The 57671-nt window shown below is 62.6% G+C and carries 48 protein-coding genes, 2 tRNA genes and 1 riboswitch (1 of these 51 cut by a window edge); of the genes, 30 read left to right on the plus strand and 20 right to left on the minus strand.

The features are described 5' to 3' along the window. Nucleotides 1-63 precede the first annotated feature (63 nt). Nucleotides 64-1329: a glutamate-5-semialdehyde dehydrogenase gene (locus ACI3KQ_RS11720; protein WP_404957784.1), complete on the plus strand. Its 1266-nt coding sequence runs from the start codon at nt 64-66 to the stop codon at nt 1327-1329. Between the two features lie 73 nt (nt 1330-1402). On the opposite strand, the gene kdsA is transcribed toward ACI3KQ_RS11720, so the two are convergent. Then, nucleotides 1403-2230: a 3-deoxy-8-phosphooctulonate synthase gene (kdsA, locus tag ACI3KQ_RS11725; RefSeq protein ID WP_404957887.1), complete on the minus strand. Its 828-nt coding sequence runs from the start codon at nt 2228-2230 to the stop codon at nt 1403-1405. Between the two features lie 5 nt (nt 2231-2235). Continuing rightward, on the minus strand, nt 2236-2529 hold the full coding sequence (locus ACI3KQ_RS11730) for a hypothetical protein (protein ID WP_404957786.1): 294 nt from the start codon (nt 2527-2529) through the stop codon (nt 2236-2238). A gap of 22 nt (nt 2530-2551) precedes the next feature. On the opposite strand from ACI3KQ_RS11730, the gene ACI3KQ_RS11735 reads away from it, so the two are divergent. Next, on the plus strand, nt 2552-3679 hold the full coding sequence (locus ACI3KQ_RS11735) for a hypothetical protein (RefSeq protein ID WP_404957788.1): 1128 nt from the start codon (nt 2552-2554) through the stop codon (nt 3677-3679). Further along, the gene (locus tag ACI3KQ_RS11740) at nt 3676-5046 is read left to right on the plus strand and encodes a cytochrome P450 (RefSeq protein ID WP_404957790.1); all 1371 of its coding nucleotides are present in this window, start codon (nt 3676-3678) and stop codon (nt 5044-5046) included. Before ACI3KQ_RS11735 ends, ACI3KQ_RS11740 begins: the two co-directional genes overlap by 4 nt. Nucleotides 5047-5215: 169 nt before the next feature. Here the strand turns inward: ACI3KQ_RS11740 and ACI3KQ_RS11745 are convergent, their stop codons facing one another. Beyond that, a complete protein-coding gene (locus tag ACI3KQ_RS11745; RefSeq protein WP_404957889.1) occupies nt 5216-5512 on the minus strand; it encodes a hypothetical protein in 297 nt (98 codons plus the stop codon). A gap of 79 nt (nt 5513-5591) precedes the next feature. After that, nucleotides 5592-5702, plus strand: a riboswitch (TPP riboswitch). 55 nt (nt 5703-5757) lie between these two features. Here ACI3KQ_RS11745 and ACI3KQ_RS11750 point away from each other — a divergent pair. From ACI3KQ_RS11750 to ACI3KQ_RS11785, 8 genes are all read left to right on the plus strand, one after another. Beyond that, the gene (locus tag ACI3KQ_RS11750) at nt 5758-6165 is read left to right on the plus strand and encodes a DUF2065 family protein (RefSeq protein ID WP_404957792.1); all 408 of its coding nucleotides are present in this window, start codon (nt 5758-5760) and stop codon (nt 6163-6165) included. Nucleotides 6166-6179: 14 nt separating this feature from the next. Further along, the gene (gene thiC / locus ACI3KQ_RS11755) at nt 6180-8027 is read left to right on the plus strand and encodes a phosphomethylpyrimidine synthase ThiC (protein ID WP_404957794.1); all 1848 of its coding nucleotides are present in this window, start codon (nt 6180-6182) and stop codon (nt 8025-8027) included. A gap of 340 nt (nt 8028-8367) precedes the next feature. Then, complete coding sequence (locus ACI3KQ_RS11760; protein ID WP_404957796.1) at nt 8368-11220, plus strand: monovalent cation/H+ antiporter subunit A; 2853 nt, start codon at nt 8368-8370, stop codon at nt 11218-11220. Between the two features lie 2 nt (nt 11221-11222). Continuing rightward, complete coding sequence (locus ACI3KQ_RS11765; protein WP_404957891.1) at nt 11223-11585, plus strand: Na+/H+ antiporter subunit C; 363 nt, start codon at nt 11223-11225, stop codon at nt 11583-11585. Continuing rightward, nucleotides 11582-13096 carry a monovalent cation/H+ antiporter subunit D gene (locus ACI3KQ_RS11770; RefSeq protein WP_404957798.1) on the plus strand — a complete coding sequence of 505 codons (1515 nt, stop codon included), beginning with the start codon at nt 11582-11584 and terminating at the stop codon, nt 13094-13096. The genes ACI3KQ_RS11765 and ACI3KQ_RS11770 overlap by 4 nt, the downstream gene beginning before the upstream one ends. Next, nucleotides 13093-13581 (plus strand): Na+/H+ antiporter subunit E, encoded by a 489-nt coding sequence (locus ACI3KQ_RS11775; protein ID WP_404957800.1) that lies wholly within the window; start codon nt 13093-13095, stop codon nt 13579-13581. Before ACI3KQ_RS11770 ends, ACI3KQ_RS11775 begins: the two co-directional genes overlap by 4 nt. Then, on the plus strand, nt 13578-13847 hold the full coding sequence (locus ACI3KQ_RS11780) for a K+/H+ antiporter subunit F (protein ID WP_404957802.1): 270 nt from the start codon (nt 13578-13580) through the stop codon (nt 13845-13847). Before ACI3KQ_RS11775 ends, ACI3KQ_RS11780 begins: the two co-directional genes overlap by 4 nt. Before the next feature lie 9 nt (nt 13848-13856). After that, complete coding sequence (locus ACI3KQ_RS11785; RefSeq protein WP_404957804.1) at nt 13857-14261, plus strand: Na+/H+ antiporter subunit G; 405 nt, start codon at nt 13857-13859, stop codon at nt 14259-14261. Nucleotides 14262-14271: 10 nt separating this feature from the next. Here the strand turns inward: ACI3KQ_RS11785 and ACI3KQ_RS11790 are convergent, their stop codons facing one another. Further along, nucleotides 14272-14718: a universal stress protein gene (locus ACI3KQ_RS11790; protein WP_404957806.1), complete on the minus strand. Its 447-nt coding sequence runs from the start codon at nt 14716-14718 to the stop codon at nt 14272-14274. Between the two features lie 317 nt (nt 14719-15035). Next, nucleotides 15036-16715 (minus strand): AMP-binding protein, encoded by a 1680-nt coding sequence (locus ACI3KQ_RS11795; RefSeq protein ID WP_404957808.1) that lies wholly within the window; start codon nt 16713-16715, stop codon nt 15036-15038. A gap of 191 nt (nt 16716-16906) precedes the next feature. Here ACI3KQ_RS11795 and ACI3KQ_RS11800 point away from each other — a divergent pair, with 191 nt between their 5' ends. Next, the gene (locus tag ACI3KQ_RS11800; RefSeq protein ID WP_404957810.1) at nt 16907-20392 is read left to right on the plus strand and encodes an ATP-binding protein; all 3486 of its coding nucleotides are present in this window, start codon (nt 16907-16909) and stop codon (nt 20390-20392) included. 9 nt (nt 20393-20401) lie between these two features. Here the strand turns inward: ACI3KQ_RS11800 and ACI3KQ_RS11805 are convergent, their stop codons facing one another. Next, nucleotides 20402-22303: a CocE/NonD family hydrolase gene (locus tag ACI3KQ_RS11805; RefSeq protein ID WP_404957812.1), complete on the minus strand. Its 1902-nt coding sequence runs from the start codon at nt 22301-22303 to the stop codon at nt 20402-20404. Between the two features lie 201 nt (nt 22304-22504). On the opposite strand from ACI3KQ_RS11805, the gene ACI3KQ_RS11810 reads away from it, so the two are divergent. Further along, complete coding sequence (locus ACI3KQ_RS11810; protein ID WP_404957814.1) at nt 22505-24829, plus strand: TonB-dependent receptor; 2325 nt, start codon at nt 22505-22507, stop codon at nt 24827-24829. A gap of 525 nt (nt 24830-25354) precedes the next feature. Here ACI3KQ_RS11810 and ACI3KQ_RS11815 read toward each other — a convergent pair. Further along, nucleotides 25355-25429, minus strand: a tRNA-Gly gene (locus ACI3KQ_RS11815). A 315-nt stretch (nt 25430-25744) separates the two neighbouring features. On the opposite strand from ACI3KQ_RS11815, the gene paoA reads away from it, so the two are divergent. Genes paoA through ACI3KQ_RS11835 form a run of 4 tightly spaced genes read left to right on the plus strand, consistent with a single transcriptional unit; the run spans nt 25745 to nt 31636 of the window. Beyond that, nucleotides 25745-26383 (plus strand): aldehyde dehydrogenase iron-sulfur subunit PaoA, encoded by a 639-nt coding sequence (paoA, locus tag ACI3KQ_RS11820; RefSeq protein ID WP_404957816.1) that lies wholly within the window; start codon nt 25745-25747, stop codon nt 26381-26383. Continuing rightward, nucleotides 26380-27336, plus strand: coding sequence for an FAD binding domain-containing protein (locus tag ACI3KQ_RS11825; RefSeq protein ID WP_404957818.1), 957 nt, complete (start codon nt 26380-26382; stop codon nt 27334-27336). The genes paoA and ACI3KQ_RS11825 overlap by 4 nt, the downstream gene beginning before the upstream one ends. After that, nucleotides 27333-29549, plus strand: coding sequence for an aldehyde oxidoreductase molybdenum-binding subunit PaoC (gene paoC / locus ACI3KQ_RS11830; protein WP_404957820.1), 2217 nt, complete (start codon nt 27333-27335; stop codon nt 29547-29549). The genes ACI3KQ_RS11825 and paoC overlap by 4 nt, the downstream gene beginning before the upstream one ends. Before the next feature lie 56 nt (nt 29550-29605). Next, nucleotides 29606-31636, plus strand: coding sequence for a TonB-dependent receptor plug domain-containing protein (locus ACI3KQ_RS11835; protein ID WP_404957822.1), 2031 nt, complete (start codon nt 29606-29608; stop codon nt 31634-31636). A gap of 106 nt (nt 31637-31742) precedes the next feature. On the opposite strand, the gene ACI3KQ_RS11840 is transcribed toward ACI3KQ_RS11835, so the two are convergent. Both ACI3KQ_RS11840 and ACI3KQ_RS11845 read right to left on the minus strand, forming a co-directional pair. Next, a complete protein-coding gene (locus ACI3KQ_RS11840) occupies nt 31743-32144 on the minus strand; it encodes an acyl-CoA thioesterase (RefSeq protein ID WP_404957824.1) in 402 nt (133 codons plus the stop codon). Between the two features lie 25 nt (nt 32145-32169). Beyond that, nucleotides 32170-34245: a S9 family peptidase gene (locus ACI3KQ_RS11845; protein WP_404957826.1), complete on the minus strand. Its 2076-nt coding sequence runs from the start codon at nt 34243-34245 to the stop codon at nt 32170-32172. A gap of 110 nt (nt 34246-34355) precedes the next feature. Between ACI3KQ_RS11845 and ACI3KQ_RS11850 the strand changes: the two genes are divergently transcribed. Beyond that, on the plus strand, nt 34356-36137 hold the full coding sequence (locus tag ACI3KQ_RS11850) for an aminopeptidase P family protein (protein ID WP_404957827.1): 1782 nt from the start codon (nt 34356-34358) through the stop codon (nt 36135-36137). A gap of 14 nt (nt 36138-36151) precedes the next feature. On the opposite strand, the gene ACI3KQ_RS11855 is transcribed toward ACI3KQ_RS11850, so the two are convergent. Further along, the gene (locus tag ACI3KQ_RS11855) at nt 36152-36292 is read right to left on the minus strand and encodes a hypothetical protein (RefSeq protein ID WP_404957829.1); all 141 of its coding nucleotides are present in this window, start codon (nt 36290-36292) and stop codon (nt 36152-36154) included. A 110-nt stretch (nt 36293-36402) separates the two neighbouring features. Here ACI3KQ_RS11855 and ACI3KQ_RS11860 point away from each other — a divergent pair. Further along, a tRNA-Thr gene (locus ACI3KQ_RS11860) sits at nt 36403-36477 on the plus strand. 176 nt (nt 36478-36653) lie between these two features. Here ACI3KQ_RS11860 and ACI3KQ_RS11865 read toward each other — a convergent pair. The 4 genes from ACI3KQ_RS11865 to ACI3KQ_RS11880 form a co-directional block, all read right to left on the minus strand. Continuing rightward, nucleotides 36654-37397, minus strand: a complete 744-nt coding sequence (locus ACI3KQ_RS11865) for a hypothetical protein (RefSeq protein ID WP_404957831.1) — start codon at nt 37395-37397, stop codon at nt 36654-36656. A 147-nt stretch (nt 37398-37544) separates the two neighbouring features. Next, nucleotides 37545-38858: a chloride channel protein gene (locus ACI3KQ_RS11870; protein ID WP_404957832.1), complete on the minus strand. Its 1314-nt coding sequence runs from the start codon at nt 38856-38858 to the stop codon at nt 37545-37547. 77 nt (nt 38859-38935) lie between these two features. Continuing rightward, nucleotides 38936-39424 carry a MarR family winged helix-turn-helix transcriptional regulator gene (locus tag ACI3KQ_RS11875; protein WP_404957834.1) on the minus strand — a complete coding sequence of 163 codons (489 nt, stop codon included), beginning with the start codon at nt 39422-39424 and terminating at the stop codon, nt 38936-38938. Between the two features lie 76 nt (nt 39425-39500). Continuing rightward, entirely contained in the window at nt 39501-39728 is a 228-nt protein-coding gene (locus ACI3KQ_RS11880) for a hypothetical protein (RefSeq protein ID WP_404957836.1), read from the minus strand. On the opposite strand from ACI3KQ_RS11880, the gene ectA reads away from it, so the two are divergent. The 8 genes from ectA to ACI3KQ_RS11920 are packed head-to-tail and all read left to right on the plus strand — an operon-like array spanning nt 39706 to nt 48215. Beyond that, nucleotides 39706-40182, plus strand: coding sequence for a diaminobutyrate acetyltransferase (gene ectA, locus ACI3KQ_RS11885; protein WP_404957893.1), 477 nt, complete (start codon nt 39706-39708; stop codon nt 40180-40182). The two genes, ACI3KQ_RS11880 and ectA, sit on opposite strands and share 23 nt — an antisense overlap. Before the next feature lie 32 nt (nt 40183-40214). Continuing rightward, nucleotides 40215-41522 carry a diaminobutyrate--2-oxoglutarate transaminase gene (ectB, locus tag ACI3KQ_RS11890; protein WP_404957838.1) on the plus strand — a complete coding sequence of 436 codons (1308 nt, stop codon included), beginning with the start codon at nt 40215-40217 and terminating at the stop codon, nt 41520-41522. A gap of 14 nt (nt 41523-41536) precedes the next feature. Then, complete coding sequence (locus ACI3KQ_RS11895) at nt 41537-41950, plus strand: ectoine synthase (protein WP_404957840.1); 414 nt, start codon at nt 41537-41539, stop codon at nt 41948-41950. A 26-nt stretch (nt 41951-41976) separates the two neighbouring features. Continuing rightward, nucleotides 41977-42897: an ectoine hydroxylase gene (thpD, locus tag ACI3KQ_RS11900; protein ID WP_404957842.1), complete on the plus strand. Its 921-nt coding sequence runs from the start codon at nt 41977-41979 to the stop codon at nt 42895-42897. Next, on the plus strand, nt 42894-44336 hold the full coding sequence (locus tag ACI3KQ_RS11905) for an aspartate kinase (protein WP_404957844.1): 1443 nt from the start codon (nt 42894-42896) through the stop codon (nt 44334-44336). The genes thpD and ACI3KQ_RS11905 overlap by 4 nt, the downstream gene beginning before the upstream one ends. Before the next feature lie 20 nt (nt 44337-44356). Next, nucleotides 44357-45607: an MFS transporter gene (locus ACI3KQ_RS11910; protein ID WP_404957846.1), complete on the plus strand. Its 1251-nt coding sequence runs from the start codon at nt 44357-44359 to the stop codon at nt 45605-45607. Continuing rightward, a complete protein-coding gene (locus ACI3KQ_RS11915; RefSeq protein WP_404957847.1) occupies nt 45604-46947 on the plus strand; it encodes an MFS transporter in 1344 nt (447 codons plus the stop codon). The genes ACI3KQ_RS11910 and ACI3KQ_RS11915 overlap by 4 nt, the downstream gene beginning before the upstream one ends. After that, complete coding sequence (locus ACI3KQ_RS11920) at nt 46944-48215, plus strand: mechanosensitive ion channel family protein (protein ID WP_404957849.1); 1272 nt, start codon at nt 46944-46946, stop codon at nt 48213-48215. Before ACI3KQ_RS11915 ends, ACI3KQ_RS11920 begins: the two co-directional genes overlap by 4 nt. Before the next feature lie 2 nt (nt 48216-48217). Here the strand turns inward: ACI3KQ_RS11920 and ACI3KQ_RS11925 are convergent, their stop codons facing one another. Further along, nucleotides 48218-49537: an SLC13 family permease gene (locus ACI3KQ_RS11925; protein ID WP_404957851.1), complete on the minus strand. Its 1320-nt coding sequence runs from the start codon at nt 49535-49537 to the stop codon at nt 48218-48220. Nucleotides 49538-49647: 110 nt separating this feature from the next. On the opposite strand from ACI3KQ_RS11925, the gene ACI3KQ_RS11930 reads away from it, so the two are divergent. Next, entirely contained in the window at nt 49648-50496 is an 849-nt protein-coding gene (locus ACI3KQ_RS11930) for a hypothetical protein (protein ID WP_404957853.1), read from the plus strand. 43 nt (nt 50497-50539) lie between these two features. Here ACI3KQ_RS11930 and ACI3KQ_RS11935 read toward each other — a convergent pair whose 3' ends face one another. The 5 genes from ACI3KQ_RS11935 to ACI3KQ_RS11955 all read right to left on the minus strand — a co-directional run bounded on the left by ACI3KQ_RS11935 (nt 50540) and on the right by ACI3KQ_RS11955 (nt 55788). After that, nucleotides 50540-52354: an ABCB family ABC transporter ATP-binding protein/permease gene (locus tag ACI3KQ_RS11935; protein WP_404957894.1), complete on the minus strand. Its 1815-nt coding sequence runs from the start codon at nt 52352-52354 to the stop codon at nt 50540-50542. A 177-nt stretch (nt 52355-52531) separates the two neighbouring features. Next, nucleotides 52532-53371, minus strand: coding sequence for a 2,3,4,5-tetrahydropyridine-2,6-dicarboxylate N-succinyltransferase (dapD, locus tag ACI3KQ_RS11940; protein WP_404957855.1), 840 nt, complete (start codon nt 53369-53371; stop codon nt 52532-52534). Further along, nucleotides 53368-54039 carry a pyrimidine 5'-nucleotidase gene (locus ACI3KQ_RS11945; RefSeq protein ID WP_404957856.1) on the minus strand — a complete coding sequence of 224 codons (672 nt, stop codon included), beginning with the start codon at nt 54037-54039 and terminating at the stop codon, nt 53368-53370. Before ACI3KQ_RS11945 ends, dapD begins: the two co-directional genes overlap by 4 nt. Nucleotides 54040-54125: 86 nt before the next feature. Then, complete coding sequence (locus tag ACI3KQ_RS11950; RefSeq protein WP_404957857.1) at nt 54126-55004, minus strand: LOG family protein; 879 nt, start codon at nt 55002-55004, stop codon at nt 54126-54128. Between the two features lie 76 nt (nt 55005-55080). After that, nucleotides 55081-55788, minus strand: coding sequence for an extensin family protein (locus ACI3KQ_RS11955; protein WP_404957859.1), 708 nt, complete (start codon nt 55786-55788; stop codon nt 55081-55083). Between the two features lie 158 nt (nt 55789-55946). Between ACI3KQ_RS11955 and ACI3KQ_RS11960 the strand changes: the two genes are divergently transcribed. Next, nucleotides 55947-57107 (plus strand): phosphoserine transaminase, encoded by a 1161-nt coding sequence (locus tag ACI3KQ_RS11960; protein ID WP_404957861.1) that lies wholly within the window; start codon nt 55947-55949, stop codon nt 57105-57107. A 122-nt stretch (nt 57108-57229) separates the two neighbouring features. Beyond that, nucleotides 57230-57671: the start of a phosphoglycerate dehydrogenase gene (gene serA / locus ACI3KQ_RS11965; protein WP_404957863.1), read on the plus strand. It continues 1139 nt past the right edge of the window; 442 of the gene's 1581 nt are visible here — the first part of the coding sequence; its start codon is at nt 57230-57232; its stop codon lies beyond the right edge, outside the window.

The following is a 57671-nucleotide window of genomic DNA, read 5'->3' on the forward strand; positions in this document are numbered from 1 at the left end:
TTTCTGCCGTTCCGTTTCGTTTGGCTTTCATGCTAAAGGCGCGGGCGAAAGGCACGAACCATCATGAACGACCTTACTCAGACTCCCGAAATGTTGATCAGCGGCATGGGCGCGCGTGCACGCGCCGCCGCAGCCATTCTCGCGACGGTAACCGACGCGCAAAAGATCGACGCCCTGCGCCGCGCAGCGCAGGCCCTCCGGGATCAGGCGCCGCAAATCCTCGCCGCGAACGCGCGCGACGTGGAAAACGCCGCTGCCAATGGGCTGTCGCCAGCGATGCTCGACCGGCTGCGCCTAGACGAAGGCCGGGTGGCGGCGACTGCGGCGGGGGTCGATCAGGTCGCGACGCTGGACAATCCCTTGGGCAGCGTCATCGATAAGCAGGTCCGGCCCAACGGCATGGAGCTTTCGCGCGTCCGCGTGCCCTTGGGCGTGATCGGCATCATCTATGAAAGCCGCCCCAATGTGACCGCCGACGCCGCCGCGCTGTGCCTGCGCGCGGGCAACGCGGTCATTCTGCGTGGTGGCAGCGAGGCGAAGGAGAGCAACCGCGCCATCCACGCCGCCATGGCGGAGGGGATCGCCGCCGCTGGCCTGCCCGCCGACGCGGTGCAACTGGTCCCCACGACCGACCGTGCCGCTGTCGGCGCATTGCTCAAGGCGTCGGATTTCATCGATCTGATCGTGCCGCGCGGCGGCAAGAGCTTGGTCGCGCGCGTGCAGGAGGAAGCGCGCGTACCCGTGCTCGCGCACCTCGACGGCATCAACCACAGCTATGTCGATGGCGCGGCCGATCCCGACATGGCCATGAAGCTGGTCGTCAACGCCAAGATGCGCCGCACCGGCATTTGCGGCGCGACCGAGACCGTGCTGATCGACAAGGCGTTCGGCGCAGCCCCCGCCGTCGTCACAGCGCTGCTCGACGCCAAGTGTGAAGTGCGCGGCGACGTGGCGGTGCAGGCGATGGACGCCCGCGTCACCGCTGCATCGGACGAGGATTGGGATACGGAATATCTCGACGCCATTGTCTCTGTCCGACTAGTCGATGGGCTGGACGAAGCGCTGGCCCACATCGCTGCCCATGCCAGCCACCATACCGACGCGATCATCACCGAGGACGCGGGCAAGGCAGAGCGCTTCCTGAACGCGGTCGATAGCGCCATCGTGATGTGGAATGCCTCAACCCAGTTCGCCGACGGCGGCGAGTTCGGGCTGGGCGCAGAGATCGGCATCTCAACCGGCCGCCTCCACGCGCGCGGCCCGGTGGCGCTGGAAGGCCTGACAACCTACAAATGGCTGGTGCGCGGAACAGGCCAGACGCGGCCGTAATAATGATGCCGTGCTCCTGCGCAGGCAGGAGCCCAGCTCACACGTCTGCGCAGGAGCACGATGCTGTTTTGGGTTACCCCTTCACCGCCTCATCAACAGCCTTCAGCTTCTCCAGCAGCGGCCCCATCCACTCCAGCGGCAGCATGACCGGCCCATCCGAAGGCGCATTGTCAGGATCCTCATGCGCCTCGGCAAACACCGCCGCAACGCCCGCCGCAACCGCACTGCGCGCCAGAACGGGCGCAAACTCCCGCTGTCCACCCGAAGCTGATCCCAACCCGCCGGGCTGCTGCACGGAATGGGTCGCGTCGAACACCACCGGATAGCCGGTCTCACCCATCACCGGCAGCGACCGCATGTCGCTGACCAATGTATTGTAGCCAAAGCTCGCGCCCCGCTCAGTCAGCAGGATGCGCTCATTGCCGGTGGAAGCGACCTTCTGCGCCACCGCCGCCATGTCCCATGGGGCCAGAAACTGCCCCTTCTTCACATTGACCACAGCCCCAGTCCGCCCCGCCGCCAGCAGCAGGTCGGTCTGACGACACAGGAAAGCGGGAATCTGGAGGATGTCCACCGCCTGCGCCGCTGCCTCCACCTGCACCGCCTCATGCACGTCGGTCAGCACCGGGCAGCCAAGGCGCGCCTTCACCTCCGCCAGGATCGCCAGCCCCGCATCGATCCCCACGCCACGCTGACCCGACACCGAAGTCCGGTTCGCCTTGTCAAAGGAGGATTTGAAGATGAACGGCACGCCTGCCTTGTCCGCCACCCCCGCCAGCTTTTCCGCCAACATCATCGCATGATCGCGACTCTCAATCTGACAGGGACCGGAAATCAGGACGAAGGGCAGATCATTGCCGATCGTCACCGGCCCAACGGAAACATGCTTGGGATTAGTCATGCCGCTCACTTCGGCGCTTTCGCAAAACGGCGCAAGAGCTGTCCCCGCCACAGCCCCTTCCCCGGATGGTAATTCCAGCAGAACCAGCCAAACGCCAGGCAAGCGAGCAACGACGGCAGCGCCATCGGATCGCCTTCCCCTTTCATATGCCGGTAAAAGGCGAAATCCGCCCGCCACCGGTCCCGCTCGCTGCCGCCGCCATTGATGCCATAGGCATTGTCATGGCGCCGACAACCGATGTTTCGGTTGTATTTGCGGTGATCTATGAAATAGCAGTAATCGCGTTCGGGTGTCGTCATGGCCCGATGTGGAACAGGGGCCATGCAAAAGTTCAAGCGTAAAGTCTTCTACCTTGGCGGTTTCGATCCGCGCGGGGTGCGTTTTTATCACCAACTCTATCGTGAGCAGGCGGAGCGTTATGTCCGCCTTTCCGGTGAACAGGTGGAGGTAAGCGCGCGCCGATCAGGCCCGGTATCCTCCGCCATCTGGACCGTCACCAACCACAGCGCCGGCGTCGAAACCGACTATGAATTTCTCCGCTGGGAGGATCTGGTCGGCAAAGTGTGGATCCGCAACCCGCTGCTCCTCGCCTGGCGATCGATCGCCACCTACAGCGCGCATGCCCGGCACATGCAGTTCCTACGTATGCGCAAGCTGCGGCCCGGCCCGGTCATCACCATCCTCTACCCGCCGCTGCTCGCCATCCTGATCCCGCTCGCGCTGGCACTGATCCCCGCTTCGCTGTTGTCACTGCTTATGCCCTTCTGGGCGGCAGCGCTGATCGGCATCGGCATCAGCACCCTGCTTTCGGGCCGATTGCTTAACAAACTAATCGTCCCCTGGCTGCTGCGCTTCATGTATTACAACCACAGCGTCGCCGCGCGCGGTCCTGGCGAGGAAATGGACGCTCGCCTCGACCAGTTCGCCGCCCGAATCGCGCAGGAGATGGATGGACCTTGGGACGAAGTCATCTTCGCCTCTCACAGCAACGGCACCATCTACGCGATGAGCGTGCTGCGCCGCATTCTGGGGCTGCGCGGGGGTGAGCCGCTGCCCGACAATTTCACTGTCCTGACGCTGGGGCAGGTCGTGCCAGTCATCGCCTTGCGCAAGGACGCGCGCTGGTATCATGCCGACTTGAAGGCGCTGGATGAGGGGCAGTTCCGCCTTGTCGATTTCTCCGCACCCCCCGATGGTGCCGCCTATCACGACGTGCACCCCATTCGCCTCGTATCGCATCGCTGCGCCGCCCGCGTCGATCTGCTCTCGCCGCGCTTCCATGTCTTTTACGACCCAGAAAATTATCACAGTGGCTGGTCGAACAAATATGAAGCGCATTTCGATTATCTGCGCGTCGGGGACCGCCTGTCGCCGGTTGATTATGTCAGCCTGACCGCAGGTCGCCGCACCATCGACGAAGCCATCGCCGCATTCAGGGCCATCCCGTGACCGAACCCTTCACGCCTCCATATCCACAACCGCCACGCACCAAGCGCGGCTTGATGAAGCGTTTCCTGCGCGGTTGGCACAGCTGGATCCATGTGCTGTTCGAAAAAAGCTACACGATGAAGCTGGGCGAAATCCGCATGCCCGGCCAGATCATGTATATCGCCAACGAACTGCCGCTGGTGGACAGGATACTGCGCGGCGGTACCGCCTTTCCCAAGCACCGCGAACTGGTCCGCAACCTGTCGCCGCTCATCGGCAACAGCGTCTTTTCCGCCAATGGCGAGGATTGGGAAAGCCAGCGCGCGATGGTCAATCCCGCCTTCGCCCACACCGCGCTCCATCGCTCCATGCCCCTGATGGTCGCAGCCGCCGACGATCTCCTCGCCCGCATCGATGCCGCCGACCGCACCAAGCCCGTCGATATCGACCCGATGATGACCCATGTGGCGGCCGACATCATCTTCCGCACGCTCTTTTCCGAAGCTTTGGACGAGCATCGCTCCAACATCATCCACAACGCCTTCGGCAAGTTTCAGCGTTACGCCCACAGCGCATCGATGCTGCGTCTCTACGGCTTCCCCGCGCGCTGGTTCGAAAAGCGATCGCTCAAGCCCGCCAAGGCGATCCACGACGTATTCCGCCCGATTGTCGAAGCCCGCTATCATGGCTTTCACCAGCGTGGTGAAGCGCCGCACAAGGACATTCTCCAATCGCTGATCGAAGCGAAGCACCCCGAAACCGGCGATCCCTTCACCCTGCAGCAGGTGATGGACCAGGTCTCGACCGTCTTCCTCGCGGGCCATGAAACATCTGCCAGCACCATGACCTGGGCGCTCTACATGCTGGCCGAATGCGCCCATATCCAGGGTGCCGCACGGGCGGAGATATTGGCGCTGGCGGGCGACGCGCCGCTCACCGCCGCGATGCTGAAGGACATGGGCCACGTCCGCAACATCTTCCGCGAAACTTTGCGCCTCTATCCGCCCGTCGCCTTCTTCCCGCGCGAAGTGCCTTGCCCGATGCCGATGCGCGACAAGCAATTGGAGGAAGGCGCGATGCTGGTCGTCGCGCCTTGGCTCACCCAGCGCAACAAGGATAATTGGGGCTGCCCGCACAGCTTCGATCCCGATCGCTTCGACGATCCCGCCAATGCCGAGATGGTGAAGCAGGCATGGTTCCCCTTCGGCCGAGGCCCCCGCGTCTGCGTCGGCGCAGGCTTTGCCCAGCAAGAGGTGATGACCGTCATCGCCAGCGCCCTGCGCCGCTATCGCCTGTCCGTGCCGGAAGGGTTCAAGCCGGAGCCGATCAGCCGCCTGACGATCAGGCCCAGGACGGGCATGAAGTTGGTGTTCGAGGCGACACCCTGAATGGCCGATACAATGTTCCCCCTCCCGCAAGCGGGAGGGGGCTAGGGGGTGGGCCAGCGCAACGTCCGCGCGGTCTTCAACGGCTAATCCAGCAGCTCGCTCCGCTCGCGCCCACCCCTAACCCCTCCCGCCTGCGGGAGGGGAATAAGACTATAGCGCAGACCATGACCTACCCCCTGATCCGCCCCACCATCACCTGTCCCGCCGCACGCTCCCGCACATAGCGCCGCTTCAGCACCACGCTCGCCACCAGCAACGGCACGCCGATCATCACGCAAATCGCTCCCAACATCGGCGGCCACAGCCCGAACAGGCTATGCACGTCCAGCGCCGACGGCGTCAGCACCAGCAGATACCCGGCGGTCAGCAGCCACAGCCCCCAACGCCTGGGCCGCACAGCCACCATGCGCATTTCATGCCGGTGCGCCTTGCGCCCTTCCTTGGTGGACAGATCATGATGCTTCATCGCCTGCCATAAAAGCGGCAAAGCGCCCCTTATGTCCAGCGCAATGGGCTGGCGTCGCCTGCACATTTCGGCTATCGCCACCCAATCCCCGGGGGACCGCTCACAAGCGGTTGAGAGGCGGCTGATGTGGCTGCGACCCGTTGAACCTGATCCGGATGAGACCGGCGTAGGGAGGGAGGGCTTGTCACAGGCATGTCCGCATCCTCCTTCCGCCCAGCGAAGAAGAAGAGGAGGACGGAGCTGCCATGGACACCATCTCCATCCTCACTCTGCGCCTGTCCGAAGCCATCGGCCTGTACATGATCGTCGTCGGTATCGGCGGCCTGATCGCACCGTCCCGCTGGCGCGCGATAATGGACGATCTGGAACGCTCGCCCGGCCTCGTCATGGCGCTCGGCTTCCCCGTCTTCGTCGTCGGCACGGCTCTCGTCCTCATCCACAGCATCTGGACCGGTCCGCTGGCCGTCATCGTCAGCCTGATCGGCTATGTTGCACTGATAGAGGGCGCCCTGCTCCTCGCTATCCCCGCGCCGCTCATCAGGATCGGCCGCTGGTCACTAAACTTCACCCGCGCCTGGGCAGCCCTCAGCATCGTCCTGGGCATCCTCCTCTTCCTCGCGGGCCTCACCGGCCGCGCAACCGTCATCGCCTGAAAGGAACCACCACCATGGCCGACATCCCCGCCCGCACCGAAATGCGCGTCACCACCGGGCCTATTCGCGGCTCGCGTAAAATCCATGTCGGCCCGCTCAAGGTCGCCATGCGCGAGATTGACCTCGAACCCGGCAGCGGCGAGCCGCCCGTCCGCGTCTACGACACCTCCGGCCCCTACACCGATCCGAACGCGCGCATCGACATCATGGCGGGCCTGCCCACGCTGCGCCGCGACTGGATCATCGGCCGGGGCGATGTCGAAGAATATGACGCGCGCGCCATCCAGCCGGAAGACAACGGCCTCAAAGGCCCCGACCGGTCGGGCGGCGTCCAGCCTTTCCCCCATGTCGTCAAGCGCCCCCTGCGCGCCAAGCCTGGCATGAACGTCTCCCAGATGCACTATGCCCGTCGCGGCATCATCACGCCGGAGATGGAATATGTCGCCGAGCGCGAGAATCTCGGCCGTGCCCGCCTCGCCGAATATGTGCGCGACGGACAGGATTGGGGCGCGGAAATCCCCGATTATGTGACGCCGGAATTCGTGCGCGACGAAGTCGCCCGTGGCCGCGCCATCATCCCCAACAACATCAACCACCCTGAAACCGAGCCGATGGCGATAGGCCGCAATTTCCTGGTGAAGATCAACGCCAATATCGGCAATTCGGCGGTCGCTTCCGACGTGGCGAGCGAAGTCGACAAGCTGGTCTGGTCGATCCGCTGGGGCGCGGACACTGTGATGGACCTGTCGACCGGCCGCAACATCCATGACACCCGCGAATGGATCATGCGCAACTCGCCGGTCCCGATCGGCACGGTGCCCATCTATCAGGCGCTGGAAAAGGTCGGCGGAATTGCCGAGGAACTGACCTGGGACATCTTCCGCGACACGCTGATCGAACAGGCCGAACAGGGCGTCGACTATTTCACCATCCATGCGGGCGTGCGCCTGCCTTACATCCCGATGACGGCCAAGCGCGTCACCGGCATCGTTTCGCGCGGCGGGTCGATCATGGCGAAATGGTGCCTCTCCCATCACAAGGAAAGCTTCCTCTACGAGCATTTCGACGAGATTACCGAGATCATGAAGGCGTACGACATCGCCTATTCATTGGGCGACGGCCTGCGTCCCGGCTCTATCGCCGACGCCAATGACGAAGCGCAGTTCGCCGAACTCTACACGCTGGGCGAACTCACCAAGCGCGCCTGGGAGCAGGATGTGCAGGTGATGATCGAAGGGCCGGGCCATGTGCCCATGCACAAGATCAAGCAGAATATGGAAAAGCAGCTTGAGGCGTGCGGCGAAGCGCCCTTCTACACGCTCGGGCCGCTTACCACCGACATCGCGCCGGGGTACGACCATATCACCAGCGGTATCGGCGCCGCGATGATCGGCTGGTATGGCACGGCGATGCTCTGCTACGTCACGCCCAAGGAGCATCTGGGCCTGCCCGACCGCGATGACGTGAAGGTCGGCGTGGTGACCTACAAGCTAGCCGCCCACGCCGCCGACCTGGCGAAGGGTCATCCGGCGGCCAAGGTCCGCGACGATGCCCTCTCCCGCGCCCGCTTCGAGTTCCGCTGGCGCGACCAGTTTAACCTGTCGCTCGACCCCGACACGGCGGAGAAATATCACGACCAGACGTTGCCCGCCGAAGGCGCGAAGACCGCGCATTTCTGCTCCATGTGCGGGCCAAAGTTCTGCTCGATGAAGATCACGCAGGAAGTGCGCGACTTCGCAGCGAAGCAGAACCAACCCGCCGATGCATTCATCGCGGCTGAAGATGCGGAAAAAGGCATGGCCGAAATGAGCGAGACGTTCAAAGACAAGGGCGGCGAAATCTACCTGCCCGCGGCGGAATGACCGAAGGGACGGGGCGAAGGCGATCAAGGTCGCTTTCCGCCCCGTCCAACGTCGCCAGCGGATGCCGCGTCAGCAGACGTAGCCGCTGCGACTAGGTGCGTTGCGTAAAATAGCGCGCACGACCCCCACCACTTGTTCCATCCGTACATCGGCAAGGACATCCCGACTTCGGCGAAACTGTGCCTGTTTCTACCCGGACGGGACCAGGAAATGGCTTGCTTATGGGCGGTTGGCAGGTTGACCTTGCTCCCCCGATAGCGGAAAGCGGGCACAGTCGCTCCGCGTTCATCGGCAAACGCACTCACGATGCCGCTCTCAGGCGCCGCGCAGGGGGAAATTTTTGCATCTGGTCCTGCTCATGTTGTTGCCCTTCATCGGCGCACTGCTGACGGCGATTGCGGGCGGTGCGCATCGCAACATGGTGGCCGGGATTGCTTGCGCACCCGCGCTGATAGGCCTGGCGCTGCTCGCACTGCTCGCGCCCGGCGTGCTGGCGGGGCAGGCCGCCCAGTTTCGCGCCGACTGGGTGCCCGTCCTGGGACTGGATATCAGCCTGCGGGTCGATGCCCTGGGCTGGCTGTTCGCGTCGCTCATTCTGGGCATCGGCCTGCTGATCGTCATCTATGCCCGATTTTACCTGCCCGCGAATGAACATATGGGCCGTTTCCTTGCCCTGCTGCAGCTGTTCCAGGGGGCGATGCTGGGCATTGCGCTATCGGGCAACATCCTGTTGCTGCTGATCTTCTGGGAATTGACCAGCCTGTCCTCCTTCCTGCTGATCGGTTTCCGTAATGACAAGGCGGAAGGCCGTCGGGGCGCGCGCATGGCGCTGGCGGTGACGGGCGGCGGCGGCCTGGCGCTGATCGCGGGGCTGCTGTTGCTGGGACAGATAGCCGGATCGTTCGAACTGGCCGACATATTGGCGAGCGGAGACGTGATCCGCTCTTCGCCGCTCTATCCGGCGGCGCTGCTCCTGTTCCTGCTCGGCTGCTTCACCAAGTCGGCGCAGTTCCCCTTCCACTTCTGGCTGCCACACGCCATGGCGGCCCCCACGCCGGTCAGCGCCTATCTCCATTCGGCCACCATGGTGAAGGCGGGGGTGTTCCTGCTCGCCCGCTTCTGGCCAGTGCTGGCGGGGACGGACCTGTGGTTCTACCTGGTATCGACCACGGGGCTGGTCACCATGCTGATGGGCGCTGCGGTCGCGCTGTTCCGCCATGATCTGAAGGCGATCCTCGCTTATTCGACCGTCAGCCATCTTGGCCTGCTGACCATGTTGTTCGGCTTCGGCACGCCTGCGGCGGCGATGGTCGGCCTGTTCCATCTGCTCAACCATGCGCTGTTCAAGGCGGCGCTGTTCATGAACGCCGGCATTGTCGATCATGAAACGGGAACGCGCGACATCCGCCTGCTGGGCGGCCTGGCGGGCCTGATGCCGGTCACGGCGTTGCTGGGCGTGATCGCCGCAGCGTCCATGGCGGGACTGCCCCCGTTCGGCGGTTTCCTGTCGAAGGAAATGATGCTGGAAGAAACGGCCCATATTGCCTGGGCCGGACAATATTGGCTGATTCCGCTGCTGGCCGTGACCGGCGCGACGCTCTCTGCCGCCTATTCGCTGCGCTACATCTTCCACCTCTATCTGGGTCAGCGCCCCGCATCCTACCCGGCCAAGCCGCATGATCCGCCCGCTGGACTATGGGCGCCTTCCGCCGTGCTGGTCATGCTCACCGTCCTGGTCGGCCTGTTCCCCCAGACCCTCACATCCGGCCTGATCGTTCCGGCGGCCGCTGTGGTTACCGGCGGGACCGCGCCTTCGTTCAAGCCTGCGCTCTGGCATGGCCTGACCCCGGCGCTGGGCATGAGCATCCTGGCCGTTGCTATCGGTGCGGCCTTGCTGTGGCGGCACCGCTGGCTCCAGCGGGGCTGGGACGCGGCACGCCTGCCTGATGCCCGGCACCTGTTCGAAACGGCTGTCGATCGGCTGGTGCGCTGCGCCAACGCGATCACCCTGGCCATCCACAATGGGTCGCTGCAACGGCAGCTATCCCTGCTGTTCATCGTCGCAATCCTGCTTGGCACGGTGGGGGCGTGGACGGGCGGCTATACGCCCGGCACCCGTGCGACCATAGCCGCGCCGCCGGTTGCAATCATCGCCTGGCTACTGCTGCTGGCAGCGGTCGCCGCGGTGGTGAAGGTGCAGCGGCAACGTTTCCTGACCTTGATCTACATCAGCGTGATCGGCCTCATCGTCTCGCTCGCCTTCGCCTACCTGTCCGCGCCCGATCTGGCGCTGACCCAGATTTCCGTCGAAATTGTGACGATCCTGCTGCTGCTGCTCGCGCTCAACCTGTTGCCCAAGAAACCGGCCCGCGTGTCCAGCAATGGCCGCAGGCTGCGCGACGGGATGATCGGGCTGGCGGGCGGCATGGCAACGGGCCTTGCGGCATGGGCCGTCATGACCCGCGCGCCCAATGATCCGATTTCGGCCTATCACTGGGCCAATTCCTATGCCCATGGCGGCGGGACCAATGTCGTCAATGTGACCCTCGTCGACTTCCGCGCCTTCGACACTTTTGGCGAGATAACGGTACTAGGCATTGCGGCCCTCACCATCTTTGCGCTGCTGCAACCGGCCACGCGCGGCATTTCGGGGCGACGGCTGCGCGAATGGATCGCCGACCTGCCCCGATCCCCGGAACGCCACCCGATGATGTTCGCCGTGGCGGCGCGGCTGCTGCTGCCGCTGGCGACGATGATCGGCCTCTATATCTTCCTGCGTGGGCACAACATGCCCGGTGGCGGCTTCATCGCCGGCCTGGTCGTGTCGATCGCGATGCTGATGCAATATATGGCGTCGGGCTTCGAATGGGCTGACCAGCGGCGGCAGATCGATGAACATCTGCTGATCGGTCTTGGCGTCATCATCGCCGCATTGACCGGCCTTGGCTCGCTATTGTTCGACGCGCCGCTGTTCACCAGTTCCTTTGGCTATTTCACCCTGCCGCTGATCGGCACGTTCGAACTGGCGACCGCGATGCTGTTCGATGTCGGTGTCGCCATGACGGTGATCGGCGCGGTGATGCTGGCCCTCGCCGAACTCAGCCACGTCGCGCAGCGGGTGCAAAAGGAACCGGACGACGACGAAGGCCCGATGGACATCGATCCCGCAACGCTGCGGGGGGCTGACACATGAGCATCGAATTCCTGGTTGCGTCGGCAATCGGCGTGTTGACCATGGCGGGCATCTATCTCTGCCTGCGCGGTCGCACTTTTCCGGTGGTGCTGGGCCTCGCCATGCTGTCCTACGCGATCAACCTGTTTCTGTTCGCCATCGGTCGCCTGGTTCTGAACCGTCCGCCGCTCTACGAAAAGGGGCTGACGGAATATACCGATCCGCTGCCACAGGCGCTGGTGCTGACCGCCATCGTCATATCCTTTGGCATGACCGCCCTCGCCGTGGTGCTGGCGCTGCGCAATTTCCTGGAAACGGGGACCGATCAGGTCGACGGCGTGATGGAGGCTGATCCGCCCCGGCCCGACCCGGAGGCGCGGCCATGATGGATGCGCTGATCGCAGCCCCATTGCTGCTGCCTGCCTTTGCCGCCACCGCCAGCCTGCTATTCTGGCTGCGCTATCGCTGGGCTGGCGCGATCGTGTCCATTGCATCCGTCATGGGGCTGATCGGGGTCGCGATCATGTTGATGTCGCGGGCGGCATCGGGTGAAGCCATCGCCTACGCATTGGGGGACTGGCCTGCGCCATTTGGCATCGTGCTGGTGCTGGACCGGCTTTCGGCGCTGATGCTGCTGCTGACGGCTTTGCTGGGGCTTGCCGTCGCGGTTCATGCCACGCTGACCGGGGTCGATCGCAAAGGCTGGCATTTCCATCCCCTATTCCAGTTTCAATTGCTGGGGATCAATGGCGCCTTCCTGACCGGCGACCTTTTCAACCTCTTCGTCTTCTTCGAAGTGCTGCTGATCGCGTCCTACGGCCTGATGCTGCACGGGCAGGGCGCGCGAAGGCTTAGCGCCGGGGTCCAATATGTGGTCGTCAACCTGATCGGGTCGATCCTGTTCCTGATCGCGCTTGGCCTGCTTTACGGTGTTACCGGGACGCTCAACATGGCCGACATGGCGGTACGCGCCGCCGCGCTCCCCGCGGGCGACCGTGGACTGTTGCGCGCCGGCGGCTTGCTGCTGACCCTGGTCTTCGCGCTCAAGGCGGCGCTGGTGCCGGTTCACCTGTGGCTGCCGCGCACTTACTCGGCGACCGCGCCAGCCGTCGCCGCGCTGTTTGCTATCATGACCAAGGTGGGCGCATACGCGATCATTCGCACCATGCCCCTGATCCTGGGCGATGCGGGGGCAGGGGCGTTCCTGCTGCCTGCCGCGCTCGGCACGATGCTGCTTGGATTTATCGGCCTGCTCGCCGCGCGCGGTTTGGGCGACATGGCTGCGTTCGGCCTTATCGGTTCGACCGCAACATTGCTGACCGCGATTGCCCTGTTCGACGGGCCTGCGCTGGCTGCGGCGCTCTATTATCTTCCGCATACAACCCTGTCGGCGGCCTTGCTGTTCCTGACCGTGGACCTGATCATCCGCTGGCGCGGGGGGGAGCATGAAGGCATCGTGCCCACGCCCCGCTATCAGGGGCGGGGCTGGCTGGGCTTCCAGTTCCTGGCCGCCGCCGTCGCGCTGGTGGGGCTACCCCCACTTTCCGGCTTCATCGGCAAGCTGTTGATCCTGCAAGCGGCTGCCTCCTCACCCTATATGGGCGTGATCTGGGCAATGGTCCTGGGGACCAGCCTGATCGGATTGATCGGCCTGTCGCGTGCTGGCAGCGACCTGTTCTGGAAAGACGCCTCGGCCCCGCCGACCATCAGCGACCGTCCACTGGCCCGTGCGGGCGAAGCGGTCCCTGCCGTCTTCTTGGCTGTCCTGCTGGCCGCGCTGACCGCCGCTGCTGGTCCCATCACCGCCTATATGCAGGCGACCAGCGCCCAGGTCCTTGATGCGCAGGGCTATATCGCCTCCGTTCTCGGCCCCGATGCGGGAGGAGCGGGTCGATGAAGCGCCTGTTTCCCCATCCCGGACTGACGTGGCTGCTGATCGTCATGTGGATGCTGGTGCTCAATGAACTGAGCGTCGGCGGCTTTCTGCTGGGCGTCATATTTGGCACGCTGGTGCCGCTATTTACCGCGCCTTTCTGGCCAGAGCGCCCGTCGGTGCGCTATGGCTGGCCGCTGATCGCCTATCTGCTGCTGGTCATCGGCGACATCATCGTCGCCAATTTCCAGGTGGCCCGGCTCATTCTCTTCCGCCGCAACCGCGACCTGCGGCCCTGCTGGTTGACCATCCCGCTGGACCTGCAATCGGCTGAAGCGATCACCGTGCTGGCTGGCACGATCAGCCTGACGCCCGGCACAGTGTCGACCGACATATCGACCGATGGTCGCCATCTTCTCGTCCACGCGCTCGACACTGGCGATGCCGGGGCCGAGGTCGCACGGATCAAGTCCCGCTATGAACGGCGACTGCTGGAGATTTTCCGATGATCGACCTGGCGCTCACGATCGCCTTCGCCTGCATCGCTCTAGCCGTGCTGCTGAACCTCTATCGGCTGTTGCGCGGGCCGACCGCGTCCGATCGCATCCTTGCGCTGGACACGATGGTAATCAACGCCATCGCCCTCATCATCCTGTTCGGCATCATGGAAGAAACCACCGTCTATTTCGAAGCAGCGCTGCTGCTGGCAATGGTCGGATTTGTAGGAACGGTCGCCTATGCCAAGTTCCTGCTGCGCGGCGACATCGTGGAATAGGGTGGGGCAATGGCTGTAATTCTTGAACTCATCATCGCCATTCTAATCATATTGGGCGGCACTTTCGCACTGATCGGCAGCTGGGGCCTGGCGCGCCTGCCATCACTGATGACCCGGTTGCACGGCCCGACCAAGGCCACGACGCTAGGCGTCGGCAGTTGTTTGATTGCTTCTATGATTTACTTCCCAACCCACGAACTTTCATGGTCCGCCCACGAACTTCTGATCACCTTGTTCCTGTTCATCACGGCACCGATAGCGGCCAACATGATTGCCAAGGCCTATATCCACGGCTGTCATGTGGCGGGTGGCAGGGCGGACGTGCGCGACGATCCAAAGCCGCAACCTCCGCATGCGGGCGCGGACTGGGCCACCTTCGGCGCTCCGCCCTCTGATGACCGGGTGCAGGACTGAGCGACAGGCTCTATCGGACCACCAGTACCGGGACATGGCCGTGCGCCACGACTTCCCAGGTCTTGCTGCCAATAACAATACGACCGATCCCGCGACGCCCGTGCGATCCCATTACGATCAGGTCGCACCCGCGTGAATTGGCTGTTTCGACAATAGCCTCCGCAGGCTGTGCCTCGGCCACGTGCACAGTTTCCGCCTGGATGCCAGCGTCATGAGCGGCTTGGCTTGCGGCGGCCAGTACGGCCTTCGCGGTTTCTTGCTGACCAGCTCCAAAGTCGGAGATCGTTGTCCCGCTGGGCGCAAACCCGAAATTGGCGCCGGAATAGATGGGGAAAGGTTCGGTTACGGTCAGAATGGTGGCGCGCGCGTTCAAATCCCGCGCAAGCGAAAGCCCATGCTCCATCCCCCGCTGCCCCAGTTCGGATCCGTCAGTTGCAATCAGGATATGCTTGTACATGCCTCTCTCCCACTACCACTACCGCCAATATGTAGCATGTAGGCGCAACAGCGTTTAGTCCAGATGAGGTTTGAGGTGCATCATCGCTGCTTCCGGGGGGTAACAGCTCGGGAATGCATAAGGCATTTCATGCAGCTAGCGTCAGGGTCTGCGATTTTCGGGCAAATGATTGACCGGTCGCCTTTTTCTAGGTTCGCCACGCTACGCCATTATGCAAATAAGCTATGGAAAAATATGTCATTTCTGCGTCTTGATCTGCGATAATAAACTCGAAAGTCTCCGCCAATTTCCCATCGAAGGACGATGAGATCGGCAGTTCAGCTGACGGGAGACACGCCTGACTCCTCCACCATCGCCTGCCGGATCATGAATTTCTGGACCTTTCCCGTCACCGTGGTGGGAAATGCATCCACGATCCGGACGAAGCGGGGAATCTTATAGTGGGCTATCTTGTTCTGGCAGAATGCCTTGATGCCCTGTTCGTCCAGCGCCTCTCCGTTCCGGGGCCGTATCCAGGCGCAGACCTCCTCTCCCATATGCTCGTCCGGCACACCGACGACGGCGACATCTTCGACTGCGGGATGTCGGCGTAGGTAATCTTCTATTTCGCGTGGATAGATATTTTCCCCGCCGCGAATGATCATGTCCTTTATTCGGCCGACGATGCTCCCGTAGCCATCTTCGTCCAAGACAGCCAGATCGCCGCTGTGCATCCATCCGTCCGCATCGATGGCCGATCCCGTTTGGACGGGATCGTTCCAATAGCCCATCATCACCGAATAGCCCCGCGTGCACAGCTCACCTGCCGTCCCGCGCGGCACGATCGCGCCATTTTCATCGATGATCTTGCATTCAAGGTGCGGCTGGACCTGACCAATGCTGGCCGTCCTCCGGTCGATCGTATCGCCCGGCACAGTCTGGAAACTGACAGGACTGGTTTCGGTCATGCCATAGGCGATCGTCACCTGCGGCATGTTCAGCCGATGGACGACATCCTCCATCAACGGCTTGGGACAAAGCGCCCCCGCCATGCAGCCCGTACGCAAGGAGGATGTGTCGGTCCCATCCATTTCGGGCCTCGCCAGCACGGCGATGAACATCGTGGGAACGCCATATAACGCGGTACATCGTTCCTGCTCGATCGTCCGCAGCACTGCCAGAGGATCGAACGCGCTGGACGGATAGATCATCGCCGACCCGTGCGTGATGGCGGCAAGGTTGCCCATGACCATCCCGAAACAATGGTAGAGCGGCACGGGTATGCAAATGCGGTCGTTCGGGCCAAGGTCCATCGCCTTGCCCACAAAATAGCCATTATTAAGAATGGACCGGTGGTTGAGGGTCGCTCCCTTTGGCAATCCGGTGGTGCCACTGGTGAACTGTATATTCGCCGCGTCATCCGGCCGTATCTGCGCTTCGGCCGCACGCAGGCGATCAGCGGCGGGCGCGGAAGAGGACACGATGTCGCCAAAGCGCAGCCAACCTTGGCGCGGATCCTCTGCGATCAGGATAGCGGCCTGCAAGGCTGGCAGACGTTCCGATTTCAATTGCCCGGGAGCGCAATGGGCCAATTCCGGGGCGAGCGCCTCGATCATCTCGGCATAAGCGCTGGTCTTGAACCGTTCGGCGGCAATCAGCGCGCGCAGCCCGACATTGTTGATCGTATATTCGACTTCCGACAGCCGGTAGGCTGGGTTGATTGTCACCAGAACCAGACCGGCCCGAGCCGCAGCAAATTGTGTCAGCACCCATTCCGCACAATTTGGCGACCAAATGCCGATGCGATCCCCAGGCTGCAAGCCAAGTCCCAGCAGGCCGCCCGCCAGCGCATCCGCTCTTTCTAGGAGTTCGGCATAGGTCCAACGGATATCCTGCTGGACCGATATCACGGCATCGCGCTTTCCCCATCGTTTGGCGGCGTCTGCCAGCGTCTGTCCTATTGTCTGCTCCAGCAGCGGGATATCCGTCGTGCCTCGGACATGGCTCGGAGCGTTCACTTTTTGCTGCTCCATCAAACCTGCTTTGCCATGCCGGATCACCATTCCACTCCCCAGAAAAACGAATGCCGATGCCCAGGCAGCGGGACGCGCAACTATGTTGCCGCGCGCTGTTCAATGGGCAGCGGGGCATCGCCCCAGCAAGTATGCTACCGTTAGGCAGCCGGACCTGTCGGCAGGCTCGCCTTCCCGTGATTTTGCGACTAATGTTCGCCAATATTCTGGAACAGCGCCAGCGCCGTTACCGGACGCGCGATGGAGAGGGACGGTTGAAGACGGACGGATCTTCGATGAATACGCGGATCGCGCCCCCTCTCGGCGAGGCGGATATGCGGGCGCATCTTGAAAAAATCCTGCAAAGCCCTGTGTTTGAACGCAGCCCCCGCATGCAGCGATTTCTGCGCTATCTTTGCGAAGAGACGTTCGCCGGACGCGGCGCGCTCCTGAAAGAATATAGTGTTGCGCTGTTCGTCTTCGACAAGCCGGAAGATTTTGACCCCGGCAGCAGCGCGACCGTCCGGGTAGAGGCGGGACGCCTTCGCCGCCTGCTCAGAAATTACCAGGTTGATCACGGACATTCCGATACCGTCCTGCTCAGCATTCCCAAGGGAGGTTACGTCCCGGCCTTTGAGTGGAGATCGACACAACCGGCTGTCTCCCTGCCCGACGATACCGCACCGGCGAAGACCGCCGAACAAGATTTGCTCCCCGGTGTGGAGGTGAGCTGGTTGACGGTCTTGTCCTGCTCCTTCTGGTCAGGGCGCGCGTCCAATCTGACGGCGGCGTTCCTTGCCGAATATGACCGTTTTCGCACAGATTTTTCGTCCATCATGGAACGGCTGGGCGGGACTATCGAAAATAGTGCGGCGGCGCGGCTGACCGTCTATTTCGGCTGGCCGGGCGCGCTCGAAGACGCCCCCGGACGGGCAATGACGGCGGCGCTCGAAATGATGGCCCATGTCCGCAGCGAACATCGTGAGAATTGCAACGTCCGGATAGGCATCGCTACGGGCAAGGTCCTTTCACGGCCCTGTCTGGAGCAGCCGCTGATTCTGGGCGAGACCCCCATCGTCGCGTCCAAGATGCTGGACCAGACACCTGTCAACGCCATTCTGATCTCGGAAGAAACGCGCAGTCTCGCGCGTACGGCGTTCGAAACCATTCCCGCCGGAGCGATCAGCACGGACGAGGGACAGCAAATCCCTCTCTGGCGCCTGCTGGCGGCCCGATCGACGACGCGTTTTCTGGCCCGGCACGACGCATCGCCCGCCAATCTCATCGGCAGGGGCGCGGAGCTGGAGCTGCTGTGCAGCCGCTGGCATACGGCCGCCGCCGGGGAGGGCCAGTCCATCCTTGTCGAAGGCGACGCGGGGATTGGAAAATCCCGCCTGTCGGAGGCCATGATTGAACGGTTGCGGCCAAAAGGAGTGCGGATCCGCCTGCAATGCTCCGCGCATCACAGCAACAGCGCTCTCTATCCCTTGATTCAGTTCCTGCGGCGGCATGTCGTTGGAAAACATCCGGCGAGCGCTGCGATAGGACGGTTCCTCACACAGTTCGGCTTGAACATGTCTGACAACCAGATCCTTCTGCAAACACTACTGGCGCCCGCAGATTTGCAGGAAGACATGGAAAGAAGTTTCCCGTCAGCCAGCGAGAAGAAGGAAAAAACACTCCAGCTTCTGATCGAGATACTGTCCGTCCTGTGCGATCGGCGGCCGGTCATCCTGTTGATCGAGGACATTCACTGGGCGGACCCCACCACCTTGGAACTGATAGGATATGCTGCGTCGGCTTGCCAGGATCTGCGCCTTTACCTCGTCATGACGGGAAGGCCCGGCTGCGCGTCGCGGCTCGGCCCGGTTCAGGGAATCGCGGTTCTTCGCCTCGCGCGGCTCGCGCGACAGGATTGCAGCCGGATGATCGACTCCATAGTCGGCGACGCTGCACTGCCCGGCCCGGCGCGGGAAGCGATTATCGACAAGGCGGACGGCGTGCCACTCTATCTTGAGGAACTCACGAAGCTATTGCTCGCCCAGGATCTGCGGGACGCCGGTCCAGCCGCCGTTCCCGACAGTCTCAACGATCTGCTGGCGTCCCAGCTTGACTGCATGGGTTTTGCGCGGCGCGTCGCACAGGTGGCCGCCGTGATCGGCCGGGATTTCCCTGGCGAGATACTGAAGGTTCTGACCGGGGACGACCGGCACCGGCTAGCCGCTGCAATCGACCAGTTGCTCGCCGCGGGCATCCTGACCCGCAGCAGGTCCAACGGCGAAGGGCGATACTCCTTCCGGCACGCGTTGCTCCGCGATGCCGCTTACGCGTCGATGCTGAACACGGATCGCAAGGATCTACATTACCGGACTGCCGACATCCTGGTCGACTGTTTCCCCGACATCGCGGCCGATCACCCGGAAATCATCGCCGGACATATGCGCGAGGCGGGCCGCCTGAAAGAAGCCGTCCCCTTCTGGCTGGACGCTGGCCGGAAGGCGGCGCGAAGATATTCCCTTGTCGAAGCAAGCAGGGATTTTCGCGCCGCCCTCGACGCGCTGGCTTCCGTTCCGGCGAGCATCGAAAGGAGCGAGCGGGAACTCGACACTTTGCTGGAGCTGGGGACAACCATCCGCGATGCTGAGGGCTATTATGCCGCAGGATTGAAAGAGATATATGAACGCGCCCGCTTGCTGGCGGAGGAAGTCAACCGGCCAAATGCCCTCGCGGCCAGCCTTCATGGCCTTTGGACTGTCGCGGCTGGCCGGGGGCAGTGGAAACATGCCGACCTGTTGGCGGGCGAGTTCGATCAGTTCATCCATAGGCTTGGAAAGGACGCCCGGCTGGAAGCGGAAGGATATCGCCTGCTGGGTGCGGGCGCCGCGTTCCGGGGGGACTTTACCGCTGCCCAACTGCATTTTCAGTGTGTGGCCGCGGTCTATGATCCCGCGCGGCATGGGCGGAGTTTCGGCTATGACCCCGGCGCGGCGTCCATCGCCTATCTGTCCTGGGTCCATTGGCACTTAGGCAACGCCGAGGAAGGCAGAAGAGAAGCCGATCGCGCGCTTGAGGCAGCCAAAGCCCTTGGCCATCCGGCAACCCTGTCGCTGGTGCTCGTATGGCTGCTCTTCCACGCCGTTTGCGAGAGGGATCATGAACGGATCCACTCCTATAACGATCGGCTTCAGGCACTATGCTCTGAACAGATTTGCCGGTTCTGGCAGCCGTTTGGGCGTGCGTGCGTGGCGTGGGCCTCGTTTCATTCCACGCGCGACCCTTCCCATCTGGACCAGCTGCTGGAACATACGAAGGCGTTTTCCGAACTATATCTCGCCTCCTGCCTCCATCTTCTGGCCACCGACATCTGCTATGAACTGGGCCGCTTTGAAGAGGGGCTGCATCATGCGAGGCTGGCAGCGACATTCATGGCCGAACATGATGAGCGGATATGGGAAGCGGAATATTGGCGGCTGCTGGGGCTATTGCACGCGCGCCGGTCGCCAGACAGCAGCGAGGGGCGGCACTGCCTGGAGCAGGCACTGGCCACCGCTCGCAGGCAACAGGCCGTTATGCTGGAGCGCCGGGCCCAAGACGCTCTGGAGGATTTACCAGCCGCCACCGATTCACCCGGCAGGACCGACTTGACGCGACATGAAAAGCGGCAGGCAGCCATGCCAGGATGAAGTCCGGTTTCAACCCTGGGGCAGTTGATCCAGCGGCATCTCCACGGGCGGCGCTTCCTCCACCGGAACGGGGCGGGTATAAAAGCGGCCGCTGCTGCCTGAAGGAAAAGGCGTGTCAATCCAGTGCCGCGCCCGATCCGCAGGAACCAGCGGCAATTCGATCGCGGAAGGCCGCGCCGCATCATGATGGATGGTCTGGCGCGCTGCCCGGTAATGTTCCGGCACGGCGGCGGACAGGTCGATGAAGTCCTGCGGATTGACCTCGCTATTGGGATAATCGCTGCTGGAAATGACCACGCGAATGCGATGCCCCTTCTTGAACAGATTGCTGGTCGCGGGCAGCTCTATCTCATATCTTTCGACGACGTCCGGTAACAGACTTTCGGGTGCGATCCGCGATCTGCGATAGCGGGCACGTGTCATGCCGGTCGCCAGGTTGTAGGAACGGCCATCGGGAAAAAGATCGACAAGCTTGACGAACCAATCGCTGTCGGCGGCGGATGATTGGGCGTGGAGGATGGCGCGGATGGGACCTGTCACCTCCACATCCTCCTCCAACACCGCCGTCGTATAGACGAGTATGTCCGGGCGATAATCGTTCGGCCGCTGGTCCGCAGGACCGCCGTGTAGCGAATGCCCGCCCAGCGAAGGCACCGGGTTGTGCGGGTCGCTGACGTAACTGTCCGCCGGTTCATCTCGGTCCGGAGGCGTCAGCGACAATAGCCCGTCTCCCGACGCGCCGTTCGCATGACCGTTGCTGTGCAAGTAGAACAGCGTAGGCCGCGCGTCCGGTAGAGGCCAATCCTGTTCGGCGCGCCAGCGATTCTCGCCCATGACATACAGGATGACGCGATGGTCGTCCTCATCCTTGGCCCGGCCCAGAAGATGGCGGTCCATCCACGCGCCCATCATCGCAACGTCGTCCACCAGGGCGCCGGGGAAATGGCACAGCATTGCATCTGCGACATGGCCCCATGGCCCCACGATCAGCCGCTGCCCTTTACGCGCTTCTTCCGTGGCTCCTTCGCGAGAAATGTTCACGAAAGCGTCGAGCGAATTGCGATTGAACAGGTCGTACCAGCCCGTGAAGTGCAGGATCGGCGCCGTCACCTTGTCGAAACGCCCCGTCATGTCGGTATTGGCGAAGAAGTCCGGATTGTCGCGGTTGCCGACCCAGGCGTTCCAGAATGGCATGTGCCGGTTGATGGGCATGTTCCGCAATGCCTGGCCGCGCGCGATCTGGAAGGCTAGGTCCGGCGACGCCATCAGCATCTGCGGAGCCGCGAAACCAGCGGGCAAGCCCGCCGCGTGGGCGTCCGCGGCTATCTGAGCGGTCACCTGCTCCCCAAGCCGCGGCGCGGCGGTGAACGCCATCGCCATGGTCCAGCTCAGGGCGGTGCTGTTCATCACGCCCGAATTATACACCCAGCCACCATTGAACTGGTTAACGGCGGGAACCTGCACAACTGCCGCGTCAATCTCGTTGCCCTGGGTTTGGAGGTGCAGCATCTGCGTTCCCCCCATATAGGACTGGCCGGTCGTTCCGACTTTGCCGTTGCACCAGGGCTGCCGCTTGATCCAGCGTACGGTATCGATGCCGTCCTGCCGTTCTCCCCATCCCTCGTCCATCATCGGATCAAACACGCCGCCCGATCCATTCGTCCCCCGCACGTCCTGGACCAGAACAGCGTAACCCCGGCGGGTCAGATAGGCTGGGGTGCCGAATGATCCCTGCACAAACATCTTGTTATACGGCGTTCGGACCATGATGACGGGATAACGGGCATCGCGCTCCACTTGCCCCGCTTTCGTGGGCAGATAAAGGTCCGCAGCCAGATCGACACCATCGCGCATCGCGATCTTGAGGTCACGGAAGACAGCTGTCTGCTTGTTGATAAAGTCGGTTTGCACAATCACTCCCGCAGATGAACGCAGCGCCAAGCGTACCGGGTGCCCTCATTCCCCAACCTATGCCTGATAAACGTCCCAAACAAAATTAAAGTTCGCTATCTAACTGTAAGCTACTATTTTCAAGTGGTGCGCTGGGTGAATATCCAACAGGGCGCCGACAGGCAGCCACCAGAATATGACAAAAATCTACGGGAGGGGAAAATGATGATGTCCATTCGAACATGGGCGCTGCTGTCCGCTGCGACGCTGCTCCCGGTGGTTGCACATGCGCAGGATCAACAGCCGCAAAGCGCTTCCGCCGATGCCGGCGTGCTGCAAGACATAATTGTCACCGCGCAAAAACGGGCCGAACCGTTACAGTCGGTGCCTGTCGCGGTTTCCGCGTTCAACAGTGAAACGCTGGAGCGTGCACGCCTGGACAACCTAACCGGCCTGCGCGGTCTCGTGCCGGGACTGACCATCAACAGGTCCGGCGCGTCCATGGATGTGCCCCAGCTCAGCCTGCGCGGCATATCGATCCAGGACGTTCTCCCCAGCCTTGAATCCAGCATTGGTTTCACGGTCGACGGCATTCCCATTGCCTTCCAGCGCGGTTCGCTGATGGACGCCTATGACATAGAGCGGATCGAGGTGCTGCGTGGACCGCAGGGGGTCTTGAATGGCAAGAATACGACCGGCGGCACCATCAACGTCATCCGTGCGCGGCCCGATCCATCGGCGGAGGCGACCGGCAAGGCACGCTTCACCATCGGCAGCTTTGGCGAGAATGATTATGAGGGCGTCATCATGGCCCCGATCGTCAGCGACATTCTGGCGGTCAAGGGCGCTATCACCGTCCGGAAGAATAACGGCCAGTTCAGGAACATCGTCACGGGCGGACGGAACGGAGATCGCGATGTGCGCACATTCGGCCTGGCGTTCGTCGCCACGCCGTCCGACAAGCTCAACCTGTATCTTTCACTCGACAGGGTGGAAAATGACAGCGACCTGTCACCCTATTCCCAGCTCCTGACGCCCAACCTGATCTCATACAAGGTTCCCGGCTATTTCGCCGGCGCCAACTCGCCTTGTCTTAATCCCTATACTGCCTCCATCTGCACGCCCTTCACGAAAAGCAAGAATGTCGTGGAGTCGCGGTCATTCCCCGGTTCGCTCCGGCTGAACGCCCTGACCGGCGAAATCTCGTATCAAGCTACCGATGACGTGCGCCTGGTCAGCCTCACCGGGCTGCGCGAGTTCAAGGAATATACGCTGGGCGACTATGACTCCACGCGCTTCGCCTTGGCGCGGAACGAAACGTCGCTGAAGGCGCATCAGTTCTCCCAGGAATTGAGGCTGGAAACATCTCTCGACGGCCCCTTCAATATCGTGGGCGGCTTTTTTTACATGAATTATGAATATACCCAGAGGACCAACCTGTCGGTCGATCTGGCGGCATTGCCACCGATCGCGACGGGACTGCCCGACTGGCTGCCGCCGGGTTTTGCCTATCTCAACTCCGTGGATGCCTATGTCACCAACCAGCATAACCGGTCGACCGCGCTATTCTTCCAGGCCGATTACGACCTGAGCGACCGGCTTCGACTGACTGTGGGCGGACGCCAGACCTGGGATCGCAAGAGAACCCACTATACTCTCTATACCGCCGTGCCGGGCACCGTGCGGGATATGGATGCTCTCGGCCCGCTAGCCGGGGACGTCGCCGCTGGCGTCAGCTTCCAGAAGTTCACGCCCAAGGTGAACGTGCAATATAAGTTCAGCCCGGACATCTTGACCTATGCGACCTACAGCCGCGGCTACAATACCGGGGGTTTCAGCGGACGGACGGGCAATCTGGCCACGGCTGTTCTACCCTATCGGCCCGAAGTGATGGATGCGTTCGAAGTCGGGTTCAAGAGCGAGTTCTTCGATCATCGCGTCCGCCTCAACGTCGCCGCTTTCCACAATATCCTGAACGACAAGCAGGAAAACGTCCTCCAGGTCATCGGCTCGCGCCTGCTGTCGCGGACCTTGAATGTTGCAAAGGCCAAATATACCGGCGTCGAGACAGAGCTGACCATTGTCCCCAGCAGGAACTGGACGATCCTGGCGACCGGCGGCTATCTACACGCCAAATATTCGGAATTCATGGGCAATCTTGGACAGGGTGACGCGGATATGTCCGTGCTCAGCTTGCGCCGCACGCCAAAATGGACGGCCGGACTTGTGTCCGACTATTCGTTCGATGCCGGAAACGGGAAAGTGGGTCTGAATGGGGCGCTTTATTACACCTCGCGTTATGAGACCGACGCACTGAACGACCCGCGCGGCTCAATCCCGCCTGTCGCCCGCATGGATCTGGGCATCCGCTATGAATTGCCGATCAGCGGCAGGACACAGCTGGAGCTTTCCGGCTTCGTAAGAAACGTTACGAATAACACCACTTATGACGGCATCACCTCAGGTGAGAGTCCAGGATCCTTGGTCGAGTTTGCAAATCCGATGACAGGCAGGACCTGGGGCCTTTCGTTGGGGACGCGCTTCTAAAGCGTCTCCGCCAGACGGCGTTGCGTTGCGTGGGTTCTGGAACATGTTCTGAGTTCACTTCTCAAATACTCATCCGCCTGTTTTCCAAGGCTGTTGAGTTGCGAGTAACGCGTCGTAACCCGATGGCCGATAGTTAGATTATCCGTGATGGTCACCCGCACAAGCTGTTGATGGTAGAGATCGTCGGCAAATTTATACGCTATATGTTCATCAGCCGTGCGGGTGGACCGGTAAACATATCCCTTCATGCCAAGGGTTTTGATCCGACAGAACCAAATTGGCTTTTTTTAATCTCCTCGGAGGAAGAGGTAGATTCAACCGTCCCAAAAAGACTTTGATTCGAGGATGTTCTTTCTGCCGACCCTTGCGGTAAGGGTGATCGTCTGCGTCCGATGCAGAATCGCTAAGACCCGATTTTTCCAAAATTCCGTCCCCACATCCGGATATCCGTATGCGATCCGTACATCGGGATTTTTGGTGTTCGGGAAAACCGAAGATTAGGAAAATCGCAGATTTCTGCGATTTTGGAGCGGGCGAAGGGATTCGAACCCTCGACCCCAACCTTGGCAAGGTTGTGCTCTACCCCTGAGCTACGCCCGCTCTGGCGGCCGGAGGATGTGTCCCTCTCGGCGGGTGAGGCGGGCAACTAGCAGCGGTTCCTCGAACGGGCAAGGGGAGAATTGGGCTGGGCCAGAAATTTTTCGGGCCCATGTCGGGATTGGCACTTCCTTCTAGCGCGACTTTGGTAAGGTGTTGGCTCAAGGCGCCAACTCTTTAAATGGCGAGGGGACGTAAAGCCTTGGCCGGCACGCATCCGCATAGCGTGGTGCCATGGAGGGACGGTATTATTTGGGCATGCGGGATCATCCTTGATCATGCTGCGTAGTGGTTTCAGGCGCGCAGGAGGAAGCGGACATGTCATCCGACCATTTGAGTCGTCGTGGGTTGCTGCAGGCCACTGGCGCGACGGCGGTCATCGTTCCGGCGATAGCTCAGGCGCAGGGCAAGCGTGAAGAGGGGCCGCAATTGAAGAAGGGAGAGGGCATGAACGCCGTCGAATTCACCGTGAACGGTCGGGAAGTGCATCTTCAACTGGACCCGCGCACCACCCTGCTGGACGCGCTGCGTGAGCATCTGCACCTGACTGGCACCAAGAAGGGATGTGACCATGGCCAATGCGGCGCCTGTACAGTGATTGTCGAGGGGCGGCGAATCAACAGCTGCCTGACGCTGGCGGTGATGCATGAAGGCGAGAGTGTGACCACGATCGAAGGGTTGGGCACGCCGGAACGGCTGCATCCGATGCAGCGCGCCTTTATCACCCATGACGGCTATCAATGCGGCTATTGCACCCCAGGGCAGATCTGTTCAGCCGTTGCAATGCTGGAGGAAATTGCGGCGGGGGTTCCCAGTCACGCAACGCATGATTTGCGTCAGGTCGCGTTTTCCGATGCTGAACTGCGTGAGCGGATGAGCGGCAATATCTGCCGTTGTGCGGCCTATCCGAACATCATCGCGGCCATTCGCGAAGTCGCGGGGGAGGATGAGGCATGAAACGCTTCACCTACAATCGTGCGACCAGCGTCGAGGAAGCGGCCCGAACCGCCGCCAGCGTCCAGGGCGCTCGCTTCATTGCAGGCGGGACCAATCTGCTGGACCTGATGAAACTGCAAATCGAAACACCTATCCATCTGATCGATGTCAATCATATCGGCCTCGATAAGGTTGAGACGACGGAGGAAGGCGGACTGCGTATCGGCGCGCTGGTCCGCAATACCGATCTGGCTGCGAATGATGTTGTGCGGCGCGACTATGCGGTGCTCAGCCGCGCGCTGCTCGCCGGAGCGTCGGCGCAGTTGCGCAACAAGGCCACGACTGCGGGAAACCTGCTTCAGCGCACGCGCTGCCCGTATTTTTACGATACACGCATGCCCTGTAACAAAAGGAAGCCTGGCAGTGGTTGCGCGGCGATGAAGGGCGTCAGCCGGGGCCTGGCGATTGTCGGCACGAGCGACGCCTGCATTGCGCAGCACCCGTCCGACATGGCGGTGGCGATGCGCTTGCTGGACGCAAATGTAGAGACGGTGACGGGTGACGGCGCGCGTAGATCCATTCCCATCGCCGACTTTCACCGTTTGCCGGGCGACACCCCGCATGTCGAACATGGGCTGGCACCGGGAGAGCTTGTTACGGCGGTGACCCTGCCCCCACCCATCGCGGGCACCCATATTTATCGCAAGGTGCGCGATCGCGCCTCATATGCCTTCGCACTGGTGGCGGTGGCGGCGATATTCGGAAAGGACGGGAGCGCGCGTTTCGCCTTTGGGGGGATCGCTCCCAAGCCATGGCGCGTGGATGCGGCCGATGCCGCAGTGACTTCAGGGCCAAAGGCTGTGGCCGATGCCGCTCTGGCTAACGCGCGTCCGACGGATCAGAACGCGTTTAAACAAAAGCTGACCGTCCGAACGCTTGCGTCCATTTTTCGTCAGAAGGAGGCGCGGATATGAAGTTCGATACGCCTGCAACCGCTAACCCCATCGATCGCGGCCGGGTGGTGGGTGTCGCCCATGACCGCATTGAAGGCGCCGCGAAGGTTACGGGCACCGCGCCCTATGCCTATGAACGCCATGATGTCGCGCCCAACGCCGCCTATGGCTGGATCGTGGGTTCCGCCATTGCGAAGGGGCGGATCGCCGCCATGGACTTGACAGCAGCGGAGGCCGCGCCGGGCGTGCTGGGCATTGTCACCCATCAAAATGCTGGTCCACTGGGCAAGGGAAACCGAAACACCGCTCATTTATTGGGTGGGCCTGCGGTCGAACATTATGACCAGGCGGTGGCGCTGGTGATCGCCGACACGTTGGAAAACGCCCGTGACGCCGCCCGCCTTCTCAGGATCGATTACAACGCCGAAAATGGAAAGTTCGACCTGGCGGCTGCGCGAGGCAGCGCGTCGAAACCGGAGGACGGTTTTGGCGGCCCTGCCGACACGAGTGCGGGCGATTTCGACGCCGCCTTTGTGCGCGCGGCGGTGCAGATCGACCAGAGCTACACCACGCCCGATCAAAGCCATGCCATGATGGAACCGCACGCCACCACGGCGGCCTGGAATGGCGATCGGCTGACATTGTGGACCAGCAACCAGATGATTGCTTGGGCGGTTGGGGACATGGCCAAGACGTTGAAGATTCCCAAGGACCGCATCCGCATTGTATCGCCCTATATCGGCGGGGGGTTCGGCGGAAAATTGTTCCTGCGTGCCGATGCGCTGCTGGCGGCGCTGGGAGCGCGGGCCGTGGGCAGGCCGGTGAAGGTTACCATCGCGCGGCCGCAAATCCCCAACAATACCACGCATCGGCCCGCCACGATCCAGCGCATTCGGATCGGCGCTGACAAGGATGGGGTGATCGACGCCATCGCGCATGAGGTCTGGTCCGGCGACCTGCCGGGCGGAGGCCCTGAGACAGCGGCGCAGCAGACGCGGCTGCTCTATCGGGGCGATCATCGCCGGACGGCGCATCGTTTGGCGACATTGGATCTGCCGGAAGGCAATGCGATGCGTGCGCCGGGGGAGGCGGTTGGGATGTTGGCTTTGGAAATTGCCATGGATGAATTGGCCAATTGCTGCGATATTGATCCGGTAGAGTTACGCATCCGTAACGATGTGCAATATGACCCGGAAGCAGGGCCGCAGCGACCCTTTTCCAGCCGCAAGTTCGTCGAATGCCTGCGCCAGGGCGCGGCGCGCTTTGGGTGGGACAAGCGCCATGCCCGACCGGGCCAGCAACGCGACGGACGATGGCTGGTCGGCATGGGCATGGCGGCAGCGTTCCGCAACAACCTGGTCGCCCCATCGGGCGCGCGCGTGGGCGTGGACGGGCAGGGGCGGGTGACGGTCGAAACCGACATGACCGACATCGGCACGGGCAGCTATACCATCATCGGCCAGACCGCCGCGGAAATGATGGGCGTGCCGCTGGAAGCGGTGACGGTCCGGCTGGGGGACAGCCGCTTTCCGGTATCGTCGGGTTCGGGCGGCCAGTTCGGCGGCAACAGTTCGACCGCAGGTGTCTATGCCGCCTGCGTTGCGCTGCGGACGAAGCTGGCCGAACGGGCGGGCTTTCCAGCCGAACAGGTGATTTTCGAAGATGGTCTGCTACGCCTGGGCAATCAGTCGCAAGGCTTGGGAGCGGTCGCCGGGCCGGACGGGCTTTGGGCGGAGGATAAAATCGAATTTGGCGACCTGACCGAACGCTATGCCCAAGCGACGTTCGGCGCGCATTTCTGCGAAGTGGGGGTGGATGTCAACACGGCGGAAGTGCGCATCCGCCGCATGGGCGGAGCCTTTGCCGCCGGGCGCATCCTCAATCCCAAATCGGCACGCAGCCAGGTGATCGGCGCGATGACGATGGGCGCGGGCGCGGCGTTGATGGAGGAATTGCATGTCGACAAGCGCTTCGGATTCTTCGTCAACCATGACATGGCCGAATATGTGGTGCCGGTGCATGCCGATATTCCCGAACAGGATGTGCTGTTCCTGGAGGAACTGGACGACAAAAGTTCGCCCATGAAGGCCAAGGGGGTCGGCGAACTGGGTATCTGCGGCGCGGGCGCGGCGATTGCGAATGCAATCTATAATGCGACCGGCATCCGGTTGAGGGACTATCCGCTCACTATCGACAAGCTGATCGGGCAGGCGGAGGGATCGGCCCTGGCTTGATTCCACCGCGAGCGGCGCGATTGCGAGGCATGCGGGGGAGATGTAGGGCGGGCTGCATGAAATTTGCAGTCCTGCCCATCGCCCTGCTTGCCTTCCCCACAGGCGCGCTGGCCCAGCTTGCGGACAGCGATCCGGCGAAGATCATCGTTACGGGGGCAGGGCTGCCACTGCCGCCCGGCACGCCAGCTTATGGATCGGTGGTCATCGACCGCGACCGGCTGCTGGACAGCGCGTCGGGCAGGATCGAGACTATTCTGGGCGATGTAGCCGGTTTCCAGCAGTTCCGCCGGTCCGACAGCCGATCGGCCAATCCTTCCGCACAGGGCGCGACCCTGCGCGCGCTGGGCGGCAATGCGTCCAGCCGGACCCTGGTGCTGCTGGACGGCGTGCCCATGGCCGACCCCTTTTTCGGCTACATCCCGTTCAGCGCCCTGGTGCCCGATCGGCTTTCGGTCGTGCGGGTGACACGGGGCGGTGGGGTCGGGCCGTTCGGCGCGGGGGCGGTGGCGGGCACCATCGAACTGGCCAGCGCGACCCGTGACCAGCTTCCCGTCTTTTCCGCGAGCGCCCTGTATGGCAGCCGCGACGCCACCGAATTGTCGGCCAGCTTCAACCCTGACCTGGGCGGCGGCATGGTGTCGCTGTCGGGTCGCTGGGATCGCGGCGATGGGTTCCAGACTACGCCGCAAGGCCAGCGGGGGGCGGCCACTGTGCCATCCGCCTATGATGGCTGGTCCGCCAATTTGCGAGCGGTCGCCCCGCTGTCGTCCACGTCGGAGGTGCAGTTCCGCGCAACGATTTTCCGTGACGATCGCACGCTGCGATTCCGAGGCGCGGACAGCGTAAGCGAGGGGCAGGACGCCAGCATCCGCTATATATCGCGGGGGCGGTGGCAAATGGATGCGCTTGCCTATGTTCAGGCACGCAATTTTTCGAACATCGTCATTTCGTCCAGCCCGCCCTTCCGCAAGGCGCTGGACCAGCGGAACACGCCGTCGACGGGCCTAGGCGGCAAGATCGAACTGCGCCCGCCGGTGGGTGGCGGCCATATGCTGCGGATCGGTGCCGACAGCCGCTTTGCCAGCGGCGACATGTACGAGGACGCCTATAATGCCATGACCGGCCTTGTCAGTGCGCACCGCCATGCCGGGGGGAAGCAGTTGACGGCGGGGCTGTTCGCCGAAAATGACTGGACGTTGGGCAAGCTGGTGTTGATCGGTGGGGTCCGCGCGGATCGATGGACGATAAGGGACGGATTTTTCCTCGCAGCGGGTCTGGGCGCTGCGAACAATATGTTTCCTGACCGATCCGGCTGGGAATTTTCCGGTCGGGCGGGTGCGCTCTACCGCATCAGCGACGCCGTGGCGCTGCGCGGGGCGGGCTATACCGGCTTCCGTTTGCCGACACTCAATGAACTATATCGCCCCTTCGTGATCGCTTCAGCCGCGTCGACGGTGACGACGCGGGCCAACCCGGCGCTGGAAAATGAGAAGCTGAAGGGCGTCGAAGCGGGCATCGACCTTGTCCCGATGCCGAACGTCAGGCTGGCCGCCACCGCCTTTTACAACCGGCTGGACAATGCGGTCGGCAATATGACGGTCAGTTCGACGGTGACGGGTGGACGCGCGATCGTCGTGCGGGAACGGCAGAATGTCGATCGCATTGTGGCCAAGGGCGTGGAGCTGACGGCCAGTGCCGATGCTGGCGCTTTCCACCTGTCCGCATCCTACGCTTATAGCCACAGCCAGGTTCATGCGCCGGGGGAGGATTTTGACGGCCTGTCGCCCGCGCAAAGCCCACGCCATGCCGCCAGCGCGACGCTGGCCTGGCGGTCTGTGCAGGGGCCGGAATTGTCGGCCACGGTGCGCTATGTGTCGAAACAATATGAAGATGACCTGCAATCCGATGTGCTGCCCAATGCGCTGACGGTGGACGCAGTGGCGCGATTCCCCATCGGCCATGGCGCGACGATCATCGCCAGGGGCGAAAATCTGCTGGATGAGACGGTGGTGACGCGCAATGCGGGCGGGTCGATTGATTTGGGAACGCCACGGACATTGTGGCTGGGACTGACAGTGACCGGTTAGAGCAAGCTGCGCGATATGTGAATCACGCAGCTTGCTCTAATTCTTTGTTGTCGCATCGCTTTTGGCGGAAAATCGGTTCCCGCTTTTCCGCGCGATGCTCTAAAGATCAATTCTGGTCGAGGAAGCGGCTGGAAACATCCGGCGGCACCCGCAGGATGCGGCCCGATTGCCGGTCGATGATCGCCCAGGTGGATTTGGCGGCGACCTTCACCTTGCCATCGACGCCCATGAATTCCATGTGCCGGTCAAAGCGCGCGCCGCGTGGCGCGTGAGGAATCCAGGTGCGGATGGTGACAGTCTCCCCCTCCTTCACATTGCCGCGATAATCGATCTCATGCCGGGTGACGACCCAGACATAGGCGTCGAGATGCGCCGGGGCCGCGTCGCGGGTCCAATGTTCGGTCGCGACCTGCTCCATCCATTGGACCCAGACCGCGTTATTCACATGGCCAAGAATATCGATGTGCTCAGGCCCGGCGGTGATCTGCGCTGTGTAGGATGAGGACATTAGCGGGGCCTTCGCATCATCGAAATCACCCCTGATCCACGCCCAGTTGCCAGAGGATGAAGGCAAATTCCTCCGCCGTTTCCTGCAGGCTTTCGAACCGTCCCGACTTGCCGCCATGACCCGCGCCCATATTTGTCTTGAGCAGCAGGACATTGTCGTCCGTCTTGGTGGCGCGCAGCCGGGCGACCCATTTGGCCGGTTCCCAATAGGTGACGCGCGGGTCGTTCAGCCCCGCCGTGACCATCAATGGCGGATAATCCTGCGCCTTTACATTGCAATAGGGGTCATAGGACAGGATCGTTTCAAACGCCTTGGGGTCTTCGATGGGATTGCCCCATTCGGGCCATTCGCCCGGCGTCAGGGGCAGCGTTTCGTCCAGCATGGTGTTGAGGACATCGACGAAGGGCACATGGGCAACCACCGCCCCCCAAAGGTCGGGGTCGCTGTTGATCACCGCGCCCATCAGTTCACCGCCCGCCGATCCGCCGGAAATGCCGATGCGTCCCTTTGACGTATAGCCCCGTTCGATCAGCCCCTTGGCCACGTCCACAAAGTCGGTGAAGCTGTTCGTCCGTTTGTCCAGCTTGCCATCCAGATACCATTGCTGGCCCAGATCATCGCCGCCGCGAATATGCGCCAGCGCAAAGGCGAAGCCGCGTTCCAGCAGGGACAGGCGGCTGGTCGAAAAGCCAGGCTCCATCGCGATGCCATAGGCGCCATAGCCGTAAAGGTAGAGCGGCGCGCTGCCGTCGTGGGGCAAGCCCCTGGGATAGACGATCGACACGGGAATCTGCGTGCCGTCGCGGGCCGGGATCATCAGCCGCTCCGTCGCGTAACGGGTCGCGTCATAGCCGGACGGGATTTCCTGGACCTTCAACACTTCCAGTTCGCCGGTGGCGAGGTGATAGTCATAGATGGTGTCGGGCGTGACCATCGATTCATAGCCGATGCGCAGTTTCGTCACGTCATATTCGGGATTGTCGTCCAGCGACGCCGAATAACTCGCTTCCGGGAAGGACAGGCGCTTTGGCGTGTGGGTGGCGTAGTCGCGCAGTTCGATCTGGTCGAGCCCGTCCTGCCGCCCTTCGGTGACATAGAATCCCTTGAACAGGGTGAAGTCGGTCAGGTAGAAATGGGTGTCCGGCGCGATCACTTCTTCCCATTCGTGCGGCGCGGCGAGCGATGCCTTTACCAGCCGGAAATTGGGATGGGTGTCGTTGGTGCGGATGTAGAGCGTGCCGTCATGTTCATCGACTTCATATTCCCGGCCCGGCAGGCGCGCGGCCACCAGCAGGGGCGGGGCCGTCGGGTTGTCGGCGGGGAGCAGCCAGACTTCGGTCGTGACATGATCGCCCGTCGAGATGACGATCCATTTTTCCGATGACGTCAGGCCGACCGCAACGCGGAAGCCGTCATCATCTTCGTGGAACAGTTCCACATCGGATGCGACCGGCTGGCCGATCCAGTGGAGGCGGGTATTGTCGGTGCGCCAGTTTTCGTTGGCGATACCGTAGAGCAGCCCCTTGCTATCGCTGGTCCAGACCAGCGACGACAGCGTGTCAGGGATGATTTCCGGCAGCAGTTCGCCGGTGAACAGATCCTTGATCCGCGCTTCGAACCGTTCCGATCCATTATTGTCGATGGCGTAGGCGAGGTAACGGCCATCCGGGCTGACCGACATCGCGCCCAGGCGGAAATATTCATGACCCTCCGCCAGCGCCGGTTCGTCGAGGATCAGCTGATCCTCGCTGCCGTCGGTTTTGGCCGCCACGGGCCGCCGATACCATTTGCGATATTGCGCCCCGATTTCGAAGGCGCGCCAGTAGACATAGTCGCCATCCTTTTGCGGGACGGACTTGTCGTCTTCCTTGATACGGCCCTTCATCTCCGCAAACAGCGCGTCGGTCAGCGGCTTGCGCGGTGCCATCGCCTGTTCAAAAAACGCGTTTTCCGCCTTCAGATAGGCCAGCACATCCTTGTCCTTGACGTCGGGATAGCCGGGGTCGCGCAGCCAGGCCCAGGGGTCTTCGACCGTGACGCCATGGCGGGTCAGGCTGAATGGACGGCGGGCGGCGGTGGGCGGTACAAGGGAAGCGGTCATTCACAGTCCTGGATCATGGGTCGGGCGCGCTGGCATATGCGCGCATGCCTGCTTATGTTGGCGGCGATAGGGCCTGCGCAAGGGGGCCGATGTGATCCAAGGGAAATTCCATGTCCACCCATGAAGACCGGCTGAAGGCTTTGCGCGCGCAATTGGAGCGCGACGGGCTGGATGGCTTCGTCATTCCGCTGACCGACGAGCATATGAGCGAATATGTCGGAGCCTATGCGCAGCGGCTGGCGTGGTTGACCGGGTTCCAGGGGTCGGCAGGCAGCGCGGTCGTACTGGCGCAGGACGCCGCGATCTTCGTTGACGGGCGCTATACGTTGCAGGTGCGCGAACAGGTGGACGGGGCGCACTGGCAATATGAAGGGGTGCCGCAAAGCTCTGTCGCTGGATGGCTGGGGCAACATGCGCCAGAGGGCGCGCGGATCGGCTATGACCCATGGCTGCACACGCGGGCATGGGTGAAGGCGGCGGGCGAGGCGCTGGCGGAGCGGGGCGCGACGCTGGTCGCTGTAAACGCTAATCCGGTGGATGCGGTGTGGACCGATCGTCCCGCGCCCAGCGCCGCCAAGGTCATGGCGCACGACGATTGCTACGCTGGGCAAGGCGCGGCGGACAAGTTGCAGGCGATGGCCCAGTGGCTGGCGGCGGCCAGGGCGGATGCCGTGGTGCTGTCGGCGCTGGATTCGATCGCCTGGACCTTCAACATTCGCGGCAGTGACGTGGCGCGCACGCCGGTCGCGCTGGCCTATGCGGTCGTCCATGCCGATGCGACCGCCGACCTGTATGTCGCGCCGGAAAAGATCGACGATGCGGTCGTCCGGCATCTGGGTCAGGCCGTGCGGGTGCATGACCGCGCCGATTTCGCGCAGGCGCTGGCGGGCTTTGACGGCAGGACGGTGGTTGCTGACCCCGATCGGGCCGTCGCGGCGATATTCGAGGCTCTGGAAGCGGGCGACGCCCATGTGCTGGCGCTGCGCGATCCGGCCGTGCTGCCCAAGGCGATCAAGAACGAGGTTGAGATCGCCGGGCACAAGGCGGCGCAGTTGCGCGACGGAGCGGCGCTGTCGCGATTCCTTCACTGGCTGTCGGTCGAAGCGCCGCAGGGTGAAGTCGATGAACTGGGCGCAGCCGCGCGGCTGGAGGCGTTCCGGCGCGATACGGGCGAGTTGCAGGACCTGTCCTTCGACACGATCAGCGGCGCGGGACCCAATGGCGCGGTGGTCCATTACCGGGTCGACGATAACACCAATCGTCGGATCGAGCCTGGCACCTTCTACCTCGTCGATTCGGGGGGGCAATATCGGGACGGGACGACCGACGTCACGCGCACCATCGCTATCGGAGTGGTAAGCGATGAGATGAAGCGCCGTTTCACGCTGGTGCTCAAGGGCCATATCGCGCTGGCGCGCGCGCAGTTTCCGACCGGAACGCGGGGCGGGCAGCTGGATATTCTGGCGCGGCAGTTCCTGTGGGCGGAAGGGCTGGATTATGCCCATGGCACCGGCCATGGCGTTGGCAGTTTCCTGTCGGTGCATGAAGGGCCGCAGCGGATCGCGACATTCGGCGGCGGTGACGAGCCGTTGCAGCCGGGCATGATCCTGTCCAACGAACCGGGCTATTACAAGGCCGGCGAATATGGGATCCGCATCGAAAATCTGGTGCTGGTCGAACCGCGCGATGTGCCGGGCGGGGAGCGGGCGATGATGGGTTTTGAAACGCTGACCTTTGCCCCGATCGACCGGCACGCCATCGCGGCGGAGCTGCTGACCAGCGATGAGCGCGCATGGGTCGACGGTTATCACGCCATGGTGCTGGAAAGGATCGGGCCGCAGTTGGAAGGCGATGCGTTGGCCTGGCTCAACGGAGCCTGCGCGCCGCTTTGACGTGCGGGCGGCCTTTATTGGTCGCGATGGTCAGGGTCGGGCTTTTCCGGCGGCGGTTCAGCCGTGACGGCACGCGCCTGCGCCTTTCGGCGGCGCAGATTGTCGCGCAGCGCCTGCGCCAGCCGTTCCTTGCGATCATCCGGTCCGCCTGTCATGCCATCGCCTAAAGCAAATCGGACCCGCGACCGCAAGCGCCTTGACAAGGGAGACGTGCGCAGCCATAGGCCCGGCTCCGTCGCCTGACAAGGCGCGAAAATGGTGAAGTGCTGCCGTAGCTCAGTGGTAGAGCGCATCCTTGGTAAGGCTGAGGTCGTGAGTTCAATCCTCACCGGCAGCACCATTTTCCCTTTATCATCAGTATGATTCATGGCGACCCTGCACTGCACGGCATGGTCGAACGCAGGCTCATGGGCTGGGTCAGCCCGCCCTCCAGTCGTGCCGACCCCCGGCAGGGCTGAACGGCAAGATGGTCGGCATGCCCCAGCATCAGGCTGAAGGCATGCGCAACCTGTCAGATCATTTGGCCGCCGGGGTTCCGGCCAGCGCCTGGGCCGATGGCTTGTTGATAGCATCGACGCTGTTGTCGGCAATCATCGCCTTCGACATGGTAGCGGCTTCGGCCTTGATGGCGGGATCATCGCTGGTCTGGCTGGTTCCGATCAGTGCGGACAGCAGGATGTTCTTGTTGATCGCGTCGGACTTTTCGGCGACTGCCTTGCGCGCGAGCGGAAGCGCTTCGGCATAATAGGGGGCGGCCCCTGCCTTGTCCTGCTTGCCCAGTTTGAAATTGCCCAGCTGGATCAAAATCCCGGTCAGCACGCCCCGGCTCTGGGCATCGGTGGGCCGCGCCGCAATGACCTTCCGCCAATAGGGCAGGCTTTCTTTATACAGCGGAGGAACGGCGTCCAGCTGTTGCAAACCGGCCTTTGCTGCCGCTGCGGCGTAAAGGGCGTTGGCCAGGAAATTCACATTGTCGATATTGTCCGGCTGCACCTTAACCGCGTCGCGGATGGCGGGGAGGGCGGCTTCATATTTTGCCGATGCCGTGACATTGTCGCCGCTCTGCTGCGCCTGCTGACCGGCGGTAAAATCCGACACTGCCTGGTTGAAGGCCTTGATCTGGTCAGGGCTGAGCGCTGGCGCGGGTGCGTCGGCAGCCTGTCCGGCGGGGGCGGCTGCTTGCCCCGCTGGGGCAGCGTCCTGAGCAAAGGCGGGAATGGAAACTGAAACAAACAGGGCTGTCAGCAAAGCACGGTGCATCTTGTCATCTCTCCGGCTGTGCGGACGCGCGCCGAAAGGAAAAAATCAGACACACGACCACGATTTCAATCTGCTAAAAGGCGTCACGCCTCATCGTAAACTAGGGACGCTTGATCGAGGATCAACCCCTTTTGGCTTTTGCGGAAGCTAGCCCGACGGGGTTGAAGGCGTGATGAACCGTTTGGACAGGCCGTGATACAGCCGTTCCTTGCACACAAGATGGGCGGCGAAATCGGCGGTCAGCGCCGACGCCAGAAGGGGCAGCATCAGGCCCCTGCTGGCGGTCGTTTCCGATATGATGATCACCGCCGTCAAAGGGGCGCGGACCACGCCGGTGAAATAGGCGATCATGCCCAGCAGCACGATGGCGCCGGGCGGATAGGACGGGAAGATGCTGCGCAGCATATCCCCCACGCCCGCCCCAACCGACAGTGACGGAGCAAAAATGCCGCCGGGCAGGCCGGACACGGCGGTTGCCAGGCTTGCCAGGAATTTGGCGGGCGCAAACCATAAGGGAACGTCGGCCCCCGAAATTGCTGCATGAGCAGTTTCGTAGCCAGTGCCCCAGGTCAGGCCTGTACAGGTCCCCAGCATCGCGACGACGAGACCGCAAACAGCGGCGAACAGGACAGGCCGGGCTCGCATCCAGCGCATCGGCGCGAAATTCGTCACCCCCGCACCCAGCATCAGGCGTGAAAACAGACCGCCCGCAAGGCCGCCGAACAATCCCGCGACCGGAGCCGCGATCAATGCGTCCCGCGCGCTTAATGTCTGACGCATTTCGCCGAAATAGACATAATCCCCGGCTATGCCCAGGCTGACCATGCCAGCGATCAGGACAGCGGCCATCACGAGCAGGGTCATGCGCTGTTCATAGGCGGCGGCCAATTCTTCGATCGCAAATGCGACCCCGGCAAGAGGCGTATTGAACGCCGCCGCGACGCCTGCTGCGCCCCCCGCTATATAGACGGACGCGCGCAGGGGGACGGCCATGATCCGATGCGCATATCCCATGATCGACGCTGCAATCTGGACCGTGGGGCCTTCGCGTCCGACCGATGCGCCCAGGAACAGGCTGCCAATCGTCAGGAAGAATTTGGCGCATACCGTGCGGGCCGACACCAGCCTGTCCATGCCGCGGTCGGGATCGCGGGAGGCGGCGATCACCTGGGGAATGCCGGAACCTGCGGCCAAAGGTACATATTTACGCGTGACCCACACCAGCAATGCAAAGCCGGGCGGCGTCACGGCCATCGGCGCCCACCACCATCGCCGCGCGCCTGCCAGAAATAATTCCCCCGCCAGATCCGCCAGATGGGCGAACAGCAGCGCCACCAGGCCGACCAGGATCGCGCCCCCCACTATCGCGATACGCCGACGCCACACGCGCGCCTGGGGACCATGACGGCGCAGGATGATAAGGGCGCGGCGGAGCGTGGGGTTCGCATTGCGCTTTGTCATCGTCCGCCCCTTTTTCGGCCCGCCTGTTCGCACATCAGGCGTAAAATATGGGTGACCTGCGCTGACCGGAACATGATTCAGACAGGCTCTGACCGGTCGATCAGGCCACTGTCCAGCAGGGGCGCGGCGTCGATATGCTGGGCGTCCATCAACATGGCCAGGCGCTCGACAGCCGCCAGGATCATCGCCTGTTCCCATTGCGGCAGGCGAACGAAGCGCGCGGTGAAGGTCGTCTGCACCGGATCGGGCGCGTCGACCAAGGCAATTTTACCGGCGGACTCGATGGTCAGGATGAACTGCCGCTTGTCACGTTCGCTCCGCTGTCGATGCACAAAGCCCAGTTCCTGCAACCGGTCGACAATGGTGGTGATCGTCGCCTGGCTGAATTGCAGCGCATTGGCGATGGCGCTGGGCGTCGCCGCTTCCCTGGCAGCGATTTCCCGCAGCACCAGCAATTGCGACGGGGTGAGTCCGGTTGCCGCGGCAAGTTGGCGGCTGCCAATTTCCGTCGCGCGCAGGACGCGGCGGAGGGCGCGGAGCGTGAGCGGGGCAAATTCTGAATCCATAGTCATTCGATAGAGAAATGTAGGCCGCCGCGCCAGAAAATTTCCTTTGAGCAATAAAGCATATTTAGCAGGTGCTTCAATTGCCGAAGTATTGCTTTTGGCGGCGCAGGGTTGAAAACTGAGTAAAAATCAGCATATAAAGCGCCGCACTGTCGCAGGAGGCATCGTCCTGCCAGAAAATATAATTCGGGAGATTAACAATCTTTGATCGAATATCCGGCGCGGCACGGGGGCCGTCACGGTCTTTTTCGCATTCCGTCCCCGGCACATGTGGCAATGTTATTTTGCGCAAGCCCACCGCCATTGACGGTCCCGCCGTCACGGGATTGATCGCGGCCTGTCCGCCGCTGGATCCGAACTCGGCCTATTGCAACCTGTTGCAATGCACGCATTTCGCCGACTTCTGCATTGTCGCCGAACGGCAGGGCGACGTTGTGGGATGGGTGTCGGGCTATCGCCCTCCATCCAGCCCGGAATGCTTTTTCGTCTGGCAAGTCGCCGTGTCACCGGCTGCGCGTGGTGTGGGTCTGGCTGGCCGCATGATCGAATCGCTGCTCGACCGGCCGGAGGCGAACGGCGTCAGCCACCTGATCACCACCGTCACGGACGACAACAAGCCATCATGGGCGCTGTTCGAAGGACTGGCCACCCGTTGGAATGCATCCCTTTCAAAGCGCGCGCTGTTCGAGCGTGACGCTCATTTCGCCGGCGCGCACGCCACTGAGTGGGAAGCGCGCATCGGCCCGCTGCGCCGCTGACGGCGCAAATCATCAACAGGAGGAACGACGAGATGATCTTCACCCGTCCCAAACCCACGTCCCGCAAGCCTGACACGAGCATTTACGAGCGCCGCGAATCCGTCGTGCGCAGCTATGCCCGGTCCATGCCCCGCCAGTTTACCAGGGCGGAAGGTGTCTGGATGCACGACAATCAAGGCGGGCGCTATCTGGATTTCCTGTCCGGCTGTTCGACGCTGAACTATGGTCACAATCATCCGCTGCTGAAACAGGCGTTGCTGGACTATATCGCGGGCGACGGGATTACCCATGGCCTTGACCTGCATACCGATGCGAAGGCGGATTTCCTGAACACGCTGGAGCAGGTGATCCTGAAACCGCGCGGGCTGGATTACCGCGCGATGTTTACCGGGCCGACCGGCACCAACGCGGTGGAAGCAGCGATCAAGCTGGCGCGCAAGGTGACGGGCCGTGAAATGGTGATCGCTTTCACCAACGGTTTCCACGGCATGACGCTGGGCGCGCTGGCCTGCACCGGCAATGCCGCCAAGCGGGGCGGGGCCGGCGTGCCGTTGAACCATGTCGCGCATGAGCCGTATGATGGCTATCACGGGCCGGACGTGGACACGGCGGAACTGCTGGAGCGCCGCCTGGCCGACCCGTCGAGCGGCCTGGACGCGCCCGCCGCGATCCTGGTGGAAACGGTGCAGGGCGAAGGTGGGCTGAACGTCGCGTCGCCCGAATGGCTGCGCAAGATTGCCGATATCGCCAAACGGCACGGCGCGCTGATGATCGTCGATGATATTCAGGCCGGGTGCGGCCGGACCGGCGGCTTTTTCAGCTTCGAAGGCATGGGCTTTACGCCCGACATCGTCACGATGGCCAAGTCATTGTCCGGCATGGGCCTGCCCTTTGCCCTGACGCTGTTTCGTCCCGAGCTGGATCAGTGGTCGCCCGGCGAGCATAACGGCACGTTCCGGGGCAACAATCACGCTTTTGTCACCGCTGCCGCGGCATTCCGCCATTTCTGGAGCGATGGCCGTTTTCAGGACGACATCGCCCGGCGCGCCGCCCTGCTGGAGCGGCGGCTGGACGCGATCGCGGCAGAATTTGGCCTGTCGACGCGGGGCCGGGGAATGATGCGGGGCATTGACCTTGGGTCGGGCGAAACCGCCGCGACGGTCACTGCCGCCTGTTTCGACCGTGGCGTGATCATCGAAACCAGCGGGGCGCATGACGAAATCGTCAAGGTTCTCGCGCCGCTCATCATCGACGACGCCCTGCTGTCCGCCGGGCTGGATATCGTGGAACGCAGCATACGCGAAGCGTTGTCCGCGCCCATCGGCGTGGCCGCCGAGTAAGAAGGAGACAGGCTATGATCGTTCGCAAACTTCAGGCAATTCGCAAGTCGGACCAGAATGTCCGTACCGACCAATGGGAAAGCGCCCGCCTTCTACTGAAGGACGACGACATGGGTTTTTCATTCCATGTCACCACCATGTATGCAGGTGAAGAAATCCACATGCATTATCAGAACCATCTGGAAGCCGTGCTGGTCCTGAAGGGCACCGGCACGATCGAGGATTTGGGGACGGGTGTCACCCATCGGCTCGCGTCGGGCGTGATGTATGCGCTCAACGCCCATGACAAGCATGTGGTCCGGCCGGAAACTGACATATTGACGGCCTGCGTGTTCAACCCGCCGGTGACCGGTCGGGAAGTGCATGACGAAAACGGGGCCTATCCGGCCGCTGTCGACATGGCGCGTGAGCCTGCTCCCGTAAGTTGATCATCAACCAGAAAGGGGGAAGTCCCTTGCAAGACATCTACCCGTCCCGCCAGTCCCATCAGGCGGAAATGTTGCCGCGTCTGGACCCTGTCGTTCACAGCGACTGGACCAGGGACGCACCCATCACGCAGGATCAGGCCGCGATGTTCGATCGCGACGGCTATCTGGTTCTGGATGACCTATTTTCCGAAGAGGAAGTCACATTCCTGCAACGGGAGGCAGGAAAATTGCTGGCCGATCCCGATGCGTTGGAGGCGGAAACGGTCATCAGCGAGCCGGGCGGCAGGGAAATCCGGTCGATCTTTCGCATCCACGCGCAAAGCCGGGTCATCGCGCGGCTTGCCGCTGACGCGCGGCTGGCGAATGTCGCGCGATTCCTGTTGGGTGACGATGTGTATATCCACCAGTCGCGCCTGAATTATAAGCCCGGTTTCCAGGGCAAGGAATTTTACTGGCACAGCGATTTCGAAACCTGGCATGTCGAAGACGGCATGCCACGGATGCGGGCGCTGTCCATGTCGGTGCTGCTGGCGGAAAACACGCCGAACAACGGACCGCTGATGCTGATCCCCGGATCGCACCGCACCTTCCTGACCTGCGTCGGGGAGACGCCGGAAGATCATTATCGCATGTCGCTCAAGCGCCAGGAATATGGCGTGCCCGACGAAGACAGCCTGGCGGAACTGGCCGACCGGCATGGCATCGTCGCGCCGACGGGGAAGCCGGGCGCTGTGGTCATTTTCGACTGCAACGTCATGCATGGGTCGAACGGAAACATCACCCCGTTCCCGCGCGCCAACGCCTTCATGGTCTATAATGCCGTCAGCAACCGGTTGGTCGCGCCGTTCGGCGTCGACAAGCCGAGGCCCGACTTCATCGCCGCACGGGGAGAAGCAGAGCCGGTCGAACCGCAGGCCGGGGCGCTGATGAAAGGGGTGCTGGCATGACAGGCACGCACAGCGTCGAGAAAATCGGCGGAACATCCATGGCCGCGACCGCGACATTGTTCGACAATGTATTGATCGCGGGGCGCAAGGGCGCGGACCTCTACAATCGCATCTTCGTCGTGTCCGCCTATGCGGGGATGACCGACCTGTTGCTGGAGCACAAGAAAAGCGGTGCTTCGGGCGTTTACGCCCGCTTCGTCGCGGATGATGGCGCGGACGGATGGCGGCTGGCGATCGACGATGTCAGGCGCGCCATGAAGGAACGCAACGCCGCTATGTTCGCGCGGCCGCAAAGCGTCGCGGAGGCTGATGCCTTTGTCGACCGGCGCATCGATGCGGTCGCCGCCTGCCTGGAAGATCTGGCGCGGTTGCGTAGCCATGGGCGCTTCTGCGTCAAGGAACAGCTGATGACCGTGCGTGAGCTGCTGGCCGGGCTGGGGGAGGCGCATAGCGCCCACAGCACCGCGCTGCTGCTGCGCGACCGGGGCGTCAATGCGTGTTTCGTCGACCTGACGCTGTGGGACCAGCAGGATATGCGCGGGCTGGACGAACGGATCGAGCAGGCCTTTGTCGGCATCGACCTTGCCACCAGCCTGCCGATCGTCACTGGCTATGCCGGGTGTAGCGAAGGCATGGTGCGGCGTTATGCACGCGGCTATTCGGAAATGACATTTTCGCGCGTAGCCGTGCTGACGGGCGCGCGGGAGGCGATCATCCATAAGGAGTTCCACCTGTCGAGCGCCGACCCGAAACTGGTCGGCACGGACAAGGCGCGCAAGATCGGTCGCACCAATTATGACGTCGCCGATCAGCTGGCCAATCTGGGCATGGAGGCGATCCATCCCGGCGCGGGCCGGGGATTGCGCCAGACCAACATCCCGCTGCGCGTCCGCAACACGTTCGACCGGGAAGACGGCGGCACGCTGATCTGCGGCGACTATGTGTCGGAAAGCCCGCGCGTCGAGATCGTCACCGGCATCCGTCACGCCCAGGCGCTGCAATTCTTTGAACAGGATATGGTGGGGGTGAAGGGATATGACGCGGCGATATTGGACGCGCTGGCCCGGCATGACGCCTGGATCGTCAGCAAATCGTCCAACGCCAACACCATCACCCATTATCTGGCGTCCGATCCGACGACGATGAAAAGGGTGATAGCGGACCTGCAGGCGCGTTACCCGGACGCGGCGATATCGACCCAGCCCGTCGCGATCGTTTCCGTCATCGGCAGCGACATATCCAGACCGGGACTTGTGCCGGACGCGCTGCAGGCGCTGGCCGCAGCAGATGTCGAAGTGGTCGCGATGCAGCATCAGATCCGCAATGTGGACGTGCAGTTCGTGGTCCATGCCGCCCAGTTCGACATGGCCGTGCAGGCATTGCACCGGGCGCTGGTCGAAGAAGACACGTCTGCGCTGGAGGGACGGCGCGCGGCCTGACGCCGACGCCGCCTGCGACCATGTTTCTGGCGATCCAGCCTGTCCGCAGCCTGCTGCTGTCCATATTCATGCTGATGAGTGGAAGCGGCTTCCTGGCGACGCTCATCAGCATAAGGCTGGAGCGTGCGGGCAGCGGCACCATGGCGATCGGCATGGTAGCGACCGCCTATTTCGGTGGTCTGGTGCTGGGGTCGCTGCGCGCTGGCGATGTGGTGCGGCAGGTCGGGCATATCCGCGCCTTTGCCGCCTTCGTCGCGCTGCTGTCGGCGAGTACGCTGGCCTACGCCTTGCTGGCGCACCCGCTATTCTGGTCGATGCTGCGGCTGATCGATGGCGTCTGCGTCGCGGGCGTTTTCGTATGCCTGGAAAGCTGGCTGAACGACCGGGCAGAGCCGCAGATGAGGGGCAGTGTCCTGGCGGCCTATATGGTCGCCCTCTATTCGGGACAGGCCGTGGGGCAGTTGTTGCTGGGCGCGGCGGGCGCTTATCCGGCGATCCCCTTTCAGATTGCCTCGATCCTGATTTCGCTCGCGATCATTCCGCTGTGCCTCACCCGCAGTTCCGCGCCCGCGCCGGTCGAAGCGACCGCATTTTCGATCCGGTCGCTGCTGGCCGCTTCGCCCCTTGGCACCATTGGTGCGCTTGCCACGGGACTGATGCTGGGAGCTTTTTACGGTCTGGCGGCGGTGCATGTCCGGCGGCTGGGGCTGGAACTGCCGGAAACCGCGCGGTTCATGATGATCGTCATCCTGGGCGGCGTGGCGCTGCAATGGCCGCTGGGACGGCTGTCCGACCGTTATGACCGGCGGGCGGTGATCATCGTCAGTTTCGCCATCGTCCTGTTGGTGAGCCTGGCCCTGGCGCTGACAGGGTCGGGCGGGATCGGCCTGATGGCGCTGGGCGCACTGTTCGGTGGCCTCAGCTTCGCGCTTTATCCCCTGTGTGTCGCCCATTGTAACGACCGGCTGCTGGAATCGGAACGCGTGACCGCAAGCGGCAGGCTGGTGCTGCTATATTCCGTTGGCGCGGCGTGCGGCCCCGTTTGCGCTGCTGGCGTCATGACGGTGTCGGGCACGGGCGGCCTGTTCCTGTTCATCGCGATGTGCGCTGGCCTGGCGCTGGTGCTGGGACTGTGGCGTCAGCGCGCATCCGACCCCGTCCCATCCGCCGAACAGCAGGAATTCCAGATCATGCCGCGCACCACGCCCATGGCGTCGCTGCTGGACCCCAATGTGTCGGATGACGAACCCATCGCAGGACAAAATAGATGACCGCAACTTTGGCCGACCCTTCACCCGTGCCCGGTGCCCATGCGGCGGACGCCGTCACGATGCGCCGGGCGATTGCCGCGTCGGCCATGGGCAATGCGACAGAATGGTTCGACTATGGCATTTACGCTTATGGCGTGACCTATATTTCGGCTGCGCTCTTTCCTGGCGATATGGACGAAGCGGTGCTGTTCGCGCTGGCGACCTTTGCCATTTCCTTTCTGGTCAGGCCGCTGGGCGGTCTGTTCTGGGGTCCTTTGGGCGACAGGCTGGGCCGGAAATCCGTATTGGCGCTGACCATCCTGATGATGGCGGGCGCGACGCTGTGCGTGGGGTTGATCCCCAACCATGCAAGCATCGGAATGTGGGCCCCGGCGCTGCTGATCGTGCTGCGCATGGTGCAGGGCTTTTCGACCGGCGGCGAATATGGGGGCGCAGCGACATTCATGGCCGAATATGCGCCCGACGACCGCCGGGGCTTTTTCGGCAGCTTTCTGGAGTTCGGCACGCTGGCGGGGTTTTCGCTGGGTGCGTCGCTGATGCTGGGATTTTCCCTGACGCTGGGTGAAGACGCGATGCACCAGTGGGGATGGCGCATTCCCTTCCTGATCGCGGGGCCGATGGGGCTGGTCGGCATGTATCTGCGATCGAAGATGGAGGACACGCCGATCTTCCGCGAACATGCAAGCCGGGAAGAGGCCGCGCCCACCCCTGGCCTGCGCCTGCTGATGCGGCGCTACAGACGGCCGATGCTCGTCGTGGGCGGGCTGGTGGTGGCGCTCAATGTCGTCAACTATACGCTGCTCAGTTACATGCCGACCTATCTACAGCGCCGCATCGGCCTGTCGCCGGACGAAGCGTTGATCGTGCCGATCATCGGCATGCTGTTCATGATGGCGTTCCTGCCCTTCGCGGGCAAATTGTCGGACCGGGTGGGGCGGCGACCGATGTGGCGCGTGTCGCTGATCGGGCTGCTGGTCGGGGCGGTGCCGCTCTATCTGCTCATGGGAACCGGGCTGATGGGCGCGATCGTCGGCTTTGCCCTGCTGGGTTTGCTGTACGTCCCGCAACTCGCGACCATATCGGCGACCTTTCCCGCGCTGTTCCCGACGCGAGTGCGCTTCGCCGGTTTCGCCATCGCCTATAATGTGTCGACGTCGATTTTTGGCGGCACCGCGCCCGCGGTCAACAGTGGCCTCATCACCCTGACCGGCAATGAATTGATGCCTGCATTCACGATGATGCTGGCCTGTGTCGTCGGCCTGTTCGCGCTGCGCTTCATGCCGGAAACCGCTGGCAAGTCATTGCAGGGCGACCCATTCGCGCAGGAGGCGCAGGCTTGATCACCAATCTTCCCATCGCCAATGACAGTGTGGACATGTTGATCCAGGGCTATGTGCGCGAACCCTGGATGCAGAGCGGGCTGGCGCTGCTCCTGTTGGGCCTGTTTTCCTGGATCGCGAACTGGATCACCAAGCGCATCGTGCTGCGCGTGCTGCTGCGGCTGCTGCGCCACCTGCCATTTCACATAGAAGCGCAGCATATCGGCGCCATCGTCGCGCGGCTGTCGAACATCGTGCCGGCGCTGGTCATCCAGCAGGGCATCGCGGCGGTGCCGCACCTGCCCGCAGGTCTGGTGTCCTTTGTGCAGAGCCTGTGTGCCGCCTTCATCATCCTGACCATCGCCATCGCGGTCAGTGGACTGCTTGCCCTGTTCAATGATCTGTACCAGCGCCGCCCCCATGCGGCGAACCGACCGATCAAGGGCTATGTCCAGGTGGCCAAGCTGCTGGTCTATGCCACCGCCACCATCCTGATGATCGCGGCGTTGATGGATCAGTCGCCGCTGCTGTTGCTGTCCGGCCTGGGCGCGATGGCCGCTGTTCTGATGCTGGTGTTCAAGGACACGATCCTGTCGCTGGTGGCGTCGGTGCAGATCGGGTCGAACGACATGGTGCGCGTGGGCGACTGGATCGAAATGCCGCAGCTTGACGCCAATGGCGACGTCATCGACATCGCGCTGCACACAGTGAAGGTCCAGAATTTCGACAAGACGATCACGACCATCCCGACCCATCGGCTGATATCCGAAAGCTTTCGCAACTGGCGCGGCATGTCGGAATCAGGGGGGCGGCGGATCATGCGGTCGTTGATGATCGACCAGAGCAGCGTCCGTTTTCTTGAGCAGCAAGATATGGAGCAGCTGGCGCGATTTTCGCTGTTGAAGGGATATTTACAGGTCAAGCAGCAGGATATCGGCCGCTGGAACCGGCAGCATGGCGCTGACAACCCGGTCAATGGCAGGCGGCTCACCAATATCGGCACCTTTCGCGCCTATGTGCATGCCTATCTGAAAGCGCGCAGCGATATCGCGCAGGACAAGACGCTGTTGGTGCGGCAGATGGAGCCAAGCGAAAATGGCCTGCCGCTGCAAATCTATGCTTTCGCCAACAGCACGGTCTGGGACGAATATGAAGGGGTGCAGGGGGATATTTTCGACCATCTGATCGCCATATTGCCGCAATTCGGACTGCGATTGTTCCAGCGGCCTACCGGTGCGGATGTGGCGGAGATTGCGATGGCGGATGGCGGGCGGAGGGCGCTGGCCTAGGGTTAAAAAGGGAAGAACCAGTGGATGGCGGCGACCGCCGCGACCCAGGTGATAAGGTTCAGGGGAAGCCCGACCTTAGTAAAGTCGAGATAGCTGTAACCCGCCATCTGATAGACAAGGACATTGGTCTGATAGCCAAAAGGCGTGGCGAAGGCGGCGCTGCCCGCCATCATCACTGCCACCAGGAACGGGCGTGGGCTGACACTCAGGCTTTCGGCCAGCGCGACGGCGATTGGCGTCACCAGAACGGCAACGGTGGCGTTCGATAACAGTTCTGTCAGGAGCAGGGTCGCGCCATAAAGCAGGATGAGCGCCCCCAATGGGCCGAAAACACCCACCTTGTCGATCAAGGCGTTGGTGGCCGAAGATGCAAGCCCGGTCTGTTCCAGAGCGATGCCGATCACGACCATGCCGACGATCAGCATCAGGATTTCAGGCCGCAGTCCGCCATAGGCTTCTTCCGGGCGGATGACGCGGAGCAATATCAGCAGCACCGCGCCGCCAAAGGCCGATGCGGCGATGGGCGTGATGTTGAGGGCGGCGAGGAGGATGACGCCCAGGAAGATCAGGCTGGACGAAATAGCCTTGGCGGGAGCGAAGGGCCTTTGCTTTACGAAACTGCCCGGATCGCCGACCGCATCCCCGGCGATGTCCACATGGCTGACATGGTGGGGCAGGGCGGCTTCCATCCGTTCGAAGCTCGCGGGCAGGGGCCGGGCGAGCAGCCGACCGGAAAAGAAGAAGAGGTAGAGGCCGCCCGCCGCCGCGACGATCAGGCCCACCGGCGTGATTTCGAACAGGGAAAAGGGTGGCTGACCGGACGACCGCGCCATGTCGTCCACCAGCAGGTTGGTGGATGTGCCGATCAGCGTGCAACATCCCCCCAGCACCGCCACATAGGATAGCGGCATCAGGAAGCGTTTTGGGTCCAACTTCAACGACTGGGATACGTCGCGGATCACGGGCGCGGCCAGCACCACGATCGGCGTGTTGTTCAGGAAGCCCGACGCCCCGCCGCACAGCAGGATCAGCAGCCAGATGCCCAGCGCCCCGATCCGGCGGCAGAGCGCGACCGCCTTGCGGATCAGCAGGTCGAGCAGGCCTGACAATTCCATGGCGTGGGCGATGACGAACAGGGAAGCCAGCGCGATGATGGCCGGGCTGCCAAAGGCGCCCTGCACTTCGCTGGGCCGCACCGCACCCGTCAAAAGGAGGATCGCCGCGCCCGACAGGGCGACGACATCGGCCCGAACCTTGTCCCAGATCAGCGCGGCAACCACGCCCGCCAGCACGATAAGGGTGACAAGTTGCTCAAGCGTCATGGCAACCCGGTAGCATAAAGACGGAATTTCAGCAGGAAAAATGGAAGATTGGTGAGGAAAATCTTGAGCCTAGGGGTCATTTTCTTCATCATATCTGCTAGACTGGCTTCATGGCAGAACAGAATATTCGGTTGCGCATTCTTTCCTACCTGATTGCCGCTGCTGCGGGTTCCGCGCTGACGATCGCCATTGTCGGGTGGGAAGATGCGCCATCGCCCAAGCCCGCTCAGGCTGAACCGAAACAGCCGCCCAGGGTTGAGGTTCCCAAGATCCCCGTCATTCCCGTCCCACCGCCACCGCTGGACCGCGCGGCCCTGTTGGCCGCGGCGGCGAGCGCGGCGGATGCGGTGGCGAGCGGTAGCGCAATGCCGCAGTCCAATGCGCAGCTGGTCGGGCGGTCCTTCATCCTGCGCATGCCATTTGGTTGCGCGGGGGAATTGACCGACGAAACGAAAGACGCATGGGCGGGATGGAGCTTCAATCCCAGGAGCCGCGCGCTCCGGCTTAGCGCGCGGGCCAACAACCTTGCCGATACGGACTGGGTGAAGACGTTGGCGACCGACATGAAATTCGATGCGGTCGAGGGTTTCTGGATCCGCCGTCCATGGACCAGCGCGGACCAGTGCCCCGCCGAGGGTGGCGCGTTGACGGACGTCGGCGTCCCGCAGGGCCAGCGGCTGGGAATCGCGCAATTCTATTCGCCCGACGGGCCAAGGACTTTGCGGCGCGGTGACCGCCCCTATTCGTCCACGGTCAAGCTGCCCGAAGGCGAAACGCCGTCAGCGCGCGGCTATCAGCTTCAACTGGAGGGCAAGGTTTCCGGTTTTGCCGATGGCCAGCCCGTTCATTGTTTCCAGCAGGACGCGTCCGTTGCGCCACGTTGCCTGATCGCGGTTCAGTTCGAACGGGTGGCGTTCGTCGCGCCGGACAAGCCGGAACCAATCGTCGAATGGCATTGATCGTGCCGAGTGGAGGGGTCCGCCGCGGCTTTAGGTAAGCTGCTCAAACCGCTTCGTTGACAATGCTCTCCCGCTCGCTCGCCTGTCGCGTCCACATGATCGCATAAAGGCCATCGGCCCGGACCAGGTCGGCATGACGTCCCCGCTCCACGACGCGACCCTGATCCAGCACGATGATTTCGTCGGCATCGACGACCGTCGACAGGCGGTGGGCGACGATCAGCGTGGTGCGTTTGCGCGCTATGTTGCGCAGCACGTCCTGAATCTCTGTCTCCGTTCGGCTGTCGAGCGCGCTCGTCGCTTCATCCAGCACCAGAACCGGCGGGTCCTTCAGCAATGTCCGCGCGATCGCAACCCTTTGCTTTTCGCCCCCGGAAAGTTTGAGGCCGCGTTCGCCCACGCGCGTGTCATATCCCTGCGGCAGGCGCATGATGAAGTCATGGATGGATGCCGCCCTGGCCGCCGCCTCGATCTCCGCCTGGCTCGCGCCTTCGCGGCCATAGCCGATATTATAGCCGACCGTGTCGTTGAACAGCACCATGTCCTGCGGGACGATGCCAATCGCCGCGCGGAGCGACGATTGCGTCACCCCTGCGATATCCTGCCCATCGATCATGATCTGGCCGTGCTGGATGTCGTAGAAGCGGAAAAGCGTGCGGGCGATGGTCGATTTTCCAGCGCCGGACGGACCAACGATCGCCAGCGTCCGGCCCGCTGGCACGGTAAAGCTGACATCATGCAGGATTTCGCGGTCGGGATCATAGCCGAAACGCACATGGTCGAAGCGGACCTCGCCAGCGGTCACTTTCAGTGCGGGTGCGTCAGGCCGGTCGCCCACTTCGGTGCGCGTATCGATCAGCTTGTACATCGCCTCCATATCGATCACGCCCTGCCGGATCGTGCGATACACCATTCCCAACAGGTCCAGCGGCCTGAATAGCTGGCTAAGCAATGTGTTCACCAGCACGACATCGCCGGTCGAAAACGTGCCCCGGCTCCAGCCCCAGACGGTATATCCCATCGCGCCCGCCATCATCAGGTTGGTGATCAGGGACTGGCCGACGTTCAGCCAGGCCAGGCTGTTTTCCGACTTCACAGCCGCTTCGGCATAGCGCCGCATGGCGTTGCTGTAACGGGCGGCTTCCCGTTCCTCCGCGCCGAAATATTTGACCGTCTCAAAATTCAACAGGCTGTCGACCGCGTGAGCGACGGCGTTGGTGTCCATGTCCACCATGTCGCGCCGCAACTGGTTGCGCCATTCGGTGATGGTACGGGTGAACCAGATATACAGGCCCACCATCACCAGCGTCGCCGCCACAAGCCCCGGCCCGAACTTGACGAAGAAGATGACGCAGACCGCCGTCAGTTCCAGCACCGTCGGCGCGATGTTGAACAGCAGGAAATAGAGCATCGTGTCGATGCTCTTGGTGCCGCGTTCGACGATCTTGGTGACCGCGCCAGTGCGCCGGTCGAGATGAAAGCGCAGCGATAGCCGGTGCAGATGGACGAATACATCGTCGGACAGGCGCCGCCCGGCTTCCTGTCCTACCTTTTCGAATACCGCGTTGCGCAGATTGTCGAACAGAACGCTGCCGAACCGCGCGCCCGCATAAGCCACCACCAGCGCGATGGCGAGACCGGCGGCAGGCTCCATGCCCGGCACCATGCGGTCGATCGCCCCCTTATAGGCGAAGGGCATGGCAAGGCTGATCGCCTTTGCCATCACGACCAGAATCATCGCGATAGCGACGCGCCGCCGCAGTGCAGGCGCATCGGCAGGCCACAGATAGGGCAGGAACCGCCGCAATGTTGCCCACACGGGTGGAAGCGGGCTGTTGTCGGGTGTGGATGGCGGCATGGGCGCTATGTAGGCGAAGGCCGCCAATCTTATAAGCCCCTCCCTCTCACGGGAGGGGGAAGGGGAGTGACGAGCGCAGCGAGCTTCTGTGCTGTCCCGAAAGGCGGAAGCGATTGCTGACGCGATCGCACCCTCCCCCGGCCCCTCCCGCAGGCGGGAGGGGAGTTTAGAGGTGGATCAATCGCGCAGCAGTTCGTTGATCCCGGTCTTCGACCGCGTCTGCGCATCCACGCGCTTCACGATCACCGCGCAATACAGGCTGGGTCCCGGCGTGCCATCAGGCAGCGGCTTGCCGGGCAGCGATCCCGGTACGACGACCGAATAGGGCGGCACTTCGCCGATGAAGATCTCACCCGTGGTGCGGTCGACGATCTTGGTCGACATGCCGATGAACACGCCCATCGACAGGACCGAACCCTTGCCGATGCGCACGCCTTCCACGACTTCGGACCGAGCGCCGATGAAGCAGTCATCTTCAATGATGACGGGATCGGCCTGCAACGGCTCCAGCACGCCGCCGATGCCGACGCCGCCCGACAGATGGACATTCTTGCCGATCTGAGCGCAGCTGCCCACGGTCACCCAGGTATCGACCATCGTGCCTTCATCGACGAACGCGCCGATGTTGACGAAGCTGGGCATCAGGATGACATTCTTCGCAATATGCGATCCGGCGCGGGCGAAGCTGCCCGGCACGGCGCGGAAACCGGCGGAGCGGAACGCCGCTTCGTCCCATCCGGCGAATTTGCTGGGCACCTTGTCCCACCAATGGCCAGCGCCCGGACCATTGTCGATCATGACATTGTCGTTCAGGCGGAAAGACAGCAGCACCGCCTTTTTCAGCCACTGGTTGACCTGCCAGCCATCCGCAGTCGGTTCAGCGACGCGCGCCGTGCCGCTGTCCAGCATGGCCAGGGCCTTGTCTACCGCCTGGCGGACTGCGCCCTGCGTTGTCAGGCTGACATTGGCCCGATCTTCCCAGGCGGCGTCGATGGTGGCGATCAGATCTTGGCTCATGGCTTTTCCCCAATGATGTCGGCCAAAAATGGCGTCAGATGGTCGGTTTCAAAATCGATATAGTCGGGATGATGGTCGTGATTGCCCGCTTCCGACCCATTGTTCACCCAGATGGTGGCCATGCCGATCGCCTTTGCGGGCTTCAGGTTGCGGGCCATATCTTCGAAAAAGGCGGCGCGGGATGGGTTGATCCCATGCACCCGGCATAGTTCCGCATAGCCTGACGGGTCGGGTTTCGGAATATATTGGCAGGCGTGAATGTCGTGGATCAGCTCGAAAGCCGCGCCCAGGCCCAGCCGGTCGAGAACGCGCTGCGCATAATCGGCGTCGCCATTGGTAAAGATCAGGCGGCGACCGGGGAGGGCGGCGATATGGGCGTTCAGCGCCTCATCCACCTCCAGCCGGTCCATCGAAATATCATGGACATAGTCCAGGAAAGCACGCGGTTCGATGCCATGATGATGCATCAGGCCCGACAGCGTGGTGCCATGTTCCATGAAATAGCGTTTCTGCGTGGCCTTTGCGACCACGGGGTCGCACCCCAGCAAGCCCTGGATAAACTCGCCCATCTTCACATCGATCAGCGCGAACAGGTCCGTTTTCGCCGGATATAGCGTGTTGTCCAGATCGAAGATCCAGCAATCGACATGGGCAAGCTCATCACGCATGGCCGCGCCCTAATCCTGTGCGGCAAACAGGGCAAGGGGTGGATAACAGATGACCTGCTCCTGCCTCCGCAGAGGCACGCGGCTTTCTAACCGCAGCCCGGCGCGTCGCTATCCTCGTAAAAATTCTGCACTGCGGCCCAGGCTTCCTCGGCTGTCTCCACCCAGGTCAGCAGGTTGAGGTCCGACGGCGAAATCACGCCCTCTTCCGCCAGCGCTTCGAAATCCACTACCCGCGTCCAGAACTCGCGCCCGAACAGCAGGACGGGAATGGGCTTCATCTTGCCGGTCTGGATCAGTGTCAGCAGTTCGAACATTTCGTCGAATGTGCCGAACCCGCCGGGAAAAACCGCCAGCGCGCGCGCGCGGAGCAGGAAATGCATCTTCCTCAGCGCAAAATAGTGGAACTGGAAGGACAGCTCCGGCGTGACGAACCGGTTGGGGGCCTGCTCATGCGGCAGGACGATGTTCATGCCGATTGTCTGCGCGCCGACGTCCGCCGCGCCGCGATTGGCCGCTTCCATGATCGACGGCCCACCGCCTGAACAGACGACGAAATGACGGCACCCGCTTTCCGTCACGGGATATTGCGCGGCGGTTCGCGCCAGCTTGCGCGCTTCGTCATAATAGCGCGCCTTCTTTCCCAGATTTTCAGCGATCCGCCGCTGTTCCGGCGTTGTCGCGATGTCGATCCGCGCCTGCACCTGCTCCGGTTCGGGAATACGGGCCGACCCGTAGAAGACGAAGGTGGATTCGATCCCGGCCTCGTCCATCAGCAATTGCGGCTTTAGCAGTTCCAGCTGAAAACGGACGGGCCGCAAATCTTCGCGCAGCAGAAATTCCGTGTCCTGAAAGGCCAGGCGATAGGCAGCGCTGCTGGTTTGCGGGGTGCCGACCTGCTTCTGCGCGTCGGCGGCTTCCTGGCGGGCGGGGCGGAACTTGCGTTCCTCAATCTCTTTTCTTGTCATTGAAACCAACTTAGGCGCGCGGGCGCAAAAACCCAAGAGCGCTTAACGGCAGAAGCCGCCGCGATTTGGTTTCCGCTTAACGGCAAAAGCCGCCGCGGCCGCCCATGTCGAAATGAAAATGATCGCGGTGCGCAACGTTGTAATCCGGGCTCAGCACCGTGCGGAACCGTTTGCACGCGCTGACCCTTACGATTTCCAGGAACTGGCGGGTTTGCCGGTCGCCATTCCAACCCTCCTGAACCGTGATCCGCCGTCCGTCCGACAGGACGAATGCAGACACGTCGACAGCATTGCTGTGCGCATGTTCGCTCAGCTTGCCGCTGCCCGCGATCGGGCGGCAATTATAGGTGCCGAATGTTTCGATCCGTTCAATCTCCGCGCCCAGGATCAGGCGCGCGGCTGGTTGAACGCCATAGCGCGCCCAGGCGGCGAAATTGGCCGCCAGGTTGCAGGTCATCGCGCCCAGGTTTGTGGCGGGAACGCCGATGTCCAGCAGCTTGACGCTGCCCACCGCCGAACAGCCGCCGCCGAAATTCTGGTCGGGCAGGGGCGTGAAGGAAACCGATTGCGACTGCAGCTTTACCAGGCACTGACGCAATTCCATTGATGGTGGCGCCACGGGACGCGCGCCCTTGGGCGGCTTGGATGCGCGCTCGACCCGCCCGCGCGGCACGATGTCGCCACTGCACGATGCCAGCGCCAAAGCCAGCGTCAGGCACAGCCCGGTCAAGGCCGCATGACCCGCGCCGCGCATCATCATTTTCCCCCTTGGCCGCTCTATCATGACCTGTGTTTATCACGGCTTGTCCCGTTGTTGGTTAACGATGGGAACGGTTCGTCGCATTCAGACATTCGGCTTGACTCTTACGCACCGTTCTTTAGGGCGACCGGCGGGCCACGCGGTCCCAACGCCGCGCGAGCTCTCTGCAAGGAGAAGCGTACATGACTGATATGATTGCCGCCGACGCCACCATTGCGCCTGCGGCCAAGCCCGCCACCAAGCCGGCTCGCCCCTATTTCTCTTCCGGTCCCTGCGCCAAGCCTCCGGGCTGGAGCGCCGAAAAGCTGAGCGCGCAATCCTTGGGCCGCTCGCACCGCGCCAAGATCGGAAAGACCCGCCTCGCTTATTGCATCGACCTGATGCGCGAGCTGCTGAACCTGCCTGAAACGCATCGCATCGGCATCGTCCCCGGGTCCGACACCGGCGCCTTCGAAATGGCGATGTGGACCATGCTGGGCGCCCGTCCGGTGACGACGCTCGCCTGGGAAAGCTTCGGCGAAGGCTGGGTCACGGACGCCGCCAAGCAGCTGAAGCTCGATCCGACGATCATCCGCGCCGACTATGGTCAGCTGCCTGACCTGAACGGTGTGAACTTCGCTCATGACGTGCTGTTCACCTGGAACGGCACGACGTCGGGCGTGCGCGTGCCAAACGCCGACTGGATTCCCGCCGACCGCGAAGGCCTGACCTTCGCCGACGCCACCAGCGGCGTGTTCGCTTATGAAATCGACTGGTCCAAGATCGACGTCGCGACCTTCTCCTGGCAGAAGGTGCTGGGCGGTGAGGGCGGTCATGGCGTCCTTATCCTTGGCCCACGCGCGGTCGAGCGTCTGGAGAGCCACACGCCCGCCTGGCCGCTGCCCAAGGTTTTTCGCCTGATGGCGAAGGGCAAGCTCGCTGAAGGCATCTTCAAGGGCGAGACGATCAACACCCCATCCATGCTGGCGGTCGAAGACGCGATCTTCGCGCTTGAATGGGGCAAGTCGCTGGGCGGGCTTCAGGGCTTGATGGCGCGCAGCAACGCCAACGCGGCGGCGCTGGGCAAGATCGTCGAGGAACGCGACTGGCTCGGCCATCTCGCCGCCGATCCGGCAACGCGGTCGACCACCAGCGTCTGCCTGACGGTCGATGGCGCGGACGAAGCCCTGATCAAGAGCATGGCTGGCCTGCTCGAAAAGGAAGGCGCCGCCTATGACATCGCGGGCTATCGCGATGCTCCGGCGGGCCTGCGCATCTGGTGCGGCGCGACGGTTGAGACCGCCGATATTGAAGCCCTGGGTCCGTGGCTCGACTGGGCCTATGCAACGGCCAAGGCTGCTTAACCTTCTTAACCCATTCCCCGTCATCCCAGCGAAGGCTGGGATCTCGGGCCTCTAGGTCGAACCTAGCCGCCTGAGATCCTGACCTTCGTCAGGATGACGAATTGCAAGAAAGGCAATTCGTCATGCCCAAAGTCCTCATTTCCGACAAAATGGACCCCCGCGCCGCCGCGATCTTCCGCGAACGTGGCATCGAAGTCGACGAAATCACCGGCAAGACCCCCGAAGAGCTTAAAGGCATCATCGGCCAATATGACGGCCTGGCCATCCGCAGCGCGACCAAGGTGACCAAGGAAATCCTGGACGCCGCGACCAACCTGAAGGTCATCGGCCGCGCTGGCATCGGTGTTGACAATGTCGACATTCCGGCGGCTTCGGCCAAGGGCGTGATCGTCATGAACACGCCGTTCGGCAATTCGATCACCACCGCCGAACATGCCATCGCCCTGATGTTCGCACTCGCCCGCCAGTTGCCCGAAGCCAATGCCCAGACCCAGCAGGGCCTGTGGCCGAAAAACGGCTTCATGGGCGTGGAAGTCACTGGCAAGACGCTGGGCCTGATCGGCG

Origin of the sequence: Sphingobium sp. ZW T5_29, from assembly GCF_044987515.1 — a bacterium.
GTDB lineage: Bacteria > Pseudomonadota > Alphaproteobacteria > Sphingomonadales > Sphingomonadaceae > Sphingobium.

Excerpts from the sequence above, each read along its gene's own strand:
- ACI3KQ_RS11720 (WP_404957784.1), top strand. The coding sequence starts at position 64 with ATGAACGACCTTACTCAGACTCCCGAAATGTTGATCAGCGGCATGGGC.
- kdsA (WP_404957887.1), bottom strand. The coding sequence starts at position 2,230 with ATGACTAATCCCAAGCATGTTTCCGTTGGGCCGGTGACGATCGGCAAT.
- ACI3KQ_RS11730 (WP_404957786.1), bottom strand. The coding sequence starts at position 2,529 with ATGACGACACCCGAACGCGATTACTGCTATTTCATAGATCACCGCAAA.
- ACI3KQ_RS11735 (WP_404957788.1), top strand. The coding sequence starts at position 2,552 with ATGCAAAAGTTCAAGCGTAAAGTCTTCTACCTTGGCGGTTTCGATCCG.
- ACI3KQ_RS11745 (WP_404957889.1), bottom strand. The coding sequence starts at position 5,512 with ATGAAGCATCATGATCTGTCCACCAAGGAAGGGCGCAAGGCGCACCGG.
- ACI3KQ_RS11750 (WP_404957792.1), top strand. The coding sequence starts at position 5,758 with ATGGACACCATCTCCATCCTCACTCTGCGCCTGTCCGAAGCCATCGGC.
- thiC (WP_404957794.1), top strand. The coding sequence starts at position 6,180 with ATGGCCGACATCCCCGCCCGCACCGAAATGCGCGTCACCACCGGGCCT.
- ACI3KQ_RS11770 (WP_404957798.1), top strand. The coding sequence starts at position 11,582 with ATGATGGATGCGCTGATCGCAGCCCCATTGCTGCTGCCTGCCTTTGCC.
- ACI3KQ_RS11775 (WP_404957800.1), top strand. The coding sequence starts at position 13,093 with ATGAAGCGCCTGTTTCCCCATCCCGGACTGACGTGGCTGCTGATCGTC.
- ACI3KQ_RS11780 (WP_404957802.1), top strand. The coding sequence starts at position 13,578 with ATGATCGACCTGGCGCTCACGATCGCCTTCGCCTGCATCGCTCTAGCC.
- ACI3KQ_RS11785 (WP_404957804.1), top strand. The coding sequence starts at position 13,857 with ATGGCTGTAATTCTTGAACTCATCATCGCCATTCTAATCATATTGGGC.
- ACI3KQ_RS11790 (WP_404957806.1), bottom strand. The coding sequence starts at position 14,718 with ATGTACAAGCATATCCTGATTGCAACTGACGGATCCGAACTGGGGCAG.
- ACI3KQ_RS11810 (WP_404957814.1), top strand. The coding sequence starts at position 22,505 with ATGATGATGTCCATTCGAACATGGGCGCTGCTGTCCGCTGCGACGCTG.
- paoA (WP_404957816.1), top strand. The coding sequence starts at position 25,745 with ATGTCATCCGACCATTTGAGTCGTCGTGGGTTGCTGCAGGCCACTGGC.
- ACI3KQ_RS11825 (WP_404957818.1), top strand. The coding sequence starts at position 26,380 with ATGAAACGCTTCACCTACAATCGTGCGACCAGCGTCGAGGAAGCGGCC.
- paoC (WP_404957820.1), top strand. The coding sequence starts at position 27,333 with ATGAAGTTCGATACGCCTGCAACCGCTAACCCCATCGATCGCGGCCGG.
- ACI3KQ_RS11835 (WP_404957822.1), top strand. The coding sequence starts at position 29,606 with ATGAAATTTGCAGTCCTGCCCATCGCCCTGCTTGCCTTCCCCACAGGC.
- ACI3KQ_RS11840 (WP_404957824.1), bottom strand. The coding sequence starts at position 32,144 with ATGTCCTCATCCTACACAGCGCAGATCACCGCCGGGCCTGAGCACATC.
- ACI3KQ_RS11845 (WP_404957826.1), bottom strand. The coding sequence starts at position 34,245 with ATGACCGCTTCCCTTGTACCGCCCACCGCCGCCCGCCGTCCATTCAGC.
- ACI3KQ_RS11850 (WP_404957827.1), top strand. The coding sequence starts at position 34,356 with ATGTCCACCCATGAAGACCGGCTGAAGGCTTTGCGCGCGCAATTGGAG.
- ACI3KQ_RS11855 (WP_404957829.1), bottom strand. The coding sequence starts at position 36,292 with ATGACAGGCGGACCGGATGATCGCAAGGAACGGCTGGCGCAGGCGCTG.
- ACI3KQ_RS11865 (WP_404957831.1), bottom strand. The coding sequence starts at position 37,397 with ATGCACCGTGCTTTGCTGACAGCCCTGTTTGTTTCAGTTTCCATTCCC.
- ACI3KQ_RS11870 (WP_404957832.1), bottom strand. The coding sequence starts at position 38,858 with ATGACAAAGCGCAATGCGAACCCCACGCTCCGCCGCGCCCTTATCATC.
- ACI3KQ_RS11875 (WP_404957834.1), bottom strand. The coding sequence starts at position 39,424 with ATGGATTCAGAATTTGCCCCGCTCACGCTCCGCGCCCTCCGCCGCGTC.
- ACI3KQ_RS11880 (WP_404957836.1), bottom strand. The coding sequence starts at position 39,728 with ATGGCGGTGGGCTTGCGCAAAATAACATTGCCACATGTGCCGGGGACG.
- ectB (WP_404957838.1), top strand. The coding sequence starts at position 40,215 with ATGATCTTCACCCGTCCCAAACCCACGTCCCGCAAGCCTGACACGAGC.
- ACI3KQ_RS11895 (WP_404957840.1), top strand. The coding sequence starts at position 41,537 with ATGATCGTTCGCAAACTTCAGGCAATTCGCAAGTCGGACCAGAATGTC.
- ACI3KQ_RS11905 (WP_404957844.1), top strand. The coding sequence starts at position 42,894 with ATGACAGGCACGCACAGCGTCGAGAAAATCGGCGGAACATCCATGGCC.
- ACI3KQ_RS11910 (WP_404957846.1), top strand. The coding sequence starts at position 44,357 with ATGTTTCTGGCGATCCAGCCTGTCCGCAGCCTGCTGCTGTCCATATTC.
- ACI3KQ_RS11915 (WP_404957847.1), top strand. The coding sequence starts at position 45,604 with ATGACCGCAACTTTGGCCGACCCTTCACCCGTGCCCGGTGCCCATGCG.
- ACI3KQ_RS11925 (WP_404957851.1), bottom strand. The coding sequence starts at position 49,537 with ATGACGCTTGAGCAACTTGTCACCCTTATCGTGCTGGCGGGCGTGGTT.
- ACI3KQ_RS11930 (WP_404957853.1), top strand. The coding sequence starts at position 49,648 with ATGGCAGAACAGAATATTCGGTTGCGCATTCTTTCCTACCTGATTGCC.
- ACI3KQ_RS11935 (WP_404957894.1), bottom strand. The coding sequence starts at position 52,354 with ATGCCGCCATCCACACCCGACAACAGCCCGCTTCCACCCGTGTGGGCA.
- dapD (WP_404957855.1), bottom strand. The coding sequence starts at position 53,371 with ATGAGCCAAGATCTGATCGCCACCATCGACGCCGCCTGGGAAGATCGG.
- ACI3KQ_RS11945 (WP_404957856.1), bottom strand. The coding sequence starts at position 54,039 with ATGCGTGATGAGCTTGCCCATGTCGATTGCTGGATCTTCGATCTGGAC.
- ACI3KQ_RS11950 (WP_404957857.1), bottom strand. The coding sequence starts at position 55,004 with ATGACAAGAAAAGAGATTGAGGAACGCAAGTTCCGCCCCGCCCGCCAG.
- ACI3KQ_RS11955 (WP_404957859.1), bottom strand. The coding sequence starts at position 55,788 with ATGATAGAGCGGCCAAGGGGGAAAATGATGATGCGCGGCGCGGGTCAT.
- ACI3KQ_RS11960 (WP_404957861.1), top strand. The coding sequence starts at position 55,947 with ATGACTGATATGATTGCCGCCGACGCCACCATTGCGCCTGCGGCCAAG.